This window comes from Streptomyces sp. NPDC002133 (assembly GCF_040296405.1).
GTDB lineage: Bacteria > Actinomycetota > Actinomycetes > Streptomycetales > Streptomycetaceae > Streptomyces.
The window spans coordinates 1-55,317 of the sequence record NZ_JBEOXF010000045.1 but is presented as its reverse complement, the minus strand read 5'-3'; the positions used below and the strand labels follow the sequence as shown (position 1 = coordinate 55,317).

Below are 55,317 nucleotides of genomic sequence, written 5' to 3'. Positions count from 1 at the left end.
GGGCCGGGGGTCCGGGGGTTGGTCCCCGGGCGGGCACTACATCGATGCGGTGGTGCTCCCGGCACTGGGTGCCCGGTGACCGCGGCCTGCTGTTCGGGCCGGGGGTCCGGGGGTTGGTCCCCGGGCGGGCACTACATCGATGCGGTGGTGCTCCCGGCACTGGGTGCCCGGTGACCGCGGCCTGCTGTTCCGGCCGGGGGTCCCGGGGTTGGTCCCCGGGCGGGCGCAGCATCGATGCGGTGGTGCTCCCGGCACTGGGTGTCCCCGCCCTCAGCGCCTGAATCCCCGCACGCTGCACCTGAATCCCCTCCAGCAGCACCTGAATCCCCTCCCCGCCACACCCGCGACACACCACCCGCAACGTCCCACCTGACGCGCACCGCTCACGTCGTCGGACTGGTCACCCCTGCCCACTTTGTGCCCCAACGACCTGAACGGGAGTCCGTACCCGTGGCCATGTTCCTGTACAAACTCGGGCGGTTCGCCTTCCGGCGCCGCCGATTCGTCGCCCTTGCCTGGGTGGCACTGCTGGCGATCGCCGGGGTCGGCGCGGCCACCGCGTCCACCGCCACATCCAGTTCCTTCTCCATCCCCGGTACGGAGGCGCAGAAGGCCTTCGACCTCCTCGAGGAGCGCTTCCCGGGCACGAACGCCGACGGCGCCACCGCGCGCGTCGTCTTCAAGGCCCCGGACGGGCGGAAGATGACCGACCCGGCCAACAAGGCCGAGGTCAAGAAGGTCGTCGCCGAGCTCAGGTCCGGTTCGGACGAGGTCGCCTCGGTGGTCGACCCGTACCAGGCCAAGGCGGTCAGCCGGGACGGCACCGTCGCCTACACCCAGGTCTCGTACAAGGTCAGCGGAATGGAGCTGACCGAGAAGACCCGGGAGGCCCTCACCGAAGCGGGCGAGGAGGCGAAGGCCGCGGGGCTGACCGTCGAGATCGGCGGCGACGCGCTCCAGACCGTGCCGGAGACGGGGGCCACCGAGATCATCGGTGTCGCCGTCGCGGCCGTCGTCCTGGTCATCACCTTCGGATCCCTCGTCGCCGCCGGACTGCCGCTGCTCACCGCGATCATCGGCGTCGGTATCGGTGTCTCCACCATCACCGCTCTCGCCAACCTCTTCGACCTGGGCTCCACCACCGCCACGCTCGCGACCATGATCGGTCTCGCGGTCGGCATCGACTACGCACTCTTCATCGTCTCCCGCTACCGCGCCGAGCTGGCCGAGGGCCGGGACCGCGAGGAGGCCGCCGGACGGGCCGCGGGGACGGCGGGTTCCGCCGTCGTCTTCGCCGGACTGACCGTCGTCATCGCCCTGGTCGGCCTCGCCGTGGTCAACATCCCGATGCTCAGCAAGATGGGCTTCGCCGCCGCCGGCACGGTCGTGATCGCCGTCCTCATCGCGCTCACCCTGATCCCGGCCCTGCTGGGATTCGCAGGCAAGCGGGTGCAGGGCCGCAAGGCCCGCAGGGCCGACGCCCACAAGCACGGCAAGGACGCCCACAAGCACGACGGGCCGGAGAGCGAGAAGCCCAACATGGGCACCCGCTGGGCCCGCTTCGTGCTGCGCCGCCCGGTCACCGTGCTGCTCGCGGGTGTCGTGGGCCTCGGCGCGATCGCCATTCCCGCCGCATCGCTGGAGATGGGCCTGCCCGACGACGGCTCCCAGCCGACCAGCACCACCCAGCGCCGGGCGTACGACCTGCTCTCCGACGGCTTCGGGCCCGGCTTCAACGGCCCGCTGCTCGTCGTGGTCGACGGTGGCAAGGCCGCGGCGGACAGCACTGCGAAGGAGATCTCCGGTCTGGACGGGGTCGCGGCCGTCACCCCGGCCACGCTCAACAAGGCCGGCGACACGGCGATGATCACCGTCATCCCGAAGGACCGGCCCAGCTCGACGGAGACCGAGGACCTCGTCCACTCCATCCGGGACGTCAGCGGCGACAACGTCCACGTCACCGGCAGCACCGCGATGAACATCGACTTCTCTCAGCGGATGAACGACGCGCTGATCCCGTATCTGGCACTCGTCGTCGGTCTCGCCTTCCTGCTCCTGATGGTGGTCTTCCGGTCAGTCCTGGTCCCGCTCAAGGCCGCGCTCGGCTTCCTGCTCTCGGTGGTCGCCGCGCTCGGCGCGGTGGTCGCGGTCTTCCAGTGGGGCTGGCTCGGCTCCCTCTTCGGGGTCGAGCAGACCGGCCCGATCATGTCGATGATGCCGATCTTCATGGTGGGCGTGGTCTTCGGCCTCGCCATGGACTACGAGGTCTTCCTGGTCACGCGGATGCGTGAGGCGTACGTCCACGGGGAGCGGCCGGGACAGGCGATCGTGACCGGCTTCCGGCACGGGGCCCGCGTCGTCACCGCCGCCGCCGTGATCATGATCGCGGTCTTCGCCGGCTTCATCGGGTCGAGCGAGCAGATGGTGAAGATGATCGGCTTCGGTCTCGCGATCGCCGTCTTCTTCGACGCCTTCGTGGTCCGGATGGCGATCGTGCCGGCGGTGCTGGCGCTGCTGGGGCACAAGGCCTGGTGGCTGCCGCGCTGGCTGGACCGGGTGCTGCCCAGCGTGGACGTGGAGGGCGAGCAGCTGCGGAAGAAGGACGCCGCGGCCGCCGCGGCCGGCTCGGACTCCGACTCCGGCTCCGGCGAGGACCGGGAGCTCGTCGGCGTCTGATCCCGGAGACCTGGAGGGTGGCCGTGTCCGTCACGACCTGGTGGCGGGCGCGGCCACTTCCGCGTATGTCCGGCGCAGGAAGCGCACGAGAGGACGCGAGTCGAACTGGACCACCGCGACGCCCTCCGGTGAATGGAACTCGACGACGACCTGCGCGCGGCCGCACGGCCAGACGTTCACATCGCCGCGGCGGGCGGGAGAGCGCAGACCGGTCTCCAGCAGTTCGCGCGGGAAGGTCCACTCGATGCCGGTCGGGAAGACGAAGCGCACGGCGGCCGGATCCTGCCCGGGGTCGTAGCGCAGGGCGACCGGTATGCGCCGGTAGTGAGGGGCGTCGTTGACGATCCGGGCCTTCGCCAGCTCTTCGACGGCAGGGCGCTCGACAGTGGGGGACATCGACCGACTCCTCACCTCGGCGTTGTTTGTTATCTAATGTCACATATTTTCCGCGTTAAGGCCTGGGCGTGGCTCTTGCTTTTGTGTAAGGCGCGCTCTTGCAACCTCTTTGCAATAGGAGGCATCATCGGACGGTTGACCAGCCCTGCCTGAAGCGGAGTCCCGCACATGCATGTTCCTGACGGATTCATCAACCTGCCCGTCTCCGCCACCGCCGGCGTCGTCGCGGCCGGTGCCGTCGCCGTCAGCCTGCGCGGGGCCCGACGGGAACTCGACGAACGGACGGCGCCGTTGGCCGGTCTCATCGCCGCCTTCATCTTCGCCGTCCAGATGCTCAACTTCCCGGTCGCGGCCGGTACCAGCGGACATCTGCTCGGCGGCGCGCTGGCGGCGATCCTCGTCGGCCCCTTCACCGGCGTGCTGTGCATAGCCGTCGTCCTGCTGCTCCAGGGCATCCTCTTCGCGGACGGCGGTCTCACCGCGCTCGGCGTGAACATCCTCGTCATGGGCGTGGTCACGGTCGTTGTCGCCTATGCCCTCTTCCGCTTGCTGGTGAAGGTGCTGCCCCGCGGCCGTCGTTCGGTGGCCGTCGCGTCCTTCGTGGCAGCGCTGGTCTCCGTGCCGGCCGCGGCCGCCGCCTTCACGCTCCTCTACGCGATCGGCGGCACGACCGACGTCCCGATCGGCACGGTGCTGAGCGCGATGGTGGGCGTCCATGTCCTGATCGGCATCGGCGAGGCCGTGATCACGATGCTGACGGTCGGCGCCGTCGTCGCCGTGCGCCCGGACCTCGTGTACGGCGCGCGCGGGCTGTCCGCCCCGCTCAAGCTGCGCGTCGGCGGCGAGCTGGTCGACGCCGAGCCCGCGTCCGCCGTCGCGCCCGTGTCCACGGGCTCCGCGCGCCACGTCTGGATCGCGGGCCTCGCCGCCTCCGTCGTCCTGGCCGGTGTCGTCTCCTTCTACGCCTCCGCGAGCCCCGACGGACTGGAGAAGGTCGCCGCCGACCAGGGCATCGACAGGAAGGTCGAGGACCACGCCGCCGCCGACTCACCGCTCGCCGACTACGGCGTCAAGGACGTCGATGACGCCAGGCTCTCCGGTGGGCTCGCGGGTGTGATCGGCGTGGGCGCCACGGTCGCGGCCGGCACCGGTGTGTTCTGGGTGGTACGCCGTCGTCGTACCGTCGAAGAGGTCTGACATGGCGCGGGACGGCGGTGCCTCCCATGCCGGAGGCCATGGGGGAGCCCACAAGCTCTACCGGCACGGAGACTCGCCGGTCCACGAGCTGCCTCCGCACTGCAAGATCGCCGCGGCGCTCGGCTTCGTCTTCGTGGTGGCCTCCACGCCGCGCGAGGCGGTCTGGGCCTTCGGTCTCTACGCCGTGCTGCTGGGCGTGGTCGCCGCCGCGGCCCGAGTCCCGGCGGCCTTCCTGCTGAAGCGGCTGCTGATCGAGATCCCGTTCGTCGCCTTCGCGCTGCTCATGCCCTTCGTGGTGCCGGGCGAGCGGACCGAGCTGCTCGGGGTCTCCCTCTCCGTTCCCGGACTGTGGGGCGCCTGGAACATCCTCGCCAAGGGGACACTGGGCGTCGCCGCCTCCGTGCTGCTCGCCTCGACCACCGAACTGCGCTCCCTGCTGCTCGGACTGCAGCGGCTCAAACTGCCGCCGCTGATGGTCCAGATCGCCTCGTTCATGATCCGTTACGGTGACGTCATCACCGACGAGATGCGGCGCATGTCCATCGCCCGCCGCTCGCGAGGCTTCGAGGCGCGCGGCGTCCGGCACTGGGGCGTGCTCGCCAAGTCCGCGGGCGCCCTGTTCATCCGCTCCTACGAGCGCGGCGAGCGGGTGCATCTGGCCATGGTCAGCCGCGGGTACGCGGGCACGATGCCCGTCATCGACGAGGTGACCGCGGACCGCGCCGACTGGGCGCGGGCCGCCGCCCCCCCGCTCACCGCTCTCGCGGTCTGTCTGCTTGGCTGGACGCTATGACGATGTCGCTGGAGGTCAAGGGCCTCGCATACGCCTACCCCGACGGCCACCAGGCCCTCTTCGGTGTCGACCTTGGCGTCGCGCGCGGTGAGCGCGTCGCGCTGCTCGGCCCGAACGGCGCCGGCAAGACGACCCTCGTCCTGCACCTGAACGGCATCCTCACCGGGGGCGCCGGCACCGTCAGTGTCGCCGGACTGCCGGTCGGCAAGCGGCACATGGCCGAGATCCGCCGCAAGGTCGGCATCGTCTTCCAGGACCCCGACGACCAGCTCTTCATGCCGACGGTCAGGGAGGACGTCGCCTTCGGACCGGCGGCGGCCGGGCTGCGCGGCGCGGAGCTGGAGGAGCGGGTGGCCATGGCGCTGCGGCGGGTCGGGATGGCGGACTACGCGGAGCGCCCCCCGCACCATCTGTCCTTCGGCCAGCGCCGGCGGGTCGCCGTCGCGACCGTGCTCGCGATGGAGCCCGAGATCCTCGTCCTCGACGAGCCCTCGTCCAATCTCGACCCGGCATCGCGCCGCGAACTCGCCGACATCCTGAGGTCGTTGGACGTCACCGTGCTGATGGTCACGCACGACCTGCCGTACGCACTGGAGCTGTGCCCGCGCTCGGTGATCCTCAGCGAGGGCGTGATCGCGGCCGACGGGCGTACGCAGGACCTGCTCGGCGACGCCGGACTGATGCGTGCCCACAGGCTGGAGCTGCCGTTCGGCTTCGACCCGCGGGCTGTGACAATGGGCGCGTGAACGAGGAACCGGCCGCCGCGGCTCCCGCGGCATCGCTGCTGCTGGACGACCAACTGTGCTTCGCGCTGTACGCGGCCCAGCGCGCGGTGACGGCGGCGTACCGCCCGCTCCTCGACGAACTCGGCCTGACCTACCCGCAGTATCTTGCGCTGCTCGTGCTGTGGGAGCGGGGCGAGATCCCGGTGAAGGAACTCGGGACGGCCCTGCGCCTGGACTACGGCACGGTCTCGCCGCTGCTGAAGCGGTTGGAGGCGGCGGGGCTGGTGCGGCGGGAGCGGTCGGAGGCAGACGAGCGTTCGGTGCGCGTCGTGCTCACCGAGCGCGGTGAGGCGCTGCGGGCACCCGCGGCGCGCGTGCCGGCGTCGATGCTGGCGAGCACCGGCATGGGCGCGGAGGACATCGCTCGGCTGCGGGACGAGCTGCACGGGCTCGCGGAGCGTGCGTCGGTGTCCGCGTCCGGCTAGGCGTTGGTCCGGCGTCCGGGTTCGGCTCGGCGTCCGGCTAGGCGTTGGTCCGGCGTCCGGGTTCGGCTCGGCGTCCGGCTAGGCGTTGGTCCGGCGTCCGGGTTCGGCTCGGCGTCCGGCCAGGCGTTGGTCCGGCGTCCGGGTTCGGCTCGGCGACGGCCGGGGCGTCTGTGACCGGTTCCGCGTCCGTGCCGGCCTCCGGCTCGCGGAACACCTGATCGACCGCATGGCTACCCCTGGGTAACAGAGCGTCCGAGGCCTCCGATACATTGCGCGCGATGTATTTGTGCGCATGCCACGCAAGCGAGGGCGGAGGACCATGACCGACCAGGACACCCGACCGACGAAGATCATGTACGTTGCGGAGGCCACCGCGCACGGCGGCCGCGAAGGCTATGTCACCAGCCACGACGGCAGGATCGACCTGCGCCTCGCGATGCCGCCCGCACTCGGCGGCGACGGCGAGGGCACCAACCCGGAACAGCTCTTCGCGGCCGGGTACAGCTCCTGCTTCCACAACGCGCTGGTCCTCGTCGGCCGCAGGGCGGGCTACGACCTCGGCCGCTCCACGGTCGCGGCGAAGGTCGGCATCGGCCCCAACAAGTCCCGCGGCTACGGACTCGCGGTCTCGCTCGCCGTTTCGCTGCCGCTCCTCGACGAGGAGCTCGCCTCGAAGCTCGTGGCCGCGGCCCACGAGGTCTGCCCGTACTCGAACGCCACGCGCGGCAACATCGACGTCTCCATCGTCCTGAGCTGAGTCCGTGACCGACCCGGAATCCGGACCCGGCCGCCCACGTTGCACCATGGGGGCAGCAGATCCGGAGAGGGAGCGTGGGGCGTGGACGTCCAGGGCACGGTGGCGGAAGGCTTCGAGCCGGTCCGGGACGCCTTCGTACGCAACTTCGAGCAGCGCGGGGAGCGCGGCGCCGCCGTCGCCGTCTACCGGGACGGCGTGAAGGTCGTCGACCTGTGGGCCGGGACGCGCGACGTCGACGGGACCGATCCCTGGGCCGTGGACACCGCGCAGGTCGTCCGCTCGGCGACGAAGGGTGTCGCCGCCGCCGTACCGCTGCTGCTGCACCAGCGCGGGCAGCTGGACCTGGACGCGCCGGTCGGGACGTACTGGCCGGAGTTCAAGGCGGCCGGCAAGGAACGGGCGCTCGTCCGGCATCTGCTGACGCACCGGGTCGGGGTGCCCGTGCTCGACCGGCCCCTCACCCCTGAGGAGGCCGCCGACGGCACCTCTGGGGCGCGGGCCGTGGCCGCGCAGGCCCCGGCCTGGGAGCCGGGCACCGACCACGGCTACCACGCGCAGACGTTCAGCTGGCTGCTGTCGGAACTCGTCCGCCGGGTCACCGGCCGTACGCTCGGCCGCTGGGTCGCCGAAGAGCTGGCCCGCCCGCTCGGCCTGGACCTCTGGGTCGGGCTGCCCGCCGAGGAAGCGCACCGCGTCGGCCGGCTCGGTCCGGTCGAGGAACCGCCCACGGCCGCGGGCGGCGGGTTGAAACTGCGACCCAAGCGGTCCGTTTCGGAGGCCTACCGCGACCCGGAGTCCCTGACCCGCCGGGCCTTCGGAGCGATCGCCCCACTGCCTGACGAGAACGACCCGCTCTACCGCGCCGCCGAACTCCCCGCGTCCAACGGCATCTCCACGGCCCGCGCGCTCGCCCGCTTCTACGCGGCGACGATCGGCGAGGTCGACGGTCATCGCCTCTTCGCCCCGGCCACCGTCACCCTCGCCCGTACCGAGGAGTCGGCGGGCCCGGACCGCATCCTCGTCGTCGGCACCCGCTTCGGCCTCGGCTACATGCTCCACGGCCCCGCCTCCCCGCTGCTCGGCCCCGGTTCCTTCGGCCACCCGGGCCGCGGCGGCTCGCTGGGCTTCGCCGACCCCGAGTCGGGCATCGCGCTGGGGTACGTCACGAACGGCATGCGCAAGGGGGTCACGGCGGATCCTCGTGCGCAGGCTCTGGTGCGGGCGGTGCGTTCGGCGACATGATCGACGGCAGCGCTGTTCCGGGGGACGCCCCTCGGACCCCGGCAGGGAGGACGGGCCGGGGCGACCGCGCCCGAGCCGGGAAGGGGACGCAATGGACCGTTTCGAGGGATACGGCGTACTGATCACCGGAGCGGGCCAGGGCATCGGGGAGGCCATCGCGCGGAGAATGGCGTCCGAGGGCGCCCGCGTCCTCGTCACCGACCTGGACGGGGAGCGTGCAGCGGCCACCGCCCGGACGATTCCGCGTGCCGCCTCCTTCCGCTGTGACGTGGCCGACCGCGCCGCCGTCGAGGCTGCGGTCACGTACGCCGTCGAGGAGTTCGGCAGCCTCGACGTCCTCGTCAACAACGCCTGCACCTGCGCCCTCGACAGCCCGCTCTTCGAGGACCAGCCCGACGACACCTGGCAGCGGGACCTCGATGTCGTCCTGACCGGAGCCTTCCGCTGCGCCCGTGCCGCGCTGCCGCACCTTGCGAAGGCGGGCGGCCGCGGCGCCATCGTCAACATCGGCTCCGTCAACGCCGAGCAGGACTTCGGCAACCACGCCTACAGCGCGGCCAAGGCAGGCCTCGCCTCGCTCACCCGCACCCTCGCGGGCGACGCCGCCCGCCGTGGCGTCCGTGTCAACCAGGTCAACCCGGGCACCGTCCGCACGCCCGCCTGGGACGGCCGCGAGGGCGATCTCGAGGTCCTCGCCGACGTCTACCCGCTGGGCCGCGTGGGCACCCCGGAGGACATCGCGGCAGCGGTCGCCTTTCTCGCCTCGTCCGACGCCTCCTGGATCACGGGCACGACGCTGCGCGTCGACGGCGGCCTGCTGGCGGTGAACACCGCTTTCATGCAGGCTCTTTCGGCCGGCTGAGCGGGAAAGCGCCCGTTCTGGACGCCCGTTGACACTTTCCATGTGCGGGCGCTGACTTCGCGGCGTCGTCGCCACACCAGGAGCACGCGGCTCCCATGGGACTAGCGACGCGAAGGACGCTTTCAGGTTGACCACTGCAACCGTCTCCGAAGGCCAGTCACTCATTCCGCCCACGAACGAGGCGGATGTCTTCCAAGTCCAGCCCTTCACTCCGCACCGCCGGGTGATCCGCGGGCGACATGCCGTGATCGGTGTCCCGCCGGGCAACAGCCACTTCTCGGTCCGGCGCGTCATCGATCTCGTCCGCTGGGGGATCACACACTTCGACCGGGTCGACTTCGTCCACACCGAGCTGCACGTGACCGAGATGTACGAGGCATCGGGCTACGACCCCGACGACGCCCGGCGCGAGGCCGTCATGAACCTGCGTGGCCCATCCGTCCTTCGGCGGCGGACAGCACAACTGCCCGGCCACCGTGCTGGGCAAGAAGCACGTCGAGATCGCGCTGGAGGTGCTGCTCGACCGGATGCCGCAGCTGCAGCTCGCGGTCCCGATCGCGCTGCTCGTCCGGTGGACCGGGTTCATGGAGCGGATCCCCGAGAGGCTCCCCGTCATGCGGTGGATGCGTGAGGCCGGCCAGCCGGGCGGGTGCCCGTGCCCCCTGTACGGGCCTCGTCCGGTCAGCCCGTCCGCAGCATCAGCCCGATGCCCACCACCATCAGCCCCGCCGCGGCGATGCGCGGGCCGCCGAAGCGTTCCTTGAAGAACAGGGCGCCTATGGCCGCGCCGACGATGATGCTCGACTCGCGCAGCGCGGCGATCGGGGCCAGGGGCGCGCGGGTCTGGGCCCACAGGACCAGGCCGTAGGCCGTCATGGCGAGCACGGCGCCGAGGAGGCCGCGGGCCGCGTGCGGGCGCAGGGCAGGGAGCAGGGCGCCGCGGTAGCGGTGGTAGGTGTAGGCCGGGACGAGGACGCCTTCCAGGATCATCAGCCAGGCGATGTAGCCGATCGCCGAGCCGGAGGCGCGGACTCCGATGCCGTCGACGACCGTGTACGCGGCGATGGAGAGGCCCGTCGCGAGCGCGGCCAGCAGTGCGGGCCAGTGCGGGCGCGAGTCCCGGATGCCCCACACGGCCACGCCGACCAGGCCGCAGGAGGCGACCGCGACACCTGTCAACTGCCAAGCGCTCAGGGCCTCGTCGACGAAGACGGTCGCCAGGACTGTCACCACGAGCGGCGCCGTGCCGCGGGCGATGGGGTACACCTGGCCGAAGTCGCCCAGCGTGAACGACCGCATCAGCAGCATGTGGTAGCCGATGTGCAGCAGCGCCGACACGATCAGGTACGGCCACGCGGCGGCGTCGGGCAGCGGGGCGAAGCAGGCCAGCACCGCACCGATCACCGCCGCCCCGCCCATGATCAGGGTGAAGGCGATCAGTTTGTCCTCGATGTGGTGCGCGATCGCGTTCCAGCTCGCGTGCGTGACGGCGGCGATGAGGACCGCGGACGCGACGAGAAGGCTCACGCCGTGCGCTCGCGCACGTCCACCAGCGTGGCCCCCGCGTGGGCGATCAGGGACTTGGGGTCCAGCGGGAACACCGCGTGCGGCGTGCCGGCGGCCGCCCGGACCACGGAGTGGTCGAGCACCCCGCGGTCGGCCGGCACCCGCGTCCTCGTGCGGTGCCCGAAGGGCGGCACGCCGCCGGTCGCGTACCCGGTCGCCTCGCGGACCAGGTCCGCGTTCGCCCGCTTGACGGCCGACGCGCCCAGCTCGCGCCGTACCAGCTGCACGTCCACCCGTGAGGAGCCGTCCATCAGCACCAGCGCCCCTCCCCCAGAGCCTTCGGCCTGGGGGGACCCCCATGCCTCGAAGATCAGCGACTTGACGATCTCGCTGACGTCGCAGCCGATCGCGGCGGCCGCCTCGGCGGCCGTGCGCGTGGCGTCGGGGAAGCGGCGTACCTCGACCTGGAGGCCCAGCTCGCGCAGGGGCTGGGGGTCCCCCCACGCCCCCAGGGCGCAGGGGGAGAATCGGGGGTGGGCGTGGGTCTCGGGAGTGGTCATGGCCCGCACGCTAGCGGTAGCTGTACGGGCCATGAGACCCCGTTTCGGGCAACCGCTCAGCGTGCGCCGAGCACCGACGCGACGAGCGGGCCGGCCGCGTCGCCCCCGTGCCCGCCGGAGTCGACGACCGCCGCCGCGGCGAGGTCGTCGGCGAATCCGGTGAACCAGCTGTTGGACGTGGCGTTCCCGTCGACCTCCGCCGAGCCGGTCTTCGCGCCCTTGTCTCCGCCGACCGGGGCCATCGCCTTCGCACCGGTGCCGATCGTCGCCGTACGCCGCATCATGTTGCGCAACTGCTGGGCGACGGAGGCGGGCAGGCTGCGCGACGCGGTGGCGCGCTCACGGCCGTCGAGGTCGAGCGGCACGATGATGGGCTGTTCGAAGGTGCCGCTCTTGGCGGTGGCGGTGATGGACGCCATGTTGAGGGCGTTCATCTGGATGGTGCCCTGCCCGATGTACTGGGCGGCCGCCTCCCCTCCCGACTCCTCCGGCACGCTGCCGTCGACGGACGCGATGCCGGTCTGCCAGTCGAGCCCGATGCCGAAGACGTCCCTGGCCTCCCTGGCCAGCGCGGCGTCGTCCTTGGTGTCGTCGATCAGCTTGATGAAGGCGGTGTTGCAGGACTGGGCGAAGCTGTCCTTGAAGGGGCGGCCGTCGAGCGTGAAGTTCTTCAGGTTGTGGAAGGTCCGGCCCTGGTACATGGCGTACTCGGGGCACTCGGCGGTCCGGTCGGCCGCGACCAGGCCCTTCTCCATGAGCATGGCCGCGGTCACGATCTTCATCGTGGAGCCGGGCGCCTGCTTGCCCAGGAACGCCGCGTTCCAGTTGCCCTTGCGGTTGTTGGCGACGGCCCGCACCTCGCCGGTGCTCGGCTTGATCGCGACGACCGACGAATCGCCGTACCGCTTCACCGCCTGCTCGGCGGCCGCCTGCACACCCGCGTCGAGCGTGGTCTGCAGCGTGCCCGGCTCGCCCTTGGCGAGCGTGAGCAGGGTCCGCGGGGGCACATCGGTGCCCGCGCCCTCGATCGCCAGCTCGACCCCCGGCTTGCCGCCCGCCTTGTCGCCGTACCGCTTGCGCAGTTCGTCCAGGATCGGCCCGAGCGAGGGGTACTTCTCCTTCGTCAGCTCCTTGCCGTCCCGGTCGACGGCCTTGATGGGCGGCGCGGAAGCGGCACCCGTGCTCAGCGTCTCGCCCTTGCGCAGCTCGGGGTGGACGACCGTCGGCTGCCAGTCGACGAGCGCCTTGCCGGTGGTCAGCCCGCGTACGACAGTGAGCTCGGAGCTGTACGACAAGGGCTTGCTCTGCCCCTCGTAGGAGACCACCGCAGTGACCGTGAACGGCACCTTCGCGCCGACCGCCTGCCCCGGCGTCAACTTCACCTCGCCGATGTGCGCGTCGGCCTGGTACGAGGCGAGCACGGGCTGTGCCTCGGCGGCGTTGTTGGTCAGATCCGCGGCGGTCTCCGACTCGCCCCCGGCCCACGCCGCGAGGAAGTCCTTCGCGGTCGCCTCGATCTCCTCGGCGGTGGGCGGCCCGGTCTTCTCGGGCGCGCTGAGCGATGTGGCGTCCGTGCCGCTCCCGCCCTCCCCGCCGCTCAGTACGTGGTAAGTGCCGTAGGTCGCCCCTCCGGCGAAGACGATGAACACGCCGCCGACGATGGCGACCTTCGCTCCACTGCGCATTGCTGCGGTCCCTCCCCTTGGTGCCGCTGTCCTTGTGGTCCCTTGGCCCGCTCACATGAACGCGTTCAAAGTGGACGTGCTCACGATAGGTGGCAGGAGTGACTGCGGGGACGCCCGTTACCGGACCGGAATGGGAGAGGTCTAGACCCGCCTGCCACCGGCCACCGTCTGTTCACCGTTCGTCCACCGGTGTCGGAGGCCAGGGCCGCGGCCTCAGACCACGGATCGGGGGATACGGCTGCGGACGCGGAAGGCCCGTACGGATGCCATGACGATCACCGTGAGCGCGGCGGGGACGAGCAGGGCCAGAGGGAGCAGGGCGAGGCCGAGAGTGAGCTCGAGCTCCGGCGACTTGTGCTCGGCGTCCACGGCCCACAGGGCGGAACGCAGCCAACCGGCCGACACCAGCACGGTGAGCGCGAGCAGCGTCCAGTGGACGATCGAGGCGACGGTCCATCTGCGGACGGCCTTCGGAGAGCGGGACGCCAGCCGCCGACGCAGCACGTGGAGCGTGACGGCCGAGACGAGCAGCGGTCCGACGAGGGAGAAGTGCCAGGTCGTGTCGAGTGCCCACTGGTAGTCGTCCCAGCCGGGACTCGCCGGGGTCAACTGCGCGTCGGGATGGCGCAGCTGGGCGTCGATCGTGTCCCTGCCGCCCGCCATCACGAGCAGCGGCAGCAGCGCGATGAGACCGAGCAGCGGCCTGCCGAGCAGCCCTCGGGTGGCCCATGCGGCACCGACGGGCCTCGCGGGGCGGGGCGGCTGCCACGGAACGGCGGGGCGATGGCCCTGCGGCGGTGGTGCCCACCCGTGCACAGGGGCCGGGGCCGGAGCCGGCACGCCCTGCACTCCGAACGGCACCGGGGGCGGACCGAACTCCTGGCGGGCTTCCAGGTCGAGCACCCACGCGGCCTGGCGGGCGACCGCCGAGGTCAACGGGGCCGGCAGCCAGTCGGCTCCCGCGGGCATGTGCTCCCGGGCCTTCGCGACCAGCTCCGCGAGGGACGGCCGCTGGTCCTGGTCCTTGACCAGACAGCCTCGTATCGCCTCCGCGACGGCCTCGGGCAGCCGGGACAGATCCGGCTCGTCGTGCACCACGCGGTAGCCGAGCTCCGGCCCCGCGCCGGAACCGAAGGGGTTGCGGCCCGTGCCCGCGTAGGCGAGAAGGACGCCCAGCGCGAAGATGTCACTGCGCTCGTCCACCCCTTTCCCCGTGATCTGTTCGGGGGACATGAAGCCGGGCGAGCCGATGACCAGGCCCGTGCCGGTGAGTCCGGCGTCGTCGGCCGCACGGGCGATGCCGAAGTCGATGAGGCGGGGCCCGTCGACGGCGAGCAGCACATTGGACGGCTTGAGATCGCGGTGGACGAGGCCGGCCCTGTGCACCGTGGTGAGCGCCTCGGCCAGCCCGCAGAGCAGCCGCCACAGCGCGGGTTCGTCCAGCGGTCCGTGATCGTGCACCGCCTCGGCGAGCGAGGGGCCCGGCACATACGCGGTGGCCAGCCACGGCACCGCCGCCTGCGGGTCGGCCGCCACCACCGGTGCCGTACCCGGCCCCGACACCGCCTGGCAGGCCCGCACCTCACGGGCGAAGCGTGCCCGGAAACCGGGGGCGTTCGACATGCCCGCGTGCACGGTCTTGAGCGCCACGGTGCGTCCGCCCGGCGACCGGGCGAGATAGACGCGACCCATGCCGCCCTCGCCGAGCAGGAACAGCAGACGGTATGCGCCCACTTCGCGCGGATCATGTGGTGACAAGGGCTGCACTGCGTCCCCCAAGGCTGTTCGGGCGCCACATCCTGACACGTGTGCTTCGGAGTCCGGAAACGAAGCCGGTGGCCACGGACACCGGGCGGCCCGTCCCGCCCTCTGCGCCCAGGTGTCCAGCCACATCCTGTTCCGCCAGTCGTCCAGCGGGATCGCCTCGCCCGTGTAGATCGGCCAGAGCGTCCATGCTCCTCCTGCCCCGTCCGTCGCCGTTGGTGTCAGCCACGGAGGTCAGCGCCTACGTCGCCGCCCGCAGACGTCTCGCGGCCGTACAGGCGCCGGCACTCAGCGACCGTGAGCTGCCTGGCGGGCCGGTCCTGGGCATCGTGCCCGGCATCGAATACCGCGAGGAAACCTTCACCCTGGACGAGGACAGCGCGCTGGTCATGGTCACCGACGGCGTGGTCGAAGGGCCGGGCCTGACGCTGGGCGCCGGACTGGAAAAAGCCGGAACACCGGCCGCCCAAGCCGTCCACGACGGACTGAACGCCGAGGAGGCCGCCGACCGCATCCTCGACGCCGCGATCGCGGTCGACCACCTCGATGACGTGGCCGTGCTGGTCATCCGACGCACATGACGACGTCCGCGTCCTCACACCCCTCTGTGCGGGCCCCACTGCAAGACCCACTCGCGCGCTCATTCGCCGAGCGGTGAGTCCTCGACGACTCGGCCAGGCCGGCCGCGGAAGGACCCTCCAGCCCCAGTCACCCGGAGCCCCAGTGGGGAGGCGTGATCCGGTTGCTCCTCAGTCGGGGGGGTCGAGGTCCTTTTCGGCCCAGATGACCTTGCCGCCCGGTGTCGGGCGGGTGCCCCATCGGCGGGACAGCTGGGAGACGATGGCGAGGCCGCGGCCGTTCTCGTTGGAAGGGCTCGCGTTACGCGGACGCGGGGAGCAGGTGCCGGTATCCGATACTTCGACGGTCAGGACCTGGTGCCGGGTCAGACGCAGATCGATCGGTCCGGTGCCGTGGCGGACGGCGTTGGTGACCAGTTCGCTGACGATCAGCTTCGTGGAGTCCTCGAGACCTTCCAGTCCCCATTCGGCCAGCTGACCGGCTGCCAGGTGCCGGGCGCGGCGGACAGCGGTCTGGTCATGGGGCAGTGTCCAGGAGGCGACCTGGTTCGGGCTGAGTGTGCGGGTGCGGACCAGGAGCAGGCTGGCGTCGTCGCACGCCGCCTGACCTTGGACGGGCTCCATCGCGCGGGTGCAGAGGTCCTCCAGGGAGAGATCCGGTTGCGCGAGGGCGGTGCCCAGGCGGTGCATTCCCTCCTCGATGTCCTGTCCTCGGGTCTCGATCAGGCCGTCGGTGTACAGGGCGAGGAGACTTCCCTCGGGCAGTTCCAGCTCGACGGCCTCGAAGGGGACCCCCAGTCCGATGCCGAGCGGGGCTCCGGTGGGAAGGTCGGGGAAGGTGACCCGGCCCTTCGGGTCGGTGATCGCGGGCGGGAGGTGTCCGGCGGTTGCCATGGTGCACTTCCGGTTGACCGGGTCGTAGACGGCATACAGACAGGTGGCGCCGACCACCGTGGCCGCCTGGTCCGAGTCAGCGGTGTCCTCTTCCGCCAGTCGCTGGACCGTGTCGTCGAGGCGGGCCAGCAGTTCGTCGGGGGGCAGCTCCATGTCGGCGAGCGTGTGGACGGCGGTGCGGAGCCTGCCCATGGCCGCGGCGGCGTTGATGCCGTGTCCGACCACGTCGCCGACGACGAGGGCCACTCGGGCGCCGGACAGCGGGATCACATCGAACCAGTCGCCCCCGACGCCGCGGTCCACGTCGGCGGGCAGGTAGCGCGAGACCGCCTCCACCGCCGACCCTCCCCTGAGACGGTGCGGGAGCAGATTGCACTGGAGCGCGAGGGCCGCGGTGTGCTCGCGCGTGTACTGGCGCGCGTTGTCCAACGACACCGCGGCGCGGCCGACGAGCTCCTCGGCCAGGAGCAGATCGCACTCCTGGAAGGGCATCGGGTTCTCGGTGCGGACGAACATCGCAACGCCCAGCAGTACGCGCCGTACGCGGATGGGCACGACCATCACGGAGTGCATGCCGTACTCCCGGATCTTCTGCGCCCGTACCGAATCCTTGTCGATCCACGTGACCGCCGCGGTGTCCAGGACCGGCTCCAGGTAGGACCTGCTGGTGCGCAGAACGTCGATGTAGGGCATGCCAGGCGGCATGGAGATCGCCTCACCGCACGCCCACAAAGCTTCCGGCACCCCAGGGCGGATCGAAGCCAGACCGGCACGCCGGAGGACGGGGAGGCGCTCGCCGATCGAGCCGATGCGGACCGGGGGCCCCTCGCCGAACAGGGCCGACTGCTCCAGGTCCACCGTGACGAAGTCGGCGAACTGAGGCACGACGAGATCGGCCAGCTCCTGGCCGGTCTGCATCACATCCAGGGTCCTGCCAAGGCGCGTACCGGCCTCGCCGAGGAGGGCGAGGCGCTCGCGCACCCGCCGGCTCTCGGCGACGTCGACGCTGATGGTGCACACCCCCAGGGACTGGCCGCCGGCGCCCTGGAGACAGGAGAACGAAACCGCGAACGGGCGCTCCTCACCCAGACTCGCCGGCAGCCACGTCCGGTACTCGTGGACCATGGTGGTGCCGCGGTGGAGCACCTGCCGCATCACCGCCTCTGTGGTTTCGGCCCCGGTACCGGGCCACGCATCGGTGAGTCGACGTCCGAGCCGCCGGCCGGCGGAAATGCCGTCGTGGCTCTCCATCACGTCGTTCACCCAGGTGCAGTGCAACTGCAGGTCACGAACAGAGACGCCGATCGGCGAGCGGGCAAGAAGCGACCCCCGCAGCGATCCGCTCGTCGCGTCCCCGGACGGCACGCCGATGTCGGTCACGGAAGCGAGCCACCGCACTGTTCCGTAGCGCCCCCGCACCATGGACATCCGCAGGCTGACATCAAGCACGCGGCCGTCCCGGTGGCGCACCGCCGAAGCGCCCGACCAGCCGTTCCGGGCACGGCACCGCTCGACGAACGCCGACATCGCCGGTCCTTCTTCGAAGGACGGCAGTACGAGCGCGACGGACCGCCCCACCACGTCCCCGGCGGAATATCCGACAAGCTGCTCGGCGGCCTGCGTCCATGCGACCACCACTCCCTGCCCGTCGAGCAGCGCGAACACCGTGTCGGACACCCCAGACGCGTTCACCTGATTACTGACTGTCGCCTGGTCGGAGATGGTGATGATCATCGAGGTGCTCTCCTCGGATGGCTGGGAGATAAGCGGGCGGCGTGAAACCCTAGGTGTCGATTTGCCCTTTTCGTGCACTGACCGGGTAGGGGGTCTGTTCTGTGACAGCGCCGCATCCTCAAAGCTCGCGAAATGGCGAGGGTGAGGTGTGTGGGGGCGGCTCGCGCAGGGGCACGCGCTGGGACCATTGCCGGCGATGCCCGACAGGTTCGCCGGGCGACGGTGGTGTCGCCCCTGTCCGAGTGTCCGGTTGCGGCTGTGACCAGTGAGAACGCGCTGCATGTGCGCGCCGACGGGGCTGCAGCGGGTCCGAGGCGTCCGTCTCGGGCCGTCTGCGGGCCGTCGAAAGGTGCCTGATGACGCCCAGCAACGACCAACAACGCCCGTGAGGGTGCGGCGGCCCGCTACGCCCTCGCGGGCGTTCGCCCAGCTAGACCCAGGTGTCCAGCCACATCCTGTTCCGCCAGTCGTCCAGCGGGATCGCCTCGCCCGTGTAGATCGGCCAGAAGTAGATGAAGTTCCAGATGATCAGCAGGACCAGCACTCCGGCCCCCACCGCACCGATCGTCCTGCGTCGCTCGTCGGACCCCGGTGGGCCCACGATCGCGCCGAGCATCATCGCGACCGCGAGACACAGGAACGGCACGAAGACGACCGCGTAGAAGAGGAAGATCGTGCGCTCCTGGTAGAAGAACCACGGCACCCAGCCCGCCGCCACCCCGCAGGCGATCGCGCCGGCCCGCCAGTCGCGGCGGAAGAACCAGCGCCAGGCGACGTAGAGGAGTGCGAAGCACGCGGCCCACCACAGCAGCGGGGTGCCGATCGCCAGGACCTCGCGGGCGCACTTGCCCGCCGTGGTCACGGGGCAGCCGTCCCGGCCGGCGGCCGGGTCCTCGTAGAAGTACGAGACCGGGCGGCCGAGGACGATCCAGCTCCAGGGGTTGGACTGATAGGTGTGCCCGGACGTCAGATTGACGTGGAAGTTGTAGACCTCGGTCTCGTAGTGCCAGAGGCTGCGCAGCCAGTCGGGCAGCCAGGACCAGCTTCCGCCCGGCGCCTCCTTCTCCGCCCAGTCCCGGAAGTACCCCTTGTCGGTGACGATCCAGCCCGTCCAGGAGGCGACGTACGTCACGATCGCCACCGGCACCGTCGAGACGAACGCCGGGACGAGGTCACGTCGCAGGACCGCCGTGTACGGATGCACCGCGCCCGCCGTGCGCCGGGCGCCGACGTCCCAGAGGACGGTCATCAGGCCGAAGGCGGCCAGGATGTAGAGGCCGTTCCACTTGGTGGCGAAGGCCAGGCCCAGCATCAGCCCGGCCGCGATCCGCCATGGGCGCAGGCCGAGCCGGAGGTTCTCCGCGACGTCCGTGTCGGGCCGCAGCACGCCCTCGTCGTCCACCGGCAGCGCGGCGGCCAGCCGCCGGCGGGACCGGTCGCGGTCGATGAGGAGGCAGCCGAAGGCCGCCAGCACGAAGAACATCAGCACCTGGTCGAGCAGCGCCGTGCGACTCATCACGAAGTGCAGCCCGTCCACGGCGAGCAGCGTGCCGGCCAGACAGCCCAGGAACGTCGAGCGGAAGAGCCGACGCCCGATCCGGCAGAGCATCAGCACGGACAGCGTGCCGAGGACGGCCACCATGAAGCGCCAGCCGAAGGGCGTGAAGCCGAAGAGCTGCTCGCCGAGGCCGATGACCCATTTACCGACCGGGGGGTGGACGACGTAACCGGGGTCCGTCGGCACGGGCACCGCGTCCGGGTTCGCCAGGATCGACTTGTCGATGTCCTTCGGCCAGGAGCCCTCGTACCCCTGGTTGATCAGGGCCCAGGCGTCCTTCGCGTAGTACGTCTCGTCGAATATCACCGCCTTGGGACTGCCCAGGTGCCAGAACCGCAGCACCCCGGCCACCAGCGCCACGAGCAGCGGCCCGCCCCACGCCACCACCCGCTCGGCCGTGTGTCGAGCCGACGGCGGCACGCCGAGCAGCGACCACAGCCGCGGGGACGGGCGCGTGTACGGAGGCACGAGCCGGTCGCCCAGCCCGATCGTGGGCCGCGGCACATGGCCGAATCTGCGCAGGCGCTGCTGCCAGGAGGGCGGCTTTTCCACGGCGTCCGTCCCCTGCAGGGCCTGTGGGGCAGTACTGGTCACCGCGCCATCGTAGGGAACGCGTCTGTGCGATTGGTGTGTCCCGCCCTGCGAGGATGGCTGGTGTGACTGGATCGGTGACTGGAACGCTCGTACTCGCAGGGACCCCCATCGGTGATGTGGCGGACGCGCCGCCCCGGCTGGCGGCGGAGTTGGAGACCGCCGACGTGGTCGCCGCGGAGGACACCCGGCGGCTGCGCCGGCTCACCCAGGCGCTCGGTGTGCAGACCCGCGGGCGGGTCGTCTCCTACTTCGAGGGCAACGAGTCCGCCCGGACGCCCGAACTGGTCGAGGCGCTGGAGGGCGGGGCCCGCGTGCTGCTCGTGACCGACGCCGGGATGCCGTCCGTCTCCGACCCCGGCTACCGGCTGGTCGCCGCCGCCGTCGAGAAGGACATCAGGGTCACGGCCGTACCGGGCCCGTCCGCCGTGCTCACCGCGCTCGCCCTGTCCGGGCTGCCCGTCGACCGCTTCTGCTTCGAGGGCTTTCTGCCGCGCAAGGCGGGCGAGCGGCTCGGCCGGCTGCGCGAGGTCGCCGACGAGCGCCGCACCCTCGTCTACTTCGAGGCCCCGCACCGCCTCGACGACACCCTGGCCGCCATGGCCGAGGTCTTCGGCGCGGACCGCAGGGCCGCTGTGTGCCGCGAGCTGACCAAGACGTACGAGGAAGTGAAGCGCGGCGGTCTCGGGGAGCTGGCCGCCTGGGCCGCCGAGGGCGTGCGTGGCGAGATCACGATCGTCGTGGAGGGCGCCCCCGCCGCCGGCCCCGCCGAACTCGACGCGGACGAACTGGTGCACCGGGTGCGGGTGCGCGAGGAGGCGGGGGAGCGGCGCAAGGAGGCGATCGCCGCCGTCGCCGCGGAGGCGGGCCTACCCAAACGCGAGGTGTTCGATGCCGTGGTGGCGGCAAAGAACGCGGATCGAAAGGCCCCCGCCAACGGTAAAGGGCTAACCTGAAAAGCAAAGCACAGACCGTGTGGTGAGCCTTTCAGGCATGGGAAGACCCAATTCCCTTCCATTAATCGACAGGCGCTGCTGCGCTCCCGCCGGAAAAGGCGTCCACTGGATCAGTGGAGAGGAGCTCACATGAGCGAGATCGCAGGTATCCGCGTCGTACAGGAGGCTTATGCCTTTGCCTGCATGCGCTGTGGATACGGCTGGGAGCAGGCGTACGAGATAGAGCACCACACGGACGCCGCAGGACACGACTTCATCATCTACAAGGCGGACGGGGTGCGCGTTCCGTCGCCGCTGTCCCGGCCGACGTGCCTGAACTGCGGTGAGCACAAGGTGCGCATCATGCGGGCGGGCCAGGTCTCGTCGGTGCGGCACACCCTCGACGAGCACTACCACTACCCGGTCGCACCGGGCATCGCGGGACCCGTGCCGGCGATCTACGCGCCCAGCAAGAAGGCTCCGGCAGCTCCGGTGGCCCCGGCAGGTACGGGGGCTCCGGCGGCGGCGGACGCGGGCGCCCCGGGCGACGCCTCCGGGCCGGCACGCCGCAAACGCCTGTCCGGCCTGTTCCGCTCCTCCCACCCCGAGCGGTAGCCGTACGGAAGCGGCCGGGGCGCGGCTCGTAGGATCGCGTTCATGAGCCCCAAGCCCAACGACGCCCCGCCGCCGCTGCCGGCACCCCTGAGCGTGCCGGTCGCCGACTCGCACACCCACCTGGACATGCAGAGCGGCACCGTCGAGGAGGGCCTGGCGAAGGCCGCCTCGGTCGGTGTGACGACCGTCGTCCAGGTGGGCTGCGACATCAAGGGCTCCCGCTGGGCGGCCGAGACGGCCGCCGCGCACCAGAACGTGCACGCCGCCGTGGCGCTGCACCCCAACGAGGCCCCGCGTATCGTGCACGGGGACCCTGGGGGCACCTCCCAGCCCCCCGGGGCTGGGGGAGGCCGGTCACGGCAGGGCGCCAGGGAGGCGGGCGGGGACGCCGCCCTCGACGACGCGCTCGCCGAGATCGACCGGCTCGCCGCGCTGGAGCAGGTCAGGGCGGTCGGCGAGACCGGTCTCGATTTCTTCCGCACCGGGCCCGAGGGCATCGCGGCCCAGGAGGCGTCTTTCCGCGCCCATATCGAGATCGCCAAACGCCACGGAAAGGCGCTTGTCATTCACGACCGGGACGCGCACACCGATGTGCTGCGCATTCTGGCGGAGGAAGGCGCTCCCGAACGGACCGTGTTCCACTGCTATTCCGGGGACGCCGACATGGCCCGTGTCTGCGCGGACGCCGGCTACTACATGTCGTTCGCCGGCAACGTCACCTTCAAGAACGCCCAGCCGCTGCGCGACGCGCTCGCCGTCGCGCCGCTGGAACTCGTCCTCGTGGAGACGGACGCGCCGTTCCTGACTCCCGCGCCGTACCGCGGACGGCCCAACGCGCCGTATCTCATTCCGGTCACGGTCCGGGCGATGGCCGTGGTGCGCGGGATCGACGAGGACGCGATGGCCAAGGCGATCGCCGCGAACACCGCACGGGCGTTCGGTTACTGACCGATAACGGCCATACGAGGCCGCGACGCCGTGTAGTCGCGTCGCTTTGGAGAGTGACCGGCGCTCGGCTAGGGTCCCGGCCTCGTGAGCACTTCGCAGGGCAGTCACCGTGCCGCGCGCGGCGGGCGCCGCGCCGCCCGGCTCATGGAGCCTCCGCCGCCACCCGTGCCACCGGCACCGGCACCGGTGCCGGTCCCGGCCGCGGTCCGGGTCCCGGGTCCGGCCGTGTCGCCGTACGCGCCGACGGTCACGGCGCTGGTGCCCGACGGCGCCCGCGCCGAGGGAACCGACGCCGCCGCCGCCGGTGCCGCGGACGCCCGCGTGGCCGCCGCCGGCCGCGCCGAAACCCGCCGCGCCCGCCGCCGCAGAACGGGCCGGAGCGGACCCCCCGAAGCCCTGCGCCGCATCGTCCCGCAGGCCCTCGTCGTCGCCTTCCTCGCCGGCGGCACCACCGCCTTCGTCGCCGCCGACAAGGCCGTCCGGCTCAGCGTCGACGGCGTACCCCGCAGCCTGCACACCTTCGCCGACGATGTGCAGGAGCTGCTCGCCGACGAGGGCGTGACCGTCGGCGAGCACGACATCGTCGCCCCGGCCCCCGGCGCCCCCCTCTCCCACGGCGACGAGGTCGTCGTCCGCTACGGCCGCCCCGTCACCCTCACCCTCGACGGCCGCCGACGCCAGGTGTGGACCACCGCCCGCACCGTCGACGAAGCACTGCACCAGATCGGGGTGCGGGCCGAGGGCGCGTTCCTTTCCGCGTCCCGCTCCCGGCCGATCTCCCGCGGAGGCCTCGCGCTCGACGTACGCACCGAGCGGACCGTCACCGTCATGGCCGACGGCCGCGAACGCACCATCCGGACCACCGCGGCGACCGTCGGCGAAGCGGTCGAGCGGGCCGGCGTCATCCTGCGGGGGCAGGACACCACGTCCGTGCCGTCCGGCAGCTTCCCGCGCGACGGCCAGACCGTCACCGTCATGCGGATCACCGGAAGCCGGCAGGTCCGCGAGGAGCCCGTCCCCTTCGACACCGTCCGGATCCAGGATCCGGACCTGCACTCCGGCACCGAGGTCGTCGAGCAGCGCGGACGGCACGGCGCCCGCCGCGTGACCTACTCCCTCCGTACGGTCAACGGCGTCCGGCAGAAGCCGAGGAAGCTCTCCGAAGAGGTCGTACGGGAGCCGGTCACCCAGCGGGTCAAGGTCGGCACCAAGCCGCTGCCGCACTCCGTCAAGGGCGCCGACGGCCTCAACTGGAAGGCGCTCGCCCAGTGCGAGTCCGGCGGGCGCCCCCACGCCGTCGACCCGTCGGGGACCTACGGCGGGCTGTACCAGTTCGACGTCGGCACCTGGCGCGCACTGGGCGGCAAGGGCCGCCCGCAGGACGCGTCGGCGGCGGAGCAGACCTACCGGGCGAAGAAGCTCTACGTGCAAAGGGGGGCGAGTCCCTGGCCGCACTGCGGCCGTAGGCTGTACCGGTGAGCACCAGCACCGACCCCGGCGGCCCCGGCGGTCCCTCCGGCCCCGACGCCCTTCTGGGCCCCGCCGACATCCGTGAACTGGCCGCAGCGCTTGGCGTACGCCCCACCAAGCAGCGCGGCCAGAACTTCGTCATCGACGCCAACACGGTCCGCCGGATCGTCCGCACCGCGGAGGTGCGCCCCGACGACGTCGTGGTGGAGGTCGGACCCGGGCTCGGCTCGCTCACCCTCGCCCTGCTCGAAGCCGCGGACCGCGTGATCGCCGTCGAGATCGACGACGTGCTCGCCGGCGCGCTGCCGAACACGATCGCCGCGCGGATGCCCGAGCGGAAGAACCGCTTCGCGCTCGTCCACTCCGACGCCATGCACGTCCAGGAGCTCCCGGGACCGGCGCCGACCGCGCTCGTCGCGAACCTCCCGTACAACGTGGCCGTGCCGGTGCTGCTGCACATGCTGGACCGCTTCCCGACCATCCGGCGCACCCTCGTCATGGTCCAGTCCGAGGTCGCCGACCGGCTCGCCGCCGGGCCCGGCAACAAGGTCTACGGCGTGCCGTCCGTGAAGGCGAACTGGTACGCGGAGGTCAAGCGGGCCGGGGCGATCGGCCGCAACGTCTTCTGGCCCGCGCCCAACGTCGACTCGGGACTCGTGTCCCTGGTCCGGCGGACCGAGCCGCTGAGGACGACCGCCTCGAAGGCCGAGGTCTTCGCCGTCGTCGACGCCGCCTTCGCCCAGCGCCGCAAGACCCTGCGCGCCGCGCTCGCCGGCTGGGCGGGCTCCCCGGCGGCGGCCGAGGCCGCGCTGGTCGCGGCCGGCGTCTCGCCCCAGGCTCGGGGCGAATCCCTGACGGTGGAAGAGTTCGCGCGCATCGCGGAGGCCAAGAAGTGAGCGTCACGGTACGCGTGCCCGCCAAGGTCAACGTCCAGCTGGCGGTGGGCGCCGCGCGGGCGGACGGCTACCACGACCTGGCCAACGTCTTCCTGGCCGTCGGCCTGTACGACGAGGTCACCGTCACCCCGGCCCGCGAGCTGACCGTCACCTGCTCGGGCCCCGACGCGGACCAGGTGCCGCTGGACCGTACGAACCTCGCCGCGCGCGCCGCCGAACTGCTCGCCGCCCGGTACGGCGTCGATCCGGCCGTCCATCTCCACATCGCCAAGGACATCCCGGTCGCGGGCGGCATGGCGGGCGGCAGCGCCGACGGCGCGGGCGCGCTGCTGGCCTGCGACGCGCTGTGGTCCACCGGCGCGTCGAGGTCCGATCTCCTCGACATCTGCGCCGAGCTCGGCAGCGACGTGCCCTTCAGCCTCGTCGGCGGCGCGGCGCTGGGCACCGGCCGCGGTGAGCGGTTGCTGGAACTGCCCGTCGGCGGTGCCTTCCACTGGGTGTTCGCGGTCGCCGACGGAGGGCTGTCCACTCCTGCCGTGTACCGGGAGTTCGACCGCCTGAACGCGGGCGTGGACGTTCCGCCTCCGGTGGCCTCGCCGATGCTCCTCGACGCCCTGCGCACCGGGGACGCGGGTGCGCTGGCGGGCGCGCTCGTGAACGACCTGCAGCCCGCGGCCCTCTCGCTGCGCCCGTCCCTCGCGGACACCCTGGAGGCGGGCACGGCGGCGGGTGCGCTTGCCGCGCTCGTGTCCGGGTCGGGGCCGACCACGGCGTTCCTCGCGAAGGACGAGGACGCGGCGGACCAGATCGCGGAGGTCCTGGTCGCGTCCGGCACCTGCCGCACGGCGCGGGTGGCGTCCGCCCCGGCGGCCGGCGCGACAGTCCTGTAACCAGGGGCTCGGCTCGGACCTCCGGCACCGTGCGGTGGGCCTGTCCCTCCTGGATCGCGGGCCGGGCCCCCAAGCCCGGAGCCGGCCCGAAGCGCAGCGCGAGCCCACGTACTCAGACGGCAGTTGAGTACACGAGCGCTGACGCCGCACCGCCCCCGGCGCGACCGTGGCCGTATGCCGACACGCGTTCGTGAGCTCGCCGAAGCAACCCCGGCCACCCGGGACCGGTACGTCGACCTGCTGCGGGTCGCCTCGCTCGGGACCGTCGTCCTCGGGCACTGGCTGATGGCGGCCGTCACCGCCGACGGCGTAGGCAACCTGCTCGCCGTCGTGCCGGAGCTCCAGGTCCTCACCTGGGCCCTGCAGATCATGCCGGTGTTCTTCTTCGTGGGGGGCTTCTCGCACGCGCTCTCCCACCGCTCGCTGCGCCGCAAGCAGCCGGAGGGTCCGGTGTACGCGGCGTTCCTGCGGGCCCGGCTGCGCCGGCTGCTGCGGCCCACGATGGTCTTCGTCGCCGTCTGGGGCGCGGCCGCGCTGATCATCCAGCTGCTCGGCGGGGGCGGCGGGCTGACCGGAGTCACCCTGCGGCTGGTGACCCAGCCGCTGTGGTTCATCGGGATCTATCTGGCGATGGTGGCCTTCACCCCGCCGCTGCTCAGGCTGCACGAGCGGTACGGCTGGGGCGTGTTCGGGGCGCTCGTGAGCGGGGCGGTCGCCGTGGACGTGCTCCGCTTCGCGTACGGCGTGCCCTTCGTGGAATTCCTGAACTTCGCCTTCGTCTGGTTGGCAGTCCACCAGCTCGGCTTCCTGCGGGCCGACGGCCGGCTGCGGCTTCCGTCCGTGCTCGCGGCGTGCGGCCTGGCCGGGGCCGCGGCGCTCGTCGCCCTCGGCCCGTACCCGCTGTCCATGGTCGGGATGCCGGGCGAGAAGGTCTCCAACATGGCCCCGCCCACCGTCGCCCTGCTCTGCCACGGTCTGTGGCTCGTCGGTGCGGTGGAGCTGCTGCGCGGGCCCGGCGCCCGGCTGGTCGCCCGGCCGAGGGTCTGGCGCACGGTCGTCGCGGCGAACGGCAGCGCGATGACCGCCTTCCTGTGGCACCTCACCGCCATGCTCGGCGTGTACGGCGCCCTCCTCACTCTCGACGTACCGCTGCCCGAACCGGCCTCGGCGGCCTGGTGGGCCCAGACTCCGCTCCGCATCGCCGCGGCGGCCGTCCTCACGGCGGTACTGGTCGCCGCCTTCCGCACCTTCGAACGTCCGTCACCGTTGCCCTTGCCGTCACCCTCACCGTCACGGTCACAGGTACCGTCACCGGTCGTCCCCGGCTCAGGCCCGCTCGCCGCGCTCGGGATCACCCTGTGCCTGCTCGGCGTGCTCGGTCTGTCCATGGTCGGCTTCGCCGGCCTGCTGGAGGGCCGCTCCGCCATGCTGATCGCGTTCCCCGTCACCGCCCCGGCCGCCGTTGCGATGGCCCTGGTGGGCTGGCTGCTGGTGGAACGCACCTCGCGCGGCGGCGGTGTCACTTCCGGCGACTAGGCTGGGAAGCCGTTCGAACCCCTCATCTGGAGCGTTAATGGCCGTCAACCTGGTCAATGTCGAGGCAGTCAGCAAGGTGTACGGCACCCGTGCCCTGCTCGACGGAGTCTCCCTCGGCGTGTCCGAGGGAGACCGCATCGGTGTCGTGGGGCGCAACGGGGACGGCAAGACGACCCTCATCCGGATGCTCGCCAAGCTGGAGGAGGCCGACACGGGTCGGGTCACGCACAGCGGCGGACTGCGTCTCGGGGTGCTCACGCAGCACGACTCCCTCGACCCGGCGGCGACCGTCCGGCACGAGGTCATCGGCGACCTCGCCGACCACGAGTGGGCCGGCAACGCCAAGATCCGTGACGTGCTCACCGGGCTGTTCGGCGGGCTCGACCTGCCCGGCTTCCCGCAGGGCCTGGACACGGTGATCGCCCCGCTCTCCGGTGGCGAGCGGCGCCGGATCGCGCTCGCCAAGCTGCTCATCGAGGAGCAGGACCTGATCGTCCTCGACGAGCCCACCAACCACCTGGACGTGGAGGGCATCGCCTGGCTCGCCCGCCATCTCCAGACGCGTCGCTCGTCGCTCGTCTGCGTCACGCACGACCGCTGGTTCCTCGACCAGGTCTGCACGCGCATGTGGGACGTCCAGCGCGGCACGGTGTACGAGTACGAGGGCGGGTACTCCGACTACGTCTTCGCGCGCGCCGAGCGCGAGCGCATCGCCGCGACCGAGGAGGTCAAGCGGCAGAACCTGGTCCGCAAGGAGCTGGCCTGGCTGCGGCGCGGAGCCCCCGCCCGTACGTCCAAGCCCCGCTTCCGCGTCGAGGCCGCCAATGAGCTGATCAAGGACGTGCCGCCGCCGCGCGACACCTCCGAGCTGATGAAGTTCGCCTCGTCGCGGCTCGGCAGGACGGTCTTCGACCTGGAGAACGTGACCGTCCAGGCCGGACCGAAGGTGCTGCTGAAGCACCTGAACTGGCAGCTCGGCCCCGGCGACCGGATCGGCCTGGTCGGCGTCAACGGGGCGGGCAAGACCTCGCTGCTGCGCGCGATGACCGAGGCGGCCCGCAGCGACGGCGAGAAGCAGCCCAGCGCCGGACGGATCGTCACGGGAAAGACGGTGAAGCTGGCCTACCTCTCGCAGGAGGTCGCCGAACTCGACCCGAACCTGCGGGTGCTGGAGGCCGTCCAGCAGATCCGCGACCGTGTCGACCTCGGCAAGGGCCGGGAGATGACGGCCGGGCAGCTGTGCGAGCAGTTCGGCTTCTCCAAGGAGAAGCAGTGGACGCCGGTCGGCGATCTGTCCGGTGGTGAGCGGCGCCGCCTCCAGCTGCTGCGGCTGCTGATGGACGAGCCGAACGTGCTCTTCCTCGACGAGCCCACCAACGACCTCGACATCGAGACCCTCACCCAGCTGGAGGACGTCCTCGACGGCTGGCCCGGCTCGATGGTCGTCATCTCCCACGACCGGTTCTTCGTCGAGCGGACCACCGACCGGGTGTTCGCGCTGCTCGGCGACGCCGCGCTGCGGATGCTGCCGCGCGGCATCGACGAGTACCTGGAGCGGCGCCAGAGGATGATCGAGGCCGCGGTCCCGGCACCGGCTGCCGTGGCCGAGAAGTCCGGCGCCCCGGAGAAATCCGCCGCGGACGTGCGGGCAGCGAAGAAGGAACTCCAGAAGATCGAGCGGCAGCTGGACAAGATCTCCGAGAAGGAGACCACGCTGCACTCGCAAATCGCCGAAAATGCCACCGACTTCGAGAAGGTGGCGAAGCTCGACGCGGAACTGCGCGGACTGGCAGGGGAGCGCGAGGAGTTGGAGCTGCGCTGGCTCGAACTCGCCGAGGACGCGTAACGGCGGTATCACGGGCCGGTCCTCCCTTGGGTACAGGGGCGGACCGGCCCGTACTTTCCGGCCGGGCGGGTGATAAAAAGAAGCCCCGCTCGACTGATGTGACGCTGCGCCATCCATGTCCGATTCGCTCCTTTCCGTAAGGCAACTGCCGTACGGAATCGCGGGGGAGGCCGGTCGGGTCGTGGACCGCACGAAGGGGGAAGTGCTGCCATGTCTCAGCCGCCCAGCCAGCAACCGCCGCAGGGAGGCTTCGGGTCTCCGCAGGACCCGCCCCCGGGCTCTTCGAACGGTGGGGACGCTCAGCAGCAGGTTCCTCCGCCGCCCCAACAGCCCGCGCAGCCGCCCCAGATGCCACCGGTCCCGCCGCAGGCGCCACCGCAGGCCCCGCCCCAGGCCGGTCAGCCGCAGCCCGGTTACGGCCATCCCCAGACCCCGCAGGCCGGTTACGGCTACCCGCAGCAGGCCCCCGGCCGGCCCGGCCCGTACAACCAGCCGGGTCCGTACGGCCAGCAGCCCGGCCCGTACAACCAGCAGCCCGGCCCGTACCAGCAGCCGGGCCCCTACGGTCAGCCTCAGGGCGGCTACGGCTACCCCGGCCAGCCGCAGTACCCCGGTGGCCCGACACCACCGCCCGGCGGCGGCAACCCCTTCAAGGGCAAGCCCGGTGTCATCATCGGCGCGGCGGTGGCCGCCCTGCTCGTCGTCGGTACCGGCACCTGGTTCGTGCTGAGGGGCGATGACGGCGAGAAGAAGGCCGACCCCAAGCAGACCGCGCTCCCGCAGCCGAGCGGTTCGGCATCCGTCGACCAGGGCGACGGCACCGGCGGCGGCCGCGACGACAGCGACGACCTCAACGCCGGGCGCAAGCCGGGCGAGGCGAAGGTCCTGTGGCTGGCCAAGAACGACATAGACCTGCCGCGCAACGGGTCGGACGTGTCCGGCCCGTGGGTCGTCGGCGACACGGTCGTCAAGGGCATGTACAAGGAGCTCACGGGCTACTCCGCGACCACCGGTCAGAAGAAGTGGAGCATCCCGTACCCCGCCGAGCTGTGCGCCGCCAGCACGCAGACGACGGCGGACGGCAAGCTCGTCGTCGCGTACAAGGACGGCACGAGCGACAAGGCCGACTGCACGCAGCTGCAGCTGGTCGACGCCACCACCGGCAAGGCCGGCTGGAAGCAGGTCCTCAAGAAGAAGGGCGTCTGGGACCTGCTCTCCGACATCAGCCTCACCATCAGCGGCACCACCGTGACCGCGGCCCGCACCGGCAACTCCGACGCGTTCCGGATCAGCGACGGCAAGGCGCTCTTCGGCAAGCTGCCGGGCAACTGCCAGCCGGAGGCCTTCGCCGGCGGCCCCAAGCTGATCGCCTCCGAGACCTGCCCGAGCGCCAACGGCAAGGCGCAGAACCAGGTGCAGGAGCTCGACCCGACGACCGGCGCGGCCAAGTGGACGTACCGGCTCCCGGCCGGCTGGGAGGTCGACAAGGTCTACTCGGTCAGCCCGCTCGTGCTGTCGCTGACCAATCGGGACGAGAAGAAATGGAGTGTCGTCGCCCTCAACGCGAACGGCACCGCACGTTCGCAGATCGACGGCGGCAAGGACAAGTACCAGCCGCGCTGCGGCGGCGGGTTCATCGTCTTCGGCGCCCATCTGGAGGGCTGTGTCGGTGTCGCGGCCGACGCCAACACCTTCTACATGGCGACCGAAGCCGCCAGTTCCGGAACGTCGCGCACCAACGCGGTCGTCGCCTTCGACCTCAACACCGGCAAGCGGAAGTGGCGTGCCGACGCCCCGGCCGACCGCACGGTGGTGCCCCTGGGCATGGAGGGCGGCAACGTCCTCCTCTACATGGAGCCGACGTTCGACGCCGGCGGCGCGGTGGCGACCCTGGCTCCGACCGGTGGCAAGCCGGACGTGATCCTGCAGCACCCGCAGTCCACCGCGGTGATCGAGCGGAGCTTCTACTCGCCGAAGATGCTCTACCGGGACGGCCGGTTCTACCTCGCCAGCAGCCGGGTGAGCGCGTCCAACGACGCGGAGGAGCAGGAGACCAAGACGATGATGGCGTTCGGGAAGTGATGGTCGCAGTACCGCGATGACCCAGCCCACTCACTCGTCCCCGCCGCCGCCGGGACAGTCCGGTCCGGCCACGCCGGGACAGTCCGGTCCGTATCAGCCGCCCCAGGCGGGTCCGTACGGGCGGCTGAACCCCTACGGAGGCGGCTACTCCGCTCCACCGACCGGTCCGGCCGCGCCGTCCGGTCGCAGGCCCGCGGCGCTGCTCGCCGCGGGCCTGGCCGCGCTGCTGGCGATCGGCGGCGGCACCTGGTTCGCCCTGTACGGGGACGACAAGGACAGTGGCGGCAACAGGCCTACCGCCGGGGCGAGTTCGACCGGCCCGTCCTCGTCGGCCGGCGGCGGCAAGAAGGCGGAGGCGGGCCTGCCCGGTGGGTCCGCCCCCGACACCGCCAAGGCCGCGCACCTCAACAAGGGGCGCAAGCCGGGCGACGCCAAGGTCCTCTGGCTCCGGAAGAACGACGTCGACCTTCCCGGCCTGGGCGGCGACGTGTTCGGCCCCTGGCTGGTCGGGGACACCGTCGTCACCGCCATGCACCGCTCGGTCACGGCCCATTCCGTGGCCGACGGCACTTTGCAGTGGAGCCTGCCGCTGGGCACCGGCATCTGCCGGGCCCCGCAGCACGCCTCGGCCGACGACAAGATCGTCCTCGCGGTGCAGGAGCGCCCGGGCGCGGAGGGAGACCAGTGCCGTCAGCTCCGGATGGTCGACCTGCGCACGGGCAAACAGGGCTGGACGCAGAAGATCGTCGAGGACGGCAACTTCGACTTCGACTGGGACTACTCGATCACCCTCACAGGGAACACCGTCACCGCGGGCCGCTACGGTCACTCGACCGCCTACCGTCTCGGCGACGGCAAACCGCTGTGGGGCAAGTGGGAAGGCGGCGAGGACGTCTGTCAGCCGCACGAGTACGCCAACGAAGGCTCCACTCTCGTCGCGTCCGTCTCGTGCCCGGTCGACGACGCCGACAACCCGCAGGAAGAGGTCCACGGGATCGATCCGGCAACCGGTGCCTCCCGGTGGAAGTACCGCCTCCCGCGGGGCTATGTCGTCGAGAACGTGTATTCCGTCGACCCGCTGGTCGTCCACGCCGTCGACCGCTCGAAGGACCGACAGGGCATCCTCGTGCTCAACGCCGACGGCACCAAGCGCTCCTCGATCCAGGGCCAGGACCAGTACGCGAACTGGTGCAGCGAGGACGTCGTGGACAAGGGCAATCTGCAGACCTGTCAGGTCGTCGCGGACGACAGCACGCTCTACATGGCCACGGCCGCGCCGGACGGAGTGGACAAGCCCAACAGCATCGTCGCCTTCGACCTGGACACGGGCGTCGAGGCGCGGCGTGTCGAGGCCCCCGGCGGACACATGATCATGCCGCTGCGGATGGAGGGGCGCGAGCTGCTCGTCAGGACCATGCCCACCATCGGTACCGACGAGCCCGGGGCGCTGGCCTCCGTCGCACCCGGGGGGACCGACCTCCGTGTGCTGCTTCAGCTCCCCGCATCGTCCGCCAAGACCGAGCGGATGCTCATGGCGACCAGGGGCGTGTACGCCGACGGGCGCTATTTCCTCGTCGCCGACACCGTCGTCGCCTCGAACGACGCCGAGGAGAAGGAGAGGGAGACGATGATGGCCATCGGCGAGTGACCCCGTCCCCAGGGACGACCCGGCCGCCCCGGCCCCCGACCGACTCCCTCCGCTTCACACCCTCCAGAGGTACCCACGCATGACGCAGCCACCACAGCCGCCCAACCAGCCGCACCAGCCGAATCAGGCGCCGCAGCCGCAGCCCCCGCAGGGCGGTTTCGGCGCCCCGCAGGACCCTCCGCCGGGAGGCTTCGGCGCGCCGACCCCGCCGCCGGAGGGCCCGGGTTACGGCTACCCGCAGGCACCCCCCGGCCATCCGGGCCGGCCCGCCGGGTACGGCTATCCGCAGGCCCCGGGCCAGCCGCACACCCAGCCCATGGGCCAGCAGCCGTACGGCTACGGCTACCCCACCCAGCCGGTGCAGCCGCACTTCATGCCGCCGCAGCCGCGGAAGAAGCTGAGCACCCAGACGCAGATCATCATCGCGGCGGTCGTCGCGGTGCTCCTGATCGTCGCCACCGGTGTGTGGTTCGCCTCCACCGACGGAAGCGACGACGCCAAGGGGAAGCGGCCGCAGAACGGCTCGCAGGGGGGTGCGGACGGGAACAAGCCCGGTGGCGGCGGAAGCGAGAAGGTTCCGTCCAACACGAAGTCGAAGACCCTGGTCAACATTCCGCAGCCCAAGGTCGACGATCTCGTCGTCGTCGAGGGCTCGTGGCTCACCGACACGGTCTACGCCAAGTCGGACGTCCTCAAGGTCGTCGGCTACGACCTCTCCGCCGGCAGTGTGAAGTGGACGCTCCCGCTCCCGGGCCAGATCTGCGGGGCCGCCCGGCACGTCAGCGACAACAGGACCGCGATCCTCTTCGAGCCGGCCAAGCGTGCGGGCAAGAACGACCACCAGGACTGCTCCGAGGTCGGCGTCATCGACCTCGCCACCGGCAAGATGGCGTGGACCGGCTCCGCCAAGGGCGCCAACAGCGGTGACAAGAAGGTCGAGTTCAGGGAGATCTCACTCAGTGGCGGGACGGTCGCCGCGGGTGGGCTCGAGGGCGGCGCCGCCTGGAACCTCGCCGACGGCAAGAGCCTGTGGGTGCCCACCGCCGACACCGAATCCTGCTACGACCTCGGATACGGGGGCGGCGCGGCCCTCGCGGCCGTCCGCAAGTGCGGCGACTACGGCAGCCAGTACCTCCTCGTCCAGAACCTGAATCCGAAGACGGGCGCGCCCGTGTCCTCGTACAAGATGCCCCCGGGCGTCGAGTACGCGAGCATCGTCTCCACCGGCCCGCTGGTCGTCGCCGCCGACGTCGGCGACACCGCGGGTGACGGCAGTGGCATCTCGGACTTCTTCTCCATCGACGAGAAGACCGGCAAACTCAAGGCCAAGATCGCGGCGGACGCCGACCGGTACGCCGCGGAATGCCGCTCCACCGAGGTCGAGTCCTGCAGCATGGCGGTCGTCGGCAACGGCCGGCTCTACCTGCCGACCGAGGAGCACGAGGGAACCGGCGAGTACGGCGACACCAACGAGATCGTCTCGTTCGACCTCACCACCGGCAAGCCGACCACCGACAGGGCCGACGCGGGAGACCGCTACACGCTGTTCCCGCTGCGCATGGACGGCGGGAACATCATCGCCTACAAGTGGCCGCCGTACGACGCGGGCGGACAGATCGTCAGCATCGACGGAGGCTCCATGAAACAGACCGTGCTCATGGAGAACCCGGCCGGGGAGGACGTGCGGGACGCGGAGACCAGCTTCTCGGTGGACGCCGCGGAGATCCTGTACGGGAACGGCCGGCTGTTCCTGGCCGAGACGCTCATCAGCAAGCCCTACAGCGACGATCCCGGCCGCAAGGACTACCTGGTCGTCTCCTTCGCCACCGGCTGACGTGCCGTGACGCGGTACCGCCCCGGCCCGGGGCGGTACCGCGCTGCCTTCCCCCGAAGCATGCGGTCGTGCGTCAACTCTCAGCGAATTGGTCTCTATTCGGCATTCTGGGCGACTTCTGACACGTAAGGGGCGCGCAACGTCGAACAAGCGTGTAGCTTGCCGGGTCAACAGGCTGGGGGCCGGGGGGCCGACTCCAGGGTATGGGGGGTTTGCTCGATGGGTGTGCGGCTCATGGTGGTCGACGACCACCGACTGCTCGCCGAGGCGCTCGCCTCGGCTCTGAAGCTGCGCGGGCACCGGGTGCTTGCCGCGGCGGCGCCGACGGCAGGGGCGGCGGAGCTCGTGGTGAGCAGGGCGCCCGAGGTGTGCCTGCTGGGGACGGCGACCCCGGCGGAGCCGGGGGTCTTCGACCCGATCGTGCGGATCAAGCGGGAGCGCCCGCAGGTGGCGGTGGTCGTGTTGGGACCTGTGCCGTCGCCACGGGGGATCGCGGCGGCGTTCGCGGCCGGCGCGTCCGGTTACGTACGTCATGACGAGCGCATCGAGGGCGTCGAGCGCGCCATGATCAAGGCGCGCTCGGGCGAGGCGGCGGTCGCGCCACAGCTGCTGCAGGGCGCCTTCACGGAGCTCCTGAACCCGACGGCCCAGCCGGACGACGAGGGCCAGCGGCTGCTCCAGATGCTCACTCCGCGCGAAGTGGAGGTGCTCGTACGGGTTGCCGAGGGCGAGGACACGCGTCTGATCGCCGTGGGCATGGGCATAGCACCCAGCACGGCCCGTACCCATGTCCAGCGCGTCCTGATGAAACTCGGCGTGGGCTCCCGTCTGGAGGCCGCGGCCCTGGCGGCCCGCACGGGCCTCCTGGACCGAGCCGCATCCCCCCTCCCGGGCCCCGCCCCCGCTCCGGACGACCACGCCTGAACGCAGCAGCTCCGGGACGACCGCGCCTCAGCGCCGCGACTCCGGGACACCAGGTCTGAACGCCGCGGCTTGGGCGACCGCGTCTGAGCGTCGTGGTTTCGGGGCGATTACGCCTGAACGTCCGAGCCCGGGACGACCGTGCCTGAACGTCCCGCCCCGGAGCGACTGCGCCTGAGCGTCGTGGTTTCGGGACGTTGCGCTCGAACGTCCGAGCCCGGGACGACCGTGCCTGAACGTCCCGCCCCGGGACGCTGCGCCCGAACGTCCCGCCCTGGAGCGACTGCGCCTCGGTGTCGCGGCTCCGGGACGACCAGGCCGAACGGCCCGTCCCGGCACGGCCTCCGCCCCGCCCGGATGGCCTCGCCCCCGTCGCCCGGCACAAGCATCGCGTCCCGGGACGTGCGCGGCCCCACCTGGATCAGGAGACCTGCGCCCGATCGTGCGCGGTCTCACCTGGGGCCCCGGGTGCTGCCTCCGGTCGGCCGTCGTCGCCGGGCGTACCGCCAGGCGTTCGGCGGCCGCCTCTGCCGTGACGCGCCCGCGCCACGGCAGAGGCCCCAGGCGCAGAGTACGGGGCAGTGGGCAGGGGGATCGGGGGCGGAGCCCTCCCACCGCACCACGCCGGGCATTGACGAGGCCTGTTCGCTCATGGTTCTTTGTGTGTGGTTCTGTTTGATGACATTCATGAGGAGCGCCGGTGTGAAGAAGACGGTGACCAGGCTCGCCGACGGTCGGGAGCTGCTGTACTACGACCGCCGCGACGACATCGTCCGCGAGGCCCTGGACCGGCGGCACCTCGACCCCGTCTCCACGGCCTCGGAGATCCGCCACGATCCGCTGCTCGGCGACGCGGTCGCCATCGCCTCCCACCGCCAGGGCCGCACCTACCACCCGCCCGCCGACGAGTGCCCGCTGTGTCCGTCCAGGGACGGCAGACTCAGCGAGATCCCGGACAGCGACTACGACGTCGTCGTCTTCGAGAACCGCTTTCCCTCCCTCGCCGGGGAATCGGGCCGCTGCGAGGTCGTCTGCTTCACCCCCGACCACGACACCTCCTTCGCCGGGCTCAGCGAGGAGCAGGCCGCCCTCGTGCTGGAGGTCTGGACCGACCGCACCGCGGACCTTGCCGAACTGCCGCAGATCAAGCAGGTGTTCTGCTTCGAGAACCGGGGTGCCGAGATCGGCGTCACCCTCGGCCATCCGCACGGGCAGATCTACGGGTATCCCTTCGTCACGCCCCGCACCGCCCTCATGCAGCGCTCGGTCGCCGAGCACCGGGCCGCCACCGGCCGGAATCTCTTCGACGACACCCTCGCGCGCGAGCTCGCCGACTCCGTGCGAGTGGTTCTCGAGGGCGAGCACTGGGTGGCCTTCGTGCCGTACGCGGCGCACTGGCCGTACGAGGTGCATCTGTATCCGCGCGTCCGGGTGCCGGATCTGAGAGAGCTGGACGACGCGGCGCGCACAGAGTTCCCACAGGTCTATCTGGAACTGTTGAGGCGCTTCGACCGGATCTTCGGCACGGGTGAACCGCCGACGCCGTACATCGCCGCCTGGCACCAGGCGCCGTTCGGTGACGGCGACGGCTTCCGGCGCGCGGACTTCGCGCTCCACCTCGAGCTCTTCACCGTCCGCCGCACTTTCGGAAAGCTGAAGTTTCTCGCGGGTTCCGAGTCCGGCATGAGTGTGTTCATCAACGATGTGCCGCCGGAGTCCGCGGCCCAGCGACTGCGAGAGGTAGCGAGCACGTGAGCAGCAAGTACCTGGTGACGGGCGGCGCCGGCTATGTCGGCAGTGTGGTGGCCGCGCATCTGCTGGAGGCCGGGCACGAGGTGACCGTGCTCGACGATCTGTCCACGGGCTTCCGGGCAGGCGTACCGGACGGCGCCACGTTCATCGAGGGCCGGGTCCAGGACGCCGCGCGCCTGCTCGACCCCTCGTACGACGGCGTGCTCCACTTCGCCGCGTTCTCGCAGGTCGGCGAGTCGGTCACGGACCCCGAGAAGTACTGGGTGAACAACGTCGGCGGGACGACGGCGCTGCTCGCCGCGATGCGCTCCGCCGGCGTCCGCAAGCTGGTCTTCTCCTCGACCGCGGCGACGTACGGGGAGCCGGTCTCCACCCCCATCACCGAGACCGACCCGACCGCCCCGACCAGCCCGTACGGCGCGTCGAAGCTGGCCGTCGACCACATGATCAGCGGCGAGTGCGCCGCGCACGGGCTGGCCGCCGCCTCGCTGCGCTACTTCAACGTGGCGGGCGCGTACGGCAGCTTCGGCGAGCGCCACGACCCCGAGTCGCATCTCATCCCGCTCGTCCTCCAGGTCGCCCTCGGCGAGCGCGAGGCGATCTCCGTCTTCGGCGACGACTACCCGACCCCCGACGGCACCTGCGTCCGGGACTACATCCACGTCGCGGACCTGGCCGAGGCGCATCTGCTCGCCATGGACAAGGTCACCGGGGGCGAGCATCTGATCTGCAACCTCGGCAACGGCAACGGCTTCTCGGTCCGCGAGGTCATCGAGACCGCCCGCAAGGTCACCGGACGCCCCGTCCCCGCGATCGCCGCAGCGCGCCGCCCCGGTGACCCTGCCGTGCTCGTCGCCTCGGCCGCCGCCGCCCACGAGCGCCTCGGCTGGTCCCCGTCCCGGGCGGACCTCGCCGGCATCGTCGCGGACGCGTGGGCCTTCGCGCGGGAGAGGGCGGCCGAGCGATGAGCGTCGTCGCGCGGCGGTTCGCCGAGCTGTACGGATACGCCCCCGAGGGCGTCTGGGCCGCACCGGGCCGGGTCAATCTGATCGGCGAGTACACCGACTTCAACGACGGCTTCGTGATGCCGCTCGCCCTGCCGCACCGGGCGGTCGCCGCGGTGGCGCGGCGTACCGACGGGGTCCTGCGGGTCCACTCGGCGGACATGGACCAGGGCGTGGTCGAGCTGGTGGTCGAGGATCTCGCGCCGGGTTCCGACTCCGGCTGGGCGGCCTACCCGGCGGGTGTGGTCTGGGCGCTGCGGGAGGCCGGGCATCAGGTCACCGGCGCCGACGTGCAGATAGCGTCCGACGTGCCCACGGGTGCGGGCCTCTCCTCCTCCGCGGCCCTCGAGGTCGTCACCGCGCTCGCCCTGAACGAGATGTACGGACTCGGCATCGAGCCCGATCGGCTGGCCGTGCTGGCCCAGCGTGCCGAGAACGCGTTCGTCGGCGTCCCGTGCGGGGTCATGGACCAGATGGCGTCGGCCTGCTGCACCGAGGGCCATGCCCTGTTCCTCGACACCCGGGACCTCACCCGGCGTCAGGTCCCCTTCGACCTCGCGGCCCACGGCCTGCGGCTCCTGGTCGTCGACACCCGCGTGAAGCACGCGCTCGGGGACGGCGCGTACGCACAGCGGCGCGCCGGCTGCGAGGCGGGTGCGCGGGCGCTGGGCGTGCGCGCGCTGCGCGAAGTCCCGTACGCGCAACTGCCGGATGCCCTCGGGCGTTTGACCGACGCCGCGCTCTCCCGGGAGGCGTCTCCCGGACCGGTCGACGAGATTCGCCGCTACGTGCGCCATGTCGTCAGCGACAACCACCGTGTCGAACGGACGATCGCCCTCCTCGACGCGGGCGATCTCCGCGGTGTCGGCCCGGTCCTCACCGAGGGCCATGCCTCGCTGCGGGACGATCTCCGGGTCTCCTGCCGGGAGCTGGACCTGGTGGTCTCCGTGGCGAACGCAGCGGGTGCGCTGGGCGCCCGGATGACCGGCGGCGGCTTCGGCGGCTCGGCGGTCGTCCTGGTCGAGGAGGACGCAGCGGACCTGGTGGCCAAGGAGGTCAAGGAGGCCTTCGCGGCGGCGGGTCACACCGCGCCGAGGGTGTTCCCCGCGGTTCCTTCGGGTGGTGCGTGCCGCATTCAGTAATGATCTCTGTCGACTTCTGTCTCATTCCGAAACAACAAGCACACGCCAAACACCCTGGCCAACCAGTTCTGCAAATATCCTTCCGCTCCTCACGCCCGGCCTTACTCTGATGCACAGCACCGGTGGGGGCCGGTGCTGTTCAGGGGGCGAGACAGTCGGGTACGTCGCCCGGGGCGGGGTAGCAGTCAAGAGCGCGGCGGCGGCCGTGGACTGCGTACCTCTCCATCCTCGGGCGCCGTACCCGCGCCATCCGGTCCTCCGCCGGAAAAGGGCAGCTGGGGGTGTCTGTGGTTCGTATCCGGGTCCTGGTGGTGGATGACCACCGAATCTTCGCCGAGTCCCTCGCCGCGGCGCTCGCGGCCGAGCCGGACGTCGACGTCGCCGCGGCCGGCAGCGGTCCCGCCGCGCTGCGCTGCCTGGAGCGCGCGGCGGCCGACGGCCGCAGATTCGACGTGATGCTCGTCGACGCCGATCTGGGCGTCGCCCCCGCACCGGCCGCCCCGGTCGTCGCGCGGGCCGTCCCCGACAACGGGGAGGGCGGTTTCGTGGACGGCATCTCCCTGGTGGCCGCGGTCCGTTCGGCCAGGCCCGCGGTCCGCTCCGTGGTGCTCGCCGAGAAGGACGACCCGCGCCGGGCAGCGCTCGCGCTGCAGGCCGGCGCCTCCGGCTGGGTCGCCAAGGACTGTTCGCTGCAGCGGCTGCTCACGGTGATCCGCGGGGTGCTCCGCGAGGAGACGCATCTGCCGCCCGCGCTGCTGACCGGCGTACTGCGGGAGCTGACCGCCGCGCGCAAGCACCGCACCGAGAGCGAGCGGCTCGTCGAGTCCCTCACCCCGCGCGAACGCGAGGTGCTGCGCTGCATGGTGGCCGGTCTCGGCCGCAAGGCGGTCGCCGAGCGCCTCTTCCTCTCCCCGCACACGGTCCGCACGCACATGCAGAACGTGCTGGGGAAGCTGGGCGTGCACTCCACGCTCGCGGCGGTGGCGCTGGCCCGGCGGGCCGGTGTGGGGCCGGCGGAACTAGCCGGGGATGTTGTCGAACGGGGCGGTCAGCTGGCGTAGCAGCGCGGCCAGTTCGCCCCGCTGGGCACGGGACAGCTCGCCGAGGATCGCGCGCTCCTGGGCGAGCAGTCCGGCGAGCGCCTGGTCGGCACGGTCGCGGCCCTCGGGGGTGAGGCGCACCAGCACCCCGCGCCGGTCGCTCGGGTCGGGCAGCCGCCCGACCAGACCCTTCTTGGCGAGCCGGTCGATCCGGTTGGTCATCGTGCCGGAGGTCACCAGGGTCTGCGTCAGCAACTGGCCGGGGGAGAGCTGATACGGAGCGCCCGCGCGCCGCAGCGACGTCAGGACGTCGAACTCCCAGGGCTCCAGGCTGTGCTCGGAGAACGCGAGCCGACGGGCGCGGTCGAGATGCCGGGCCAGCCTGGAGACACGGCTGAGCACCTCGAGCGGTTCCACGTCGAGGTCGGGGCGCTCGCGGCGCCATGCAGCAACCAGTCGGTCGACCTCGTCCTCCATGACGATCAGTGTAAAGGGTCTGTCGACATGAAGTCTCTTGACGTCAAGATATATTTCGATGGACTATTGGGCATGGTCGGGCCGGAACCCCGTTCCGCTTGCCTGCACCGTTCCAGTAAGGGGGCTCGAACATGCATTCCGCACCAACCTGGGATCCACAGCAGTACCTCCGTCATTCCGGCCACAGGACCCGCCCGTTCCTCGACCTTCTCGCCCGGATACCCGAGCTGCCGCACGGCACTCGTTCCCCGCGCATCGCCGACCTCGGCTGCGGGCCGGGCAATGTGACCGTCCTCCTCGCCGACCGCTGGCCCGACGCCCGAATCACCGGCTTCGACCTCTCCCCGGAGATGCTCGCCCGGGCCGAGAAGGAGTACGCGGGCACCACCTCCGGCGGCGGCTGGCTCGACTTCCGCCCCGCCGACGCGGCGCACTGGACGCCCGACGAGCCGTACGACCTGATCGTCTCCAACGCCGCACTGCAATGGGTGCCCAACCACCCCGAGTCGCTCCCCACCTGGATCGAGGGCCTCGCGCCCGGCGGCACGTTCGCCTTCCAGGTCCCGGGGAACTTCACCTCACCCAGCCACGCCCTGCTCGGCGAACTCTGCGACACGCCCCAGTGGCGCGACCGCCTAGCCGACCAGGGCCGCCGCTTCGTCCATGTCCTGGAACCCGCCGACTACCTCATGCGGCTCGCCGACCTGGGCTGCGCGACGGACGTCTGGGAGACGACGTACTCCCAACTCCTCGCCGGCGAGGACCCCGTGCTCGACTGGGTGAAGGGAACGGCGCTGCGGCCGGTCCTCACCGCCCTGGAGGGGGACGACGCCGCGATCGAGGAATTCCTCGGCCAGTACCGCGATCTGCTGCGCAAGGCCTATCCGCCCGGGCCGCACGGAACGGTGTTCCCGTTCCGCCGCATCTTCTCGGTGGCCCGCAAACCGCAGTAGACACGAGAGGGGGAACCGATGCTGACCGCAGTCGACCACGTTCAGCTCGCCGCGCCGCCGGGCACCGAGGACGCCTTGCGCGCCTATTACGCCGATGCCCTCGGCATGACCGAGATCCCCAAGCCCCCGGCCCTCGCCGCCAACGGCGGTTGCTGGTTCCAGGCAGGGGCCGTACAGCTCCACGTGGGCATCCAGAGTGACTTCCACCCCGCGAGGAAGGCCCACCCCGGCCTGCGCGTCAGCGGCATCGAGGCGTATGCCGACCGCCTCGCATCCCACGGCGCGAAGGTCGTCTGGGACCGCGACCTCCCGGGCCACCGGCGCTTCTTCTCCGAGGACCCGGCCGGCAACCGGCTGGAGTTCCTGGAGCCGGACGCCGAGCAGGCGCCATGACCGGTTCGCCGGGTTTAACCGCCCGGTCGGCGACCGGCCGGTCCCGTAGAAGGGACCGGGCCGACCGCCGACCGGGTCGTGCCGAGGACACTCGTCAGTGCGTCAGTGCAGGCCGGCGTAGGCGTTCCAGCCGGGGCCGATCTTCACCCGTGCCTTGAACGACCCGGTGCCGTTGGCGGAGTACCGCCACAGCGTCCCCGCGGAGTCCGTAGCGAGCAGGTCCGCCCGCCCGTCCCCGTCGATGTCACCCGGGGCCTGCAGCTTGTTGTAGGTGTTCCAGCCGGGGCCGATCTTGACCCGTCCCTTGAACGGCGCGGTGGCGCTGCCCGTACCCGCGTACAGATAGAGGTTGCCGCCGGAGTCACGGGCCACGATGTCGGCCCGGCCGTCCCCGGTGATGTCCCCGGCGCCGACGATCCGGTTGTAGATGCCCCAGCCGGAGCCCACGCTGACGCGGCTCGCGAAAGCCGTGCCCTCGCCGTTGCCGCGGTACAGGTAGAGCCGGCCGGAGCTGTTGCGCGCCAGCAGGTCGCCCTTGCCGTCGCCGCTCAGGTCGCCGGGGGCGAGGAGGCTGTTGTACTGGCCCCAGCCGGAGCCGATGGCGTAGGGCCCGCCGTCGCTTCCGGCGAGCTGGTAGTTGTAGAGCGTGCCGTCGAACACCTCGAGCAGATCGGCCTGGCCGTCGATGTCCAGCGACGAGGTGAAGACGAGCTTCCCGGCCCCTGCCCAGCCACCCGTGTCGCTCACCTGCTCGCGAGGGCTGAGCAGTCCGTTGTTCAGCGACCAGTACCAGAACAGCGTGCCCTTGGTGTCGAGCGCGAGCACCTCGCCCTTGCCGACCTCGGGGTTCCCGCCGGAGGAGGCGAACAGGGTCGCCACGTTCCAGCCCGTCCCCCACTCCACGCGCGGGGCCAGCAGTCCGGACCCCGTGGAGATGTACACGTACAGCGTGCCGTTGTGCGTCCGGGCGACGAGATCCGCCAGACCGTCGCCGTCGATGTCGTCGACGGTGAGGAGCTGGTTGTAGATCGCCCAGCCGCCGCCGACCTTGACGCGGGCCGCGAACGGCGCCGCCGTGTTGCCCGTGCCGGCGTAGAAGTACAGATCGCCGCCGGGCGTACGCGCGAACAGATCACCGATGCCGTCGCCGTTGACATCGTTGGCACCGACGAGCTGGTCGTACACGCCCCAGCCGGTGCCGACCTTCACACGCGGCGCGAAGGGCTCCACGAGCGAGCCGTTCGTCGTGTACAGATACAGCTCTCCGCCGGGCGTGCGTGCCAGCAGGTCCATCCTGCCGTCGCCGCTCACATCGCCGGGAACGGTGAGCTTGTTGTAGCCCTGCCAGCCCTTGCCCTGCCACACGGCGGGGCTCGCGCCGGTCGCGTCGTAGGACTCGTGGGTCGACAGCACGCCGTACGCGGAGAGCGTCAGCAGGTCGGACCTGCCATTGGCGTCCAGGTCGCCGATCGGCAGGATGTCCTTGAGCTTCTCGTCCGGGGCGCCATAGATGCCGTACTCGTTCTCGGTGTCCGAGTTGGACGGCGAGAGATACACGACGTCGTTGATGGCGCGGTAGAGGAGTTCGGTCTCGCCGTCGCCGTTCACATCGAAACGGGGCGTCAGCGGGCCCGCCGCGGCCGCCCCGGCGGAGCGGCCCTCCCGCTGTGCGGGGCGCGTCCAGGGCGTGAGCTCGGGCGCCGTGAAGTCGGGCGTGGCCCGCTCGACCTTCCTGTGCGGCGGCACGGGGGTGTCCGCCGACGCCTGGCCGGTCAGCACCATGCCGGCCGAGAATGCGAGTGCAGTGCAGGCAGCGATCCGCCGGGCGCGTCTCATGCGCGCGCCGCCGGAGCGGCCGGATTCCACTGAAGACAAGGCCCCCCCTGGGGATGAGTGGTGGAACCGGTCGAATCATGTCCGCAGAAGCTTCATCTTTGAACTGGATGAAGGCCGGACTGTTCCCGGAATGCCATGGACCCTACAAGGGGGGGACCTGCGAAAACAGGGGGTCGGAAGGCGAACAGGAGCTTACGAGAGGGGTGCGAGAGCCGGGAGAAAACTGAGGAACCCGGGAAAACTGAGCAACCTCAGGGCCCGCTGCGACCGTGCGGCCGGACCGCCTCAGCTCTTGCGGTGCCCTATCAGCCGCGGCTTCTGCTCCAGACCGTCCAGACCGTGCCACGCCAGATTCACCAGATGCGCCGCGACCTCCGCCTTCTTCGGCTTGCGGACGTCCAGCCACCACTGGCCGGTCAGGGCGACCATCCCCACCAGTGCCTGTGCATACAGCGGCGCCAGCTTCGGATCGAAGCCGCGGGCCTTGAACTCCAGGCCCAGGATGTCCTCCACCTGCGTGGCGATGTCGCTGATGAGCGAGGCGAAGGTACCCGTCGACTGGGCCACCGGCGAGTCACGGACCAGGATGCGGAAGCCGTCCGTGTACTTCTCGATGTAGTCGAGCAGGGCGAACGCCGCCTGCTCCAGCAGCTCACGCGGATGGCCGGCGGTGAGCGCGCCCGTCACTATGTCGAGGAGCTGCCGCATCTCGCGGTCCACCACGACCGCGTACAGACCCTCCTTGCCGCCGAAGTGCTCGTACACCACCGGCTTGGAGACCCCGGCCTTCGCCGCGATCTCCTCGACCGACGTGCCCTCGAACCCCTTCTCGGCGAAGAGTGTGCGACCGATGTCGAGCAGTTGCTGGCGGCGCTCCGCCCCCGTCATGCGGACTCTGCGCCCGCGCCGGGGCTTGTCGCTGCTGCTGATACCGCCGTCGATCGCCACGTCTTCAATCATGCCGCTTCTGCGGCCTCCGTCTTGCGCCGGGCTTCGATCCGGTCCGCGCTCGGCCAGCGCACGTCGTACGCCCAGCCCAGCAGCTCGAACCAGCGGATGATCCGGGCGCTGGAGTCGATCTGCCCGCGCATCACACCGTGCCGCGCGCTGGTCGGGTCGGCGTGGTGCAGGTTGTGCCACGACTCGCCGCACGACAGCACCGCAAGCCACCACACATTGCCCGAGCGGTCACGCGACTTGAAGGGACGCTTGCCCACCGCGTGGCAGATCGAGTTGATCGACCATGTCACGTGGTGCAGGAGGGCGACGCGGACCAGGGAACCCCAGAAGAACGCGGTGAAGGCGCCCCACCACGACATCGTCACCAGACCGCCGACCAGCGGCGGGATCGCGAGCGAGACGATCGTCCAGTAGACGAACTGGCGGGACACCGCCCGGATCGCCGGGTCCTTGATCAGATCCGGCGCGTACTTGTGCTGAGGCGTCTGCTCCTCGTCGAACAGCCAGCCGATGTGCGCCCACCACAGGCCCTTCATCAGCGCCGGGACCGTCTCACCGAAACGCCACGGCGAATGCGGGTCGCCCTCGGCGTCCGAGAACTTGTGGTGCTTGCGGTGGTCCGCCACCCAGCGCACCAGCGGGCCCTCCACGGCCAGCGACCCCATAACCGCCAGCACGATCCGCAGCGGACGCTTCGCCTTGAAGGAACCGTGCGTGAAATAGCGGTGGAAACCGATCGTGATGCCGTGGCAGCCGATGTAGTACATCACCACCATCAGGCCGAGATCGAGCCAGCTCACGCCCCAGCCCCAGGCCAGCGGCACCGCCGCGAGGAGGGCGAGGAAGGGCACCGTGATGAACAGCAGCAGGGCGATCTGCTCGATCGAACGCTTCTTTTCTCCGCCGAGCGTGGCAGCAGGCAGGTCGGATTCGGACGGCTTCCGGGCGTCGTCGATCACATCGGGACTTGTGGTCATGGGGTGGCCCCTGTGGGGTGAGGAGTGCGAGTGATCCGGGCTACGGATCCGTAACCTACGGCGTCGTAAGTATGTCAGCGCGACGCCTCGCGGCAAGAGGGCTGTGGACAACGGCGCGTGAACGGACACCTATCCTTGGTCGCGTCGGACAGCGCGGTCCGCAAGCCTCCGGAAACCTCCAGACGTGCTCAAACACTGCAAGGAGCCGCACCTGTGAGCAGTGCCGACCAGACCTCATCCGCCAGCGCGGAGCTGCGCTCCGACATCCGCCGACTGGGCGATCTGCTGGGCGAAACCCTCGTACGGCAGGAAGGTCCCGAGCTCCTGGAGCTCGTCGAACGTGTACGAGCCCTCACGCGCACGGACGGCGAGGCCGCCGCTGAGCTGCTCGGGGACACCGACCTGGAGACCGCCACGAAGCTCGTCCGGGCGTTCTCCACGTATTTCCATCTTGCCAATGTCACCGAGCAGGTGCACCGCGGACGCGAGATGCGCGAACGGCGCGCGGCCGAGGGCGGACTGCTCTCGCGCACCGCCGACATGCTCAAGGAGGCCGACCCCGAGCACCTGCGCGCGACCGTGCGGAACCTGAACGTGCGGCCCGTGTTCACCGCGCACCCGACCGAGGCCGCGCGCCGGTCCGTCCTCAACAAGCTCAGGCGCATCGCCGAACTCCTCGAGACCCCGGTCATCGCCGCCGACCGGCGCCGGCACGATCTTCGGCTCGCCGAGAACATCGACCTCGTCTGGCAGACCGACGAGCTCCGCGTCGTGCGCCCCGAGCCTGCCGACGAGGCCCGCAACGCCATCTACTACCTCGACGAGCTGCACCAGGGCGCCGTCGGCGACGTCCTCGAGGATCTCGCCGCCGAGCTGGAGCGCGTCGGCGTCGAGCTGCCGCCGGGCACCCGCCCGCTCACCTTCGGCACCTGGATCGGCGGCGACCGCGACGGCAACCCGAACGTCACCCCGGACGTCACCCGCGAGGTGCTGATCCTCCAGCACGAGCACGGCATCACCGACGCGCTGGAGACAATCGACTCCCTGCGCGCCCTGCTGTCCAACTCGATCCGGTACGCCGGAGCCACCGAGGAGCTCCTCGCCTCCCTCCAGAACGACCTGGAGCGCCTCCCGGAGATCAGCCCCCGCTACAAGCGGCTCAACGCCGAGGAGCCGTACCGCCTCAAGGCCACCTGCATCCGCCAGAAGCTCGTCAACACGCGCAAGCGCCTCGCCAAGGGCACCGCCCACGAGGAGGGCCGCGACTACCTCGGCACCGCCGAGCTGCTGCACGACCTGACCCTCATCCAGACGTCGCTGCGCGAGCACCGCGGCGCACTGGTCGCCGACGGCCGCCTCGACCGCACGATCCGCACGCTCGCCGCCTTCGGCCTGCAGCTCGCCACCATGGACGTACGCGAGCACGCGGACGCCCACCACCACGCGCTCGGCCAGCTCTTCGACCGGCTCGGCGAGGAGTCCTGGCGGTACGCGGACATGCCGCGCGACTACCGGCAGAAGCTGCTCGCCAAGGAGCTCCGTTCGCGGCGGCCGCTGGCCCCGAGCCCGGCGCCGCTGGACGCCGCAGGAGCCAAGACCCTCGGCGTGTTCGCGACCGTCAAGGAAGCCTTCGAACGCTTCGGGCCCGAGGTCATCGAGTCGTACATCATCTCGATGTGCCAGGGCGCCGACGACGTCTTCGCCGCCGCCGTGCTCGCGCGCGAGGCCGGGCTCATCGATCTGCACGCCGGCTGGGCCAAGATCGGCATCGTGCCGCTGCTGGAGACGACCGACGAGCTGAAGGCCGCGGACGTCATCCTCGACGGGATGCTCGCGGACCCCTCCTACCGGCGGCTCGTGTCGCTGCGCGGGGACGTCCAGGAGGTCATGCTCGGCTACTCCGACTCGTCGAAGTTCGGCGGCATCACCACCTCGCAGTGGGAGATCCACCGGGCACAGCGCCGGCTCCGCGACGTCGCCCACCGGTACGGGGTCAGGCTGCGGCTCTTCCACGGCCGCGGCGGCACCGTCGGCCGCGGGGGCGGCCCCACGCACGAGGCGATCCTCGCCCAGCCCTGGGGCACGCTGGAGGGCGAGATCAAGGTGACCGAGCAGGGCGAGGTCATCTCCGACAAGTACCTGATCCCGTCCCTGGCCAGGGAGAACCTGGAGCTCACGGTCGCGGCCACGCTGCAGGCATCCGCCCTGCACACGGCGCCCCGGCAGAGCGACGAGGCCCTCGCGCGCTGGGACGCGGCAATGGACACGGTCTCCGACGCGGCGCACGCGGCGTACCGGCGGCTCGTGGAGGACCCGGACCTGCCCGCGTACTTCTTCGCCTCGACGCCCGTCGACCAGCTCGCCGAGCTGCACCTGGGCTCGCGGCCCTCGCGCCGCCCGGACAGCGGGGCGGGCCTGGACGGGCTGCGGGCCATCCCGTGGGTCTTCGGGTGGACGCAGTCGCGGCAGATCGTGCCCGGCTGGTTCGGCGTCGGGTCCGGGCTCCAGGCTCTGCGGGACGCGGGCCTCGACCCGGTCCTGAAGGAGATGTACGGGCAGTGGCACTTCTTCCGCAACTTCATCTCGAACGTGGAGATGACCCTCGCCAAGACGGATCTGCGGATCGCCCGGCACTACGTCGACACGCTGGTGCCGGAGCACCTCAAGCACGTGTTCGCCACGATCGAGGCGGAGCACGAGCTGACGGTGCAGCAGGTCCTGCGGGTCACGGGCGGGGAGAAGCTGCTCGACTCCAACCCGGTGCTCCAGCAGACCTTCTCGATCCGTGACGCCTACCTGGACCCGATCTCCTACCTCCAGGTCTCGCTCCTCGCCCGGCAGCGCGAGGCGGCGGAGCGGGGCGAGCCGACGGACCCGCTGCTGGCGCGTGCCCTGCTCCTGACGGTGAACGGCGTCGCGGCGGGCCTCCGCAACACGGGCTGACGCCCGGCCCCTGCCGGCAACACCGCCGCCCGGCGCCGGAAAGGCGCCGGGCGGCGGTGTTCTCGCGTCCGCACCCCTCGGTGACAACCGGGTGGGTGGTGCATTGCTCCGGCCCCGGCCCCGCGCGGGCGGCCCCGATCAGAGCGCGAAGAACGCCCCCACCAGCAGGGCACCGCCCGCCGCCGCAGTGCCCCAGGCGATACGCCTCCACCGCAGCCCGCCACCGATCACGCACGCCGCCAGAAGGAGCGCGCCGCCGAACGGCACCCAGGCGTGCAGCGCACCGGACCAGCCCGTACGGACCACCTCGTCGGTGCCGGGCTTGACCACGACGGAGAGCTTCGCGCCCTTCGTGACGGCGACCGAGCGGTCGATCGTCATGCCGGCGCGGGACGCCTCGGGACCCTCGGGGTCGTACGGGCCCGTGCACGTCTCCTCGCCGCAGCCGGCGACGGTGAGCGTGCCGTGCTCGCGGCCCTTCGCGAGCAGGACGTGCTGGGCCGTCGTCCAAGAGGACCAGGCGCCGGCGACGAGCAGGAGCAGGGCGACCAGCACCATGGCCGCACGGCGGCCCTGGTCGAGTATCCGGCCGGAGGAGTTCCGCTTCATATGGCGCGATCCTTCGGCAAGCGACCGCGCTGGGTCAACCTCAGGCCAGTGGTATGTGGGCCTTGTCAGGAGTTGTACGCACTCTGCGCCCGCTCCAGCCCCTCCGTCACCAGACACTCCACCGCATCCGCCGCCCGGTCCACGAAGTAGTCGAGCTCCTTGCGCTCCGCCGCCGAGAAGTCCTTCAGCACGAAGTCCGCGACTTGCATCCGCCCCGGCGGACGGCCGATCCCGAACCGCAACCGGTGATAGTCCGAGCCCATCGCCTTCGTCATGGACTTCAGCCCGTTGTGCCCGTTGTCCCCACCGCCCAGCTTCAGCCGCAACGTGCCGTAGTCGATGTCCAGCTCGTCATGGATCGCAACGATGTTCGCCGTCGGCACCTTGTAGAAATCCCGCAGAGCCGTCACCGGACCACCGGAGAGATTCATGTACGACATCGGCTGCGCGAGAACCACCCGGCGGTTCGCCGGTCCGGGAGCGCCGATCCGCCCCTCGAGGACCTGCGCCTGCGCTTTCGCCGCCCGCTTGAACGTGCCGCTCATCCGCTCGGCGAGCAGGTCGGCCACCATGAACCCGACGTTGTGGCGGTTCGCCGCATAGCCCGGCCCAGGATTGCCCAGGCCCACGACGAGCCAGGGGGCGGATGCGTCCGTCCTCATCTGCTGCATGTCTCCTTCATACGCCACCGCCCCCGCACCGGACGGTGCGGGGGCGGTGGCGAGTCGATCGGCTACCGGGAGGCTCAGGCCTCGGCGGCGGCCTCTTCGCCCTCGGCCTCGGCCGCGCCCTCGGCGGTCGGCTCCTCGGCCTGCGCGGCCAGGACCTGAAGGACGACGGCGTCGTCCTCGACGGCCAGCGTCACACCCTTGGGCAGCGGGACGTCCTTCGCCAGGACGGAGGCGCCGGCCTCCAGGCCCTCGACGGAGACGGTGAACGACTCGGGGATGTGGGTGGCCTCGGCCTCGACCGGCAGCGCGTTCAGGACGTGCTCCAGCAGGTTGCCGCCCGGGGCCAGCTCGCCCTCGGCGTGGACCGGAACCTCGACGCTGACCTTCTCGCCGCGCTTCACCAGCAGCAGGTCGACGTGCTCCAGGAAGCCCCTCAGCGGGTCACGCTGCACGGCCTTCGGGATCGCCAGCTCCTTCTTGCCCTCGATCTCCAGCGCGAGCAGGACGTTCGGGGTACGCAGGGCCAGCAGCAGCTCGTGACCCGGCAGGGTCACGTGGATCGGGTCGACGCCGTGGCCGTACAGAACGCCCGGAACCTTGCTCTCGCGACGGATGCGGCGCGCGGCACCCTTACCGAACTCGGTGCGGGCCTCGACGGCGAGCTTCACCTCGGACATGTGCACTCCTCGTATGCAGAAACGAACGGTGGCCGTTACCCGGCCACGACTGGCCTGCTACGAAGAGCGCGTCGATAACGGACCGCCGTACCGAAACAGGTACGGCCTCCCTCGCCGAGCAACCCGATGAGTCTACCCGGAGGGAGGCCGCAGCCTAAATCGATCTCTACTGCTCCTCGAACAGGCTCGTCACCGAACCGTCCTCGAACACCTCACGCACCGCGCGCGCGATCGTCGGAGCGATCGACAGGACCGTGATCTTGTCCAGCTCCAGATTGTTCGGATCCGGCAGCGTGTCCGTGAACACGAACTCGCTCACCTGAGAGTTCTTCAGCCGGTCGGCCGCCGGACCGGACAGCACACCGTGCGTCGCCGTCACGATGACGTCCTCCGCACCGTGCGCGAACAGCGCGTCAGCAGCGGCACAGATCGTGCCGCCCGTGTCGATCATGTCGTCGACCAGGACACACACGCGGCCCTCGACATTGCCCACGACCTCGTGAACGGTGACCTGGTTCGCCACGTCCTTGTCCCGGCGCTTGTGCACGATCGCCAGCGGCGCGTCCAGCCGGTCGCACCAGCGGTCGGCGACCCGCACACGGCCGGCGTCCGGCGACACCACGGTCAGCTTCGCACGGTCGACCTTCGCACCCACGTAGTCCGCGAGCAGCGGCAGCGCGAACAGATGGTCCACCGGGCCGTCGAAGAAGCCCTGGATCTGGTCCGTGTGCAGATCGACCGTGAGAAGGCGGTCCGCGCCCGCGGTCTTCATCAGATCCGCGACCAGACGGGCCGAGATCGGCTCACGGCCACGGTGTTTCTTGTCCTGGCGGGCGTAGCCGTAGAACGGGAGGATCACGGTGATGCTCCGGGCCGAGGCCCGCTTCAGCGCATCGATCATGATCAGCTGTTCCATGATCCACTTGTTGATGGGAGCCGTGTGGCTCTGCATCAGAAAGCAGTCCGCACCACGGGCCGACTCCTGGAAACGCACGTAGATCTCGCCGTTGGCGAAATCGAACGCCTTGGTCGGCACCAGGCCGACACCCAACTGGTGTGCGACCTGTTCGGCCAGCTCGGGGTGGGCGCGGCCGGAGAAGAGCATCAGCTTCTTCTCGCCGGTCGTCTTGATCCCGGTCACAGCACTGTCTCCTCAGACGTGTAGCTCTGCTGCTGATCCGCCCGTCCCTTGTGCGGCGAGCCAGCCGAATCATGTGCACGTATCACGGTACGCCGAGATTGACGCACCTGTTTTCGGTCAGCCCTCGCCGTTGAGCAGCTTCCCTGCCTCCGTGGCAGCCTGTGCCGCCGCGCTTCCCGGACGCTTGCGAGCCACCCAACCCTCGATATTCCGCTGCTGGCCACGGGCCACGGCGAGCGAACCGGGCGGCACGTCCTTGGTGATGACGGAGCCCGCCGCGGTGTACGCGCCGTCCCCGACTGTGACAGGAGCAACAAACATGTTGTCCGAGCCCGTCTTGCAGTGGGACCCGATCGTGGTGTGGTGCTTCGTCTCACCGTCGTAGTTCACAAAGACGCTCGCAGCGCCGATGTTCGTGTACTCGCCGATCGTCGCGTCACCGACATACGACAGATGCGGCACCTTCGTGCCCTCACCGATCGTGGCGTTCTTCATCTCCACGTACGTACCGGCCTTCGACTTCAGGCCGAGCTTCGTACCGGGACGCAGGTAGGCGTACGGGCCGACGGACGCCGACTCGCCGATGACCGCGCTCTCGGCCACCGTGTTGTCGACCCGGGCACCCTTGCCCACCGTCGTGTCCCTCAGCCGGGTGTTCGGGCCGACCTCGGCGTCCTCCGCGATGTGCGTCGCACCCAGCAACTGCGTACCCGGATGGATCACCGCATCCCGCTCGAACGTCACCGTGACGTCCACCAGCACCGACGCCGGATCGACGACCGTCACGCCGGCCGTCATCGCCCGCTCCAGCAGCCGCTCGTTCAGCAGCCTGCGCGCCTCGGAGAGCTGCACGCGGTTGTTGATACCGAGAATCTCCCGGTGGTCACCCGCCACGGACGCGCCCACGCGGTGACCGGCCTCGCGGAGAATCCCCAGCACATCCGTGAGGTACTCCTCGCCCTGGCTGTTGTCCGTACGGACCTTGCCCAGCGCGTCCGCGAGCAGCTGCCCGTCGAACGCGAACACACCCGAGTTGATCTCCTTGATGGCCCGCTCGGCCTCGGACGCGTCCTTGTGTTCGACGATCGCCGTCACCGCACCGCTCGCCGCATCGCGCACGATCCGCCCGTACCCCGTCGAGTCCGGCACCTCCGCGGTCAGCACGGTCACGGCATTCCCGTCGGCGGCGTGCGTCGCGGCCAGCGCCGTCAACGTCTCACCGGAGAGAAGAGGGGTGTCCCCGCACACGACGACCACCGTGCCCTCGGGCGTCCGCCCCAGCTCCTCCAGGGCCATCCGCACGGCATGCCCCGTGCCGTTCTGCTCGGCCTGGTACGCGGTGCGCGTCCCCGCGTAGTGCGTGGCGAGGTGCTCCTCGACCTGCTCGCTCGCGTGGCCGACGACCACGACGAGCTGCTCGGGATCCAGCTCACGGGCGGCGGACACGACATGCCCGACGAGCGAGCGCCCGGCGATCTCGTGCAGAACCTTGGGGGTCTTCGACTTCATGCGGGTGCCCTCACCCGCTGCGAGGACGACGACGGCGGCCGGGCGGTTGGCGCTCACGGAAATGCCCTTCGGCTTCGGTGCTTCGGCTGGGGGACACCCGAAGGATACCGGTGCGTTTCAGGGGTGAAATGAGGGCGGGTCCTGACCGTGGAGGTCAGGACCCGAACGTGCGATGCTCCCCCGTCAGGACTCGAACCCGAACAGATGGCACCAAAAGCCACAGTGCTGCCAATTACACCACGGGGGACGGTGACCGACTGAACCGGACATTCGGTCAGGTCGCCGGATCGGCACCCAACACTATGCCGTACCAAGCGCCTTCTACGCGACGGTAGGGATCGGCGCTCTTGGTGGTGTGGACGGCGAGGCGGCCACGGTGGTCGCTGTGGAGTCGGTCACGGATCCGGCGGAGACCGAGGCCTGCCCTGTGCAGTGCGAACGCTTGTTTGCGGAGGCCTTCGATGCCGGCGTACCCGCCGGTGGCGGCGTCATGGGCAAAGGCTCATGACGAATGCGAACGTTCGGGTCGAAAATCTGGTCGATTCACCAGTTCGGGCGGCGGGTGTGCGTTGCGTTTATGTTCGATGACGTTTCGTGCTGCTGCAGTCGCCGAAAATCGGTCGCGGGCTTCCGTAGGCTGGAAGACATGACCACAACGGGGGCACACCAGGACTCTGCGGGCGACAGCGCCCGCTCCTGGCTGTGGTGGGGGCGGCGGCGCAGTGCGGTGCTGGACGTGGGGCTCGGTCTCGTGTCCGCGGTGGAGTGTGCGCTGGAGGGGGTCCGGTTCGCGGACACGGCTGCGTTGCCGGTGCCGGTCGGGGTCGTCTTCGGGCTGATCGCCGGATCGGTGCTCGTGCTGCGGCGGCGGTGGCCGGCGAGTGTGGTGCTGGTCTCGATCGCGGTCACGCCGGCCGAGATGGGCTTCCTGATGGGGATCGTCGGGCTGTACACACTCGCGGCCTCGGAGGTGCCTCGGCGGATCACTGCGGCGCTGGCAGGGATGTCCCTGGTGGGGACGTTGATCGTGACGTTCGTACGGACCCGGCAGAACGTGGCGTCGGCGGACTTCGATCCGGGGCTGTGGTACGTGCCGCTGGTGTCGGTGGTCATGTCGATCGGACTGACCGCGCCGCCGGTGCTGTTGGGGCTGTATGTGGGGGCGCGGCGGCGGCTGATGGAGAGCCTGCGGGAGCGGGCGGACAGCCTGGAGCAGGAGTTGTCGCTGCTGGCGGACAGGGCCGAGCAGCAGGCGCATCTGGCGCGTACGGAGGAGCGGACGCGGATCGCGCGCGAGATGCATGACGTCGTGGCGCATCGGGTGAGTCTGATGGTGGTGCATGCGGCGGCGGTGCAGGCGGTGGCGTTGAAGGATCCGCAGAAGGCGGTGAAGAACGCGGCCCTGGTCGGTGACATGGGCCGGCAGGCGTTGACGGAACTGCGGGAGATGCTGGGTGTGCTGCGGGCGGGTGAGGCCGTGGTGGCGCGGGCGGCGGAGCCGGTGCCGCTGGCCGCGGTCGGGGTGGCTGCGGCGGCCGCGGCCGCGGCGGCCGCGCCCGACGACGACGCGCTCGCCCGCTTCGTACGTGACGCGAAGCGCACCGCGGTG

Annotated in this window: 46 protein-coding genes and 1 tRNA gene; 30 read left to right on the top strand and 17 right to left on the bottom strand. The window is 71.0% G+C overall.

All coding sequences use genetic code 11. The annotated features are described in order from the left end of the window. Positions 1-450 precede the first annotated feature (450 nt). A complete protein-coding gene (locus ABT078_RS30980) occupies positions 451-2,676 on the top strand; it encodes an MMPL family transporter (protein ID WP_351233550.1) in 2,226 nt (741 codons plus the stop codon). A 30-nt stretch (positions 2,677-2,706) separates the two neighbouring features. Here ABT078_RS30980 and ABT078_RS30975 read toward each other — a convergent pair whose 3' ends face one another. After that, on the bottom strand, positions 2,707-3,072 hold the full coding sequence (locus tag ABT078_RS30975) for an SsgA family sporulation/cell division regulator (RefSeq protein ID WP_351233548.1): 366 nt from the start codon (positions 3,070-3,072) through the stop codon (positions 2,707-2,709). A gap of 168 nt (positions 3,073-3,240) precedes the next feature. Between ABT078_RS30975 and ABT078_RS30970 the strand changes: the two genes are divergently transcribed. From ABT078_RS30970 to ABT078_RS30935, 8 genes are all read left to right on the top strand, one after another. Further along, entirely contained in the window at positions 3,241-4,269 is a 1,029-nt protein-coding gene (locus tag ABT078_RS30970) for an energy-coupling factor ABC transporter permease (RefSeq protein WP_351233546.1), read from the top strand. 1 nt (position 4,270) lies between these two features. Next, positions 4,271-5,062: a cobalt ECF transporter T component CbiQ gene (gene cbiQ, locus ABT078_RS30965; RefSeq protein WP_351233544.1), complete on the top strand. Its 792-nt coding sequence runs from the start codon at positions 4,271-4,273 to the stop codon at positions 5,060-5,062. Continuing rightward, entirely contained in the window at positions 5,059-5,808 is a 750-nt protein-coding gene (locus ABT078_RS30960; RefSeq protein WP_351233541.1) for an energy-coupling factor ABC transporter ATP-binding protein, read from the top strand. The genes cbiQ and ABT078_RS30960 overlap by 4 nt, the downstream gene beginning before the upstream one ends. Beyond that, on the top strand, positions 5,805-6,272 hold the full coding sequence (locus tag ABT078_RS30955; RefSeq protein WP_351233539.1) for a MarR family winged helix-turn-helix transcriptional regulator: 468 nt from the start codon (positions 5,805-5,807) through the stop codon (positions 6,270-6,272). The genes ABT078_RS30960 and ABT078_RS30955 overlap by 4 nt, the downstream gene beginning before the upstream one ends. A gap of 319 nt (positions 6,273-6,591) precedes the next feature. Beyond that, positions 6,592-7,029: an organic hydroperoxide resistance protein gene (locus ABT078_RS30950; RefSeq protein WP_351233537.1), complete on the top strand. Its 438-nt coding sequence runs from the start codon at positions 6,592-6,594 to the stop codon at positions 7,027-7,029. A gap of 81 nt (positions 7,030-7,110) precedes the next feature. Continuing rightward, entirely contained in the window at positions 7,111-8,271 is a 1,161-nt protein-coding gene (locus ABT078_RS30945; RefSeq protein ID WP_351233535.1) for a serine hydrolase domain-containing protein, read from the top strand. A 91-nt stretch (positions 8,272-8,362) separates the two neighbouring features. Then, entirely contained in the window at positions 8,363-9,133 is a 771-nt protein-coding gene (locus tag ABT078_RS30940) for an SDR family NAD(P)-dependent oxidoreductase (protein ID WP_351233533.1), read from the top strand. A 223-nt stretch (positions 9,134-9,356) separates the two neighbouring features. Then, a complete protein-coding gene (locus tag ABT078_RS30935) occupies positions 9,357-9,764 on the top strand; it encodes a tRNA-dependent cyclodipeptide synthase (protein ID WP_351233565.1) in 408 nt (135 codons plus the stop codon). A 50-nt stretch (positions 9,765-9,814) separates the two neighbouring features. Here the strand turns inward: ABT078_RS30935 and ABT078_RS30930 are convergent, their stop codons facing one another. From ABT078_RS30930 to ABT078_RS30915, 4 genes are all read right to left on the bottom strand, one after another. Beyond that, complete coding sequence (locus ABT078_RS30930; RefSeq protein ID WP_351233531.1) at positions 9,815-10,660, bottom strand: EamA family transporter; 846 nt, start codon at positions 10,658-10,660, stop codon at positions 9,815-9,817. Beyond that, positions 10,657-11,199, bottom strand: coding sequence for a YbaK/EbsC family protein (locus ABT078_RS30925; RefSeq protein ID WP_351233529.1), 543 nt, complete (start codon positions 11,197-11,199; stop codon positions 10,657-10,659). The genes ABT078_RS30930 and ABT078_RS30925 overlap by 4 nt, the downstream gene beginning before the upstream one ends. A 56-nt stretch (positions 11,200-11,255) precedes the next feature. After that, positions 11,256-12,884 carry a penicillin-binding transpeptidase domain-containing protein gene (locus ABT078_RS30920; protein WP_351233527.1) on the bottom strand — a complete coding sequence of 543 codons (1,629 nt, stop codon included), beginning with the start codon at positions 12,882-12,884 and terminating at the stop codon, positions 11,256-11,258. A gap of 213 nt (positions 12,885-13,097) precedes the next feature. Continuing rightward, entirely contained in the window at positions 13,098-14,618 is a 1,521-nt protein-coding gene (locus ABT078_RS30915) for a serine/threonine-protein kinase (protein ID WP_351233525.1), read from the bottom strand. Between the two features lie 248 nt (positions 14,619-14,866). On the opposite strand from ABT078_RS30915, the gene ABT078_RS30910 reads away from it, so the two are divergent. Continuing rightward, a complete protein-coding gene (locus tag ABT078_RS30910) occupies positions 14,867-15,229 on the top strand; it encodes a SpoIIE family protein phosphatase (RefSeq protein WP_351233522.1) in 363 nt (120 codons plus the stop codon). A 168-nt stretch (positions 15,230-15,397) separates the two neighbouring features. Here ABT078_RS30910 and ABT078_RS30905 read toward each other — a convergent pair whose 3' ends face one another. Continuing rightward, entirely contained in the window at positions 15,398-17,854 is a 2,457-nt protein-coding gene (locus ABT078_RS30905; RefSeq protein WP_351233520.1) for a SpoIIE family protein phosphatase, read from the bottom strand. Between the two features lie 430 nt (positions 17,855-18,284). Then, the gene (locus ABT078_RS30900; RefSeq protein ID WP_351233518.1) at positions 18,285-20,006 is read right to left on the bottom strand and encodes a dolichyl-phosphate-mannose--protein mannosyltransferase; all 1,722 of its coding nucleotides are present in this window, start codon (positions 20,004-20,006) and stop codon (positions 18,285-18,287) included. Between the two features lie 53 nt (positions 20,007-20,059). Here ABT078_RS30900 and rsmI point away from each other — a divergent pair, with 53 nt between their 5' ends. The 16 genes from rsmI (at position 20,060) to ABT078_RS30820 (ending at position 40,583) form a co-directional block, all read left to right on the top strand. After that, positions 20,060-20,959, top strand: coding sequence for a 16S rRNA (cytidine(1402)-2'-O)-methyltransferase (rsmI, locus tag ABT078_RS30895; RefSeq protein ID WP_351233515.1), 900 nt, complete (start codon positions 20,060-20,062; stop codon positions 20,957-20,959). Positions 20,960-21,088: 129 nt separating this feature from the next. Beyond that, complete coding sequence (locus tag ABT078_RS30890; protein WP_351233513.1) at positions 21,089-21,553, top strand: hypothetical protein; 465 nt, start codon at positions 21,089-21,091, stop codon at positions 21,551-21,553. Positions 21,554-21,595: 42 nt separating this feature from the next. Next, positions 21,596-22,501 carry a TatD family hydrolase gene (locus tag ABT078_RS30885; RefSeq protein ID WP_351233511.1) on the top strand — a complete coding sequence of 302 codons (906 nt, stop codon included), beginning with the start codon at positions 21,596-21,598 and terminating at the stop codon, positions 22,499-22,501. 144 nt (positions 22,502-22,645) lie between these two features. Next, a complete protein-coding gene (locus ABT078_RS30880) occupies positions 22,646-23,980 on the top strand; it encodes a resuscitation-promoting factor (protein ID WP_502981397.1) in 1,335 nt (444 codons plus the stop codon). Further along, on the top strand, positions 23,977-24,867 hold the full coding sequence (rsmA, locus tag ABT078_RS30875; protein ID WP_351233507.1) for a 16S rRNA (adenine(1518)-N(6)/adenine(1519)-N(6))-dimethyltransferase RsmA: 891 nt from the start codon (positions 23,977-23,979) through the stop codon (positions 24,865-24,867). The genes ABT078_RS30880 and rsmA overlap by 4 nt, the downstream gene beginning before the upstream one ends. Next, positions 24,864-25,757 (top strand): 4-(cytidine 5'-diphospho)-2-C-methyl-D-erythritol kinase, encoded by an 894-nt coding sequence (locus ABT078_RS30870; RefSeq protein WP_351233505.1) that lies wholly within the window; start codon positions 24,864-24,866, stop codon positions 25,755-25,757. Before rsmA ends, ABT078_RS30870 begins: the two co-directional genes overlap by 4 nt. 174 nt (positions 25,758-25,931) lie before the next feature. Then, the gene (locus ABT078_RS30865; protein WP_351233503.1) at positions 25,932-27,293 is read left to right on the top strand and encodes an acyltransferase family protein; all 1,362 of its coding nucleotides are present in this window, start codon (positions 25,932-25,934) and stop codon (positions 27,291-27,293) included. A 37-nt stretch (positions 27,294-27,330) separates the two neighbouring features. Then, positions 27,331-29,139 carry an ABC-F family ATP-binding cassette domain-containing protein gene (locus ABT078_RS30860; protein WP_351233501.1) on the top strand — a complete coding sequence of 603 codons (1,809 nt, stop codon included), beginning with the start codon at positions 27,331-27,333 and terminating at the stop codon, positions 29,137-29,139. Positions 29,140-29,349: 210 nt separating this feature from the next. Further along, on the top strand, positions 29,350-31,221 hold the full coding sequence (locus tag ABT078_RS30855) for an outer membrane protein assembly factor BamB family protein (protein ID WP_351233499.1): 1,872 nt from the start codon (positions 29,350-29,352) through the stop codon (positions 31,219-31,221). Between the two features lie 16 nt (positions 31,222-31,237). Next, the gene (locus ABT078_RS30850) at positions 31,238-32,869 is read left to right on the top strand and encodes an outer membrane protein assembly factor BamB family protein (RefSeq protein ID WP_351233497.1); all 1,632 of its coding nucleotides are present in this window, start codon (positions 31,238-31,240) and stop codon (positions 32,867-32,869) included. Between the two features lie 79 nt (positions 32,870-32,948). Beyond that, complete coding sequence (locus tag ABT078_RS30845) at positions 32,949-34,703, top strand: proline-rich domain-containing protein (protein ID WP_351233495.1); 1,755 nt, start codon at positions 32,949-32,951, stop codon at positions 34,701-34,703. A 219-nt stretch (positions 34,704-34,922) separates the two neighbouring features. Beyond that, a complete protein-coding gene (locus ABT078_RS30840) occupies positions 34,923-35,627 on the top strand; it encodes a helix-turn-helix transcriptional regulator (RefSeq protein ID WP_351233493.1) in 705 nt (234 codons plus the stop codon). A gap of 699 nt (positions 35,628-36,326) precedes the next feature. Continuing rightward, positions 36,327-37,379: a galactose-1-phosphate uridylyltransferase gene (gene galT, locus ABT078_RS30835; protein WP_351233491.1), complete on the top strand. Its 1,053-nt coding sequence runs from the start codon at positions 36,327-36,329 to the stop codon at positions 37,377-37,379. After that, positions 37,376-38,344, top strand: coding sequence for a UDP-glucose 4-epimerase GalE (gene galE / locus ABT078_RS30830; protein ID WP_351233489.1), 969 nt, complete (start codon positions 37,376-37,378; stop codon positions 38,342-38,344). Before galT ends, galE begins: the two co-directional genes overlap by 4 nt. Continuing rightward, the gene (gene galK / locus ABT078_RS30825) at positions 38,341-39,522 is read left to right on the top strand and encodes a galactokinase (protein ID WP_351233487.1); all 1,182 of its coding nucleotides are present in this window, start codon (positions 38,341-38,343) and stop codon (positions 39,520-39,522) included. The genes galE and galK overlap by 4 nt, the downstream gene beginning before the upstream one ends. A 287-nt stretch (positions 39,523-39,809) precedes the next feature. Continuing rightward, positions 39,810-40,583: a LuxR C-terminal-related transcriptional regulator gene (locus ABT078_RS30820; protein ID WP_351233563.1), complete on the top strand. Its 774-nt coding sequence runs from the start codon at positions 39,810-39,812 to the stop codon at positions 40,581-40,583. Here ABT078_RS30820 and tamR read toward each other — a convergent pair. Continuing rightward, complete coding sequence (gene tamR, locus ABT078_RS30815; RefSeq protein ID WP_351233485.1) at positions 40,542-41,039, bottom strand: MarR family transcriptional regulator TamR; 498 nt, start codon at positions 41,037-41,039, stop codon at positions 40,542-40,544. The two genes, ABT078_RS30820 and tamR, sit on opposite strands and share 42 nt — an antisense overlap. Positions 41,040-41,170: 131 nt before the next feature. Between tamR and ABT078_RS30810 the strand changes: the two genes are divergently transcribed. Further along, on the top strand, positions 41,171-41,992 hold the full coding sequence (locus tag ABT078_RS30810) for a trans-aconitate 2-methyltransferase (protein ID WP_351233482.1): 822 nt from the start codon (positions 41,171-41,173) through the stop codon (positions 41,990-41,992). Positions 41,993-42,010: 18 nt separating this feature from the next. After that, complete coding sequence (locus ABT078_RS30805; protein WP_351233480.1) at positions 42,011-42,385, top strand: VOC family protein; 375 nt, start codon at positions 42,011-42,013, stop codon at positions 42,383-42,385. A gap of 102 nt (positions 42,386-42,487) precedes the next feature. On the opposite strand, the gene ABT078_RS30800 is transcribed toward ABT078_RS30805, so the two are convergent. The 3 genes from ABT078_RS30800 to ABT078_RS30790 all read right to left on the bottom strand — a co-directional run bounded on the left by ABT078_RS30800 (position 42,488) and on the right by ABT078_RS30790 (position 46,158). After that, positions 42,488-44,167: an FG-GAP-like repeat-containing protein gene (locus tag ABT078_RS30800; protein WP_351233478.1), complete on the bottom strand. Its 1,680-nt coding sequence runs from the start codon at positions 44,165-44,167 to the stop codon at positions 42,488-42,490. A 339-nt stretch (positions 44,168-44,506) separates the two neighbouring features. Beyond that, a complete protein-coding gene (locus ABT078_RS30795; RefSeq protein ID WP_351233476.1) occupies positions 44,507-45,181 on the bottom strand; it encodes a TetR family transcriptional regulator in 675 nt (224 codons plus the stop codon). Continuing rightward, entirely contained in the window at positions 45,178-46,158 is a 981-nt protein-coding gene (locus ABT078_RS30790) for an acyl-CoA desaturase (RefSeq protein ID WP_351233474.1), read from the bottom strand. Before ABT078_RS30790 ends, ABT078_RS30795 begins: the two co-directional genes overlap by 4 nt. Before the next feature lie 213 nt (positions 46,159-46,371). Between ABT078_RS30790 and ppc the strand changes: the two genes are divergently transcribed. Next, positions 46,372-49,101 carry a phosphoenolpyruvate carboxylase gene (gene ppc, locus ABT078_RS30785; RefSeq protein WP_351233472.1) on the top strand — a complete coding sequence of 910 codons (2,730 nt, stop codon included), beginning with the start codon at positions 46,372-46,374 and terminating at the stop codon, positions 49,099-49,101. Between the two features lie 138 nt (positions 49,102-49,239). On the opposite strand, the gene ABT078_RS30780 is transcribed toward ppc, so the two are convergent. The 6 genes from ABT078_RS30780 to ABT078_RS30755 form a co-directional block, all read right to left on the bottom strand. Then, positions 49,240-49,710, bottom strand: coding sequence for a hypothetical protein (locus tag ABT078_RS30780; protein ID WP_351233470.1), 471 nt, complete (start codon positions 49,708-49,710; stop codon positions 49,240-49,242). Positions 49,711-49,775: 65 nt separating this feature from the next. Continuing rightward, on the bottom strand, positions 49,776-50,372 hold the full coding sequence (gene pth / locus ABT078_RS30775) for an aminoacyl-tRNA hydrolase (protein WP_351233561.1): 597 nt from the start codon (positions 50,370-50,372) through the stop codon (positions 49,776-49,778). An 83-nt stretch (positions 50,373-50,455) separates the two neighbouring features. After that, complete coding sequence (locus ABT078_RS30770) at positions 50,456-51,058, bottom strand: 50S ribosomal protein L25/general stress protein Ctc (protein ID WP_351233468.1); 603 nt, start codon at positions 51,056-51,058, stop codon at positions 50,456-50,458. A 166-nt stretch (positions 51,059-51,224) separates the two neighbouring features. Further along, positions 51,225-52,199: a ribose-phosphate diphosphokinase gene (locus tag ABT078_RS30765; RefSeq protein ID WP_351233466.1), complete on the bottom strand. Its 975-nt coding sequence runs from the start codon at positions 52,197-52,199 to the stop codon at positions 51,225-51,227. Positions 52,200-52,316: 117 nt separating this feature from the next. Continuing rightward, complete coding sequence (glmU, locus tag ABT078_RS30760; protein ID WP_351233464.1) at positions 52,317-53,765, bottom strand: bifunctional UDP-N-acetylglucosamine diphosphorylase/glucosamine-1-phosphate N-acetyltransferase GlmU; 1,449 nt, start codon at positions 53,763-53,765, stop codon at positions 52,317-52,319. Between the two features lie 118 nt (positions 53,766-53,883). After that, positions 53,884-53,955 (bottom strand) — tRNA-Gln (locus ABT078_RS30755). A 399-nt stretch (positions 53,956-54,354) separates the two neighbouring features. Between ABT078_RS30755 and ABT078_RS30750 the strand changes: the two genes are divergently transcribed. Next, positions 54,355-55,317: sensor histidine kinase (locus tag ABT078_RS30750; protein ID WP_351233462.1), on the top strand; the 963-nt coding region annotated here is incomplete at its 3' end.

Coding starts and splice junctions, on each gene's coding strand:
- ABT078_RS30890 (WP_351233513.1), top strand. CDS start 21,089: ATGAGCGAGATCGCAGGTATCCGCGTCGTACAGGAGGCTTATGCCTTT.
- ABT078_RS30780 (WP_351233470.1), bottom strand. CDS start 49,710: ATGAAGCGGAACTCCTCCGGCCGGATACTCGACCAGGGCCGCCGTGCG.
- galK (WP_351233487.1), top strand. CDS start 38,341: ATGAGCGTCGTCGCGCGGCGGTTCGCCGAGCTGTACGGATACGCCCCC.
- ABT078_RS30840 (WP_351233493.1), top strand. CDS start 34,923: ATGGGTGTGCGGCTCATGGTGGTCGACGACCACCGACTGCTCGCCGAG.
- ABT078_RS30795 (WP_351233476.1), bottom strand. CDS start 45,181: ATGATTGAAGACGTGGCGATCGACGGCGGTATCAGCAGCAGCGACAAG.
- pth (WP_351233561.1), bottom strand. CDS start 50,372: ATGAGGACGGACGCATCCGCCCCCTGGCTCGTCGTGGGCCTGGGCAAT.
- ABT078_RS30850 (WP_351233497.1), top strand. CDS start 31,238: ATGACCCAGCCCACTCACTCGTCCCCGCCGCCGCCGGGACAGTCCGGT.
- ABT078_RS30805 (WP_351233480.1), top strand. CDS start 42,011: ATGCTGACCGCAGTCGACCACGTTCAGCTCGCCGCGCCGCCGGGCACC.
- rsmI (WP_351233515.1), top strand. CDS start 20,060: ATGGCTGGTGTGACTGGATCGGTGACTGGAACGCTCGTACTCGCAGGG.
- ABT078_RS30860 (WP_351233501.1), top strand. CDS start 27,331: ATGGCCGTCAACCTGGTCAATGTCGAGGCAGTCAGCAAGGTGTACGGC.
- ABT078_RS30885 (WP_351233511.1), top strand. CDS start 21,596: ATGAGCCCCAAGCCCAACGACGCCCCGCCGCCGCTGCCGGCACCCCTG.
- ABT078_RS30880 (WP_502981397.1), top strand. CDS start 22,646: ATGGAGCCTCCGCCGCCACCCGTGCCACCGGCACCGGCACCGGTGCCG.
- ABT078_RS30865 (WP_351233503.1), top strand. CDS start 25,932: ATGCCGACACGCGTTCGTGAGCTCGCCGAAGCAACCCCGGCCACCCGG.
- ABT078_RS30970 (WP_351233546.1), top strand. CDS start 3,241: ATGCATGTTCCTGACGGATTCATCAACCTGCCCGTCTCCGCCACCGCC.
- ABT078_RS30975 (WP_351233548.1), bottom strand. CDS start 3,072: ATGTCCCCCACTGTCGAGCGCCCTGCCGTCGAAGAGCTGGCGAAGGCC.
- ABT078_RS30845 (WP_351233495.1), top strand. CDS start 32,949: ATGACGCAGCCACCACAGCCGCCCAACCAGCCGCACCAGCCGAATCAG.
- ABT078_RS30855 (WP_351233499.1), top strand. CDS start 29,350: ATGTCTCAGCCGCCCAGCCAGCAACCGCCGCAGGGAGGCTTCGGGTCT.
- tamR (WP_351233485.1), bottom strand. CDS start 41,039: ATGGAGGACGAGGTCGACCGACTGGTTGCTGCATGGCGCCGCGAGCGC.
- ABT078_RS30905 (WP_351233520.1), bottom strand. CDS start 17,854: ATGATCATCACCATCTCCGACCAGGCGACAGTCAGTAATCAGGTGAAC.
- ABT078_RS30800 (WP_351233478.1), bottom strand. CDS start 44,167: ATGGTGCTGACCGGCCAGGCGTCGGCGGACACCCCCGTGCCGCCGCAC.
- ABT078_RS30925 (WP_351233529.1), bottom strand. CDS start 11,199: ATGACCACTCCCGAGACCCACGCCCACCCCCGATTCTCCCCCTGCGCC.
- cbiQ (WP_351233544.1), top strand. CDS start 4,271: ATGGCGCGGGACGGCGGTGCCTCCCATGCCGGAGGCCATGGGGGAGCC.
- ABT078_RS30790 (WP_351233474.1), bottom strand. CDS start 46,158: ATGACCACAAGTCCCGATGTGATCGACGACGCCCGGAAGCCGTCCGAA.
- ABT078_RS30920 (WP_351233527.1), bottom strand. CDS start 12,884: ATGCGCAGTGGAGCGAAGGTCGCCATCGTCGGCGGCGTGTTCATCGTC.
- ABT078_RS30960 (WP_351233541.1), top strand. CDS start 5,059: ATGACGATGTCGCTGGAGGTCAAGGGCCTCGCATACGCCTACCCCGAC.
- ABT078_RS30950 (WP_351233537.1), top strand. CDS start 6,592: ATGACCGACCAGGACACCCGACCGACGAAGATCATGTACGTTGCGGAG.
- ABT078_RS30940 (WP_351233533.1), top strand. CDS start 8,363: ATGGACCGTTTCGAGGGATACGGCGTACTGATCACCGGAGCGGGCCAG.
- ABT078_RS30770 (WP_351233468.1), bottom strand. CDS start 51,058: ATGTCCGAGGTGAAGCTCGCCGTCGAGGCCCGCACCGAGTTCGGTAAG.
- ABT078_RS30810 (WP_351233482.1), top strand. CDS start 41,171: ATGCATTCCGCACCAACCTGGGATCCACAGCAGTACCTCCGTCATTCC.